Origin of the sequence: Rhodoferax sp. (genome assembly GCF_030653815.1) — a bacterium.
Classification (GTDB): Bacteria; Pseudomonadota; Gammaproteobacteria; order Burkholderiales; family Burkholderiaceae_C; genus Rhodoferax.
Genome location: NZ_JAURYQ010000015.1, coordinates 113,661 through 171,331, shown reverse-complemented (window position 1 = coordinate 171,331; position 57,671 = coordinate 113,661). Strand labels below are relative to the sequence as shown.

Below are 57,671 nucleotides of genomic sequence, written 5' to 3'. Positions count from 1 at the left end.
TTTCGCCCACCGGCTACCCGATGCGCATGCTCAAGGGCTCACCCGCCATTGGCGACGGCATTCGGCCGGGTTGCGAGTCCTACGGGTATTTGCTCGACGGCAACGGCAATTGCGCCTACATCACGTCGTACAACCGGGAGCTCGCCCTGCACCCCGATGGCAAGAACATCTCGGTCACGGACAAGACCTGCCTGTGCACGCAGATGCGCAATTTCAAGCTCTGGACCTGCGGGCATTACACCTACCGCCTCAAGGACACCACCACGCGCAACGCGGATGGCACCTACAAGACACTCAGTGCCGAGCACATTTTCAAGGACTACCAGTACAGCGTCGATCACCAGATCGCACTGCCGGCCTGATTCCTAGAACTGGATGCCCGTCGGGTTGCTGGGGCTGATCTTGATGTCGGTGACCGGCGGCAGTGCCGGGGCTGCGGGCGCTGGGGCGCTGGCTGGCGCGACAGGTTTCTCCGGCGTTGCCAGCGGCGCAGCCTGGGGTGCCCGGTACGTGGCTGGCAAGCTGCTGCGCTCGGGGTAGCCTGCCGCAGTCAGATAGTCGGTCCACTCCGACGCCGAAAAGCCCGCCACCTGCTGGTTGCCGATGGACAGGAAAGGCAAAGAGTTGCTGCCGCTTAAGCGTTGAAAAGCCTCGGCATCCTGTACCGAGCTGATGGTTTTTTCTGAAAATGGCACGCCGCGGCCAAGCAACAGCTTGCGGCCACTGTCGCAAGGTGCGCAATTGTTGCTGGTGTAAAGCGTGACAGGGTATTTGCCGACGACCTGGCGCAACGCGAAGGGCAGCGCGGCGCCGCTCGGGGCGGCTGCTGGAGCCGCTGCCGCCGTGTTGTCCACCGGGCTCACCTTGCTGGCCGATGCACCGCCTGGCATGTCCGAAAACGTCACTTGACCGTCGGGTCCGACGATGCGGTAAACCGTTTGCGCCTGCAACTGCGCCGCCCCCCCCAGCAGGATGCTGCTGCACAGCCCGACCAACAGCCAGCGCGGCACTTCGGGTACGCCGGAACATGCCGCGTGATTTGCAGGAATAGGTGTTTGCATCGGTTGTCCTCCTTAAGCGGTTTGCGTCATCCCCTGATGGCGAAGCAAGGCATCCAGGGTGGGCTCACGGCCACGAAACGCCTTGAACGACTCGATGGCAGGTCGACTGCCGCCAGCTTCCAGAATGGCCTGGCGGTATTTTTGCCCAGTTTCAATGTTTGGTAAACCGTCTGCGCCCATGGTCTCCTCAAAAGCGGCGTAGGCGTCGCTGCTGAGCACCTCGGCCCATTTGTAGCTGTAGTAGCCGGCGGCATAACCACCGGCAAAGATGTGGCTGAAGGTGTGCGCCGTGCGCGCCCAGGCGGGAGGCAGCAGCACGGCCACTTCCTGGCGCACCTGTTGCAGCAGCGGCATGATGTCGTGGGCCGGATCATGTGAGGTGTGCAGCAGCATGTCAAACAGCGAAAACTCGATCTGGCGCAGCGTCTGCATGCCGCTCTGGAAGTTTTTGGCCGCCAGCATCTTGTCGAACAGCGCGCGCGGCAGTGGCGCGTCGGTGTCCACATGGGCCGTCATTTTTTTGATGACGTCCCACTCCCAGCAGAAGTTCTCCATGAACTGGCTGGGCAGTTCCACCGCGTCCCATTCCACGCCGCTGATACCCGAGACGTCGCGCTCGTTAACCTGCGTCAGCAGGTGATGCAGGCCGTGGCCGAATTCATGGAACAGCGTGGTGACGTCGTCGTGCGTCAACAAGGCCGGTTTGCCGTTGACACCACTGGCAAAGTTGCACACCAGATGCGCCACCGGGGTTTGCAACTGCTGCGTGTCGGGGCGCAGCCAGCGCGCACGCACGTCGTCCATCCAGGCGCCGCCGCGCTTGCCGTTGCGTGCCTGCGGGTCCAGGTAAAACTGGCCGACCAGCTCGGAGCCGCCTTGCGCGTTGGCCCGCTCGATGCGGAAAAAGCGCACCGACTCATGCCACACCGGCGCATGGTCTTCGCGGATGGACACTTCGAACAGGGTTTGCACAATGTTGAACAGGCCGGCCAGCACGCGCGGCAGCGGGAAGTACTGTTTGACTTCCTGCTCGTTGAAGGCGTAACGCGCTTCCTTGAGCTTTTCGCTGATGAAAGGCCAGTCCCAGGCTTGCGGCTCGGTCAGGTGCAACTGCTCCTTGGCAAAGCTGCGCAGGTCGGCCAGGTCCTGCTCGGCAAAGGGGCGGGCGCGCTGGGCCAGGTCACGCAAAAACGTTGCCACCTGCTCAGGCGAGTCGGCCATTTTGGGCACCACCGACAGCGTGCCGAAATTGGGGTAACCCAACAACTTGGCTTCTTCCAGGCGCAGCGCCAGCAGCTCGTTGATGATGTCGGTGTTGTCGAACTGACTCAGGTCGGTGCCGGCCTGGTCGGAGGCGCGGGTGACATAGGCACGGTACAGCGTCTGGCGCAGCGCGCTGCTGCTGGCAAACTGCATCACCGGCAGGTAGCACGGCATTTTCAGGGTGAGCTTGTAGCCTTCCTTGCCGTCGACCTGGGCGGCGTTGCGGGCGGTTTGCCTGACGTCGTCGGGCAGACCGTCAAGCTCGGCGTCCGTCGCGTAATAGGCAAAGGCGTCGGTGGCGTCGAGGGCGTTTTCGCTGAACTTCTGGCCCAGGAAAGCCTGGCGTTCGGCAATGGCCGCAAAGCGTTCACGGTCAGCGCCCTGCAGGTCGGCACCACCGAGCACAAAGTTGCGTAGCGCATTTTTGAGCGCCTGGCGCTGTTCGCTGTTGAGGGCTTCCGGGTTGATGGCGCGGTACTTGGCATAGAGCCGTTCATCCGCGCCCAGGCGTGTGTAGAACTCGGTGACCTTGGGCAGGGCGGCGTTGTAGGCGGCACGCAGTTCAGGCGTGTCGGCCACGCTGTTGAGGTGGCTGACGCTGCCCCAGGCGCGTGACAAGCGCTCGGTGGCCACGTCCAGCACCACGGCAATGCCGGTCCAGCTGGGTGCAAAGTCGGACGCTGTGACAGCTTCGAGTGCGGCGTTGGCTTCGGCCAGCAGTTGTTCAATGGCCGACTCAACGTGCTCCGGACCGATCTGGTCAAAGTGCGGCAGACCTTCAAAGGAGAGCAGGGGATTGGACATACATTTAATTGGTTGAGGACAGAGCTGGTTCACTTCGTGTAACTGCGGTCTGTCCCGCAAAGACATTAGTTAGTTGTTTGCAGCGCGTTCAGCGGCTTCGAGGGTGTTGACCAGCAGCATGGTAATGGTCATGGGGCCAACCCCGCCCGGCACCGGGGTAATGGCGCTGGCGACCTGGCGCACGCCGGCAAAGTCGACGTCACCGCACAACTTGCCTTCATCGTTGCGGTTCATGCCCACGTCCAGCACCACGGCGCCGGGTTTGACCATGTCGGCGGTCAGCACATTGCGTTTGCCCACAGCGGCCACAATCACATCGGCCTGCAGCGTGAAGGCCTTGAGGTCGGGTGTGGCGCTGTGACAAATGGTGACGGTGGCATTTTTTTGCAGCAGCATCAGGGCCATGGGCTTGCCGACGATGTTGGAGCGGCCGATCACCACGGCGTGTTTGCCACGCAGGTCGTAGTTGATGGATTCCAGCATCTTCATGCAGCCATACGGCGTGCAGGGCCAGAAACCCGGCATGCCGGTCATCAGGGCACCGGCGCTGGCGACGTGAAAACCATCGACATCCTTCAACGGCGAAATGGCTTCGATCACCTTGGTGGCGTCAATGTGCTTGGGCACCGGCAATTGCACCAGGATGCCGTGAATGGCGGGGTCGGCGTTCAGGGCGGCAATGCGCGCCAGCAGTTCTGGCTCGGTCAAGCTGGCGTCAAATTTCTCCAGAACCGAATGAAAACCGCAGTCTTCACAACCCTTGACCTTGTTGCGCACATAGACCTCGCTGGCCGGGTTGTCGCCCACCAGAATCACCGCCAGGCCTGGCGTGACGCCGCGTGCCTTGAGGGCCTGGACCCGGGCGACCAGGTCCGCGCGGAGCTTTTTGGAGAGCGCGACGCCATCGATGATGTGGGCGCTGGGGCTGTGAGTGGTCATGTCAATGTCATCCATAAAAAAAGCCCGCTGGTCCGAAAAGGGGCGGGCATGTTGGCTAGAGGCCGGGTGATGGGGTGCTCAGGCCTTGACGGCGTTGGGTCCCAGCGCAATTTTGAGCAGGTCAGCCACGGTGTTGGCGCTGAGCTTTTCCATGATGTTGGCGCGGTGCGCCTCCACCGTTTTGATGCTGATGCCAAGGTCGTCGGCAATTTGTTTGTTCAGACGGCCCGCCACGATGCGTTCCAGCACCTGGGACTCGCGCAGCGTCAGGCGACCCATCAGGGCGTCGCGGTTGAGGGCATTTTGAAATTCCGCAAACGAATCCTTGGCCTGTTCGAGCATGCGCTCAACCAAAGGCACCAATTGTTCTTCGTTGAAGGGTTTCTGGATAAAGTCCATGGCCCCCTTTTTCATGGTGTCGACGGCCATGGGGACATCGCCGTGGCCGGTGATGAAGGCCAGTGGCAGCGGCGAGCCGTTCTCGATTAGGCGGTTTTGCAGTTCCAGGCCGGTCATGCCACCCATGCGGATGTCAACGATCAGGCAGGCTACCTCACGTGCGTCAAAACGGCTCAGAAAAGACTCGGCGGAGTCAAAGCAGCGCACGCGGTAGTCTTTGCCCTCCAGCAACCATTGCAAGGAGTCGCGCACGGCCTCATCGTCGTCAACGACGTACACAGTGCCTTTTTTGGGGATCAAACTCATGGTGGTATCTGCAAGGTGGGTTGGACAAAACGCTTTGTGGGCGCTGTCGGCAGGGGCTCGGCGACCGGAATCCAGAAGGTAAAGCAGCAGCCCGTCACGATTGCGCCATTGTAAAGGTTCTCGGCTTTCATTCGACCCATGTGCGATTCCACGATGGAGCGGCACAAACTCAGGCCGATGCCCATGCCCTCGGCCTTGGTGGAATAAAACGCCTCGTACAGGTGTTCCATCATGTCGGGTGAAATGCCCGCGCCGGAGTCGACGACCTTGAACTCGATGACCGGCTTGTCATTGACATAGGCTTGCGCCACGGTCAGCTTGATCAGTCGTTGCGCGGTCGGGCGTTGCGCCGCATCGACCGACTCGGCTGCGTTTTTCAGCAGGTTGAGCAAGACCTGTTCGATCAGGATGGGGTCAACCAGCACCATGGGCAGCCTGGGCACCAGGTATTGGCTGAGTTTGACATTGCGCCGGCGCAGCTCGATTTCTGCCAGTTCCACCGCCTCGGTGACCATGGTGGCCACGTTGGACAGGGTGCGGTTGGGTTCGCTGCGTTTCACAAAGGAACGGATATGGTGAATGATCTGGCCGGCGCGGTGCGCCTGCTTGGCTGTTTTTTCCAGGGCACCCAGCAGTTCGTCCTCGTTGATCTGCTTGCTCCTGATGCGCGACACCATGCCATTGCAATAGTTGTTGATGGCGGTGAGCGGCTGGTTGAGTTCATGGGCCACGCTGGACGCCATTTCACCCATGGTGATGAGGCGGCTGGCGGTTTGCGCGCGCTCGGCTTGCACCTGCGACTGTTGTTCGGCGTTGCGCCGGGCCGTGATGTCGGTGGCAATCACCATTTGCGCCAGGCGGCCATCAACCCAGCTCAGGTAACGGGTGCGAACCTCGAGCCAGCGGCCCAGCGTGCCCAGGTAGATCTCGGCACTTTCAGCCTCCTTGTCGGCCAGTTGGTTGGTGGGCAGACCGGCAAAGGCATCCACCTCGTCCTGGGTTTCATCACTGGCCACGGGCGGTGGCACGCCGGCTTCGGCCACCAGTTGCACGTGACCGTCAGCCTGGGCGCTGAACCATTGGCGATAGAGTTTGTTGGCAAACAGCAGCTCGCTGCTGCCCAGTGGAGCGACGGAAATCGAGGCGTCCAGCGCTTCCAGCACCGTGGTGAAGCGTTCATACGAGGCGGCCAATTGTTCGCGCACCCGGGTCGGCTCCGTGATGTCGATCATGGACGTCATCCAGCCAGTTTGCTGGCCAAAGGCATCGATCAGGGGGGACACATAGAGCCGGGCTTCGATGATGACGCCGTCCTTGCGCTTGACGCGGAAATGGATGCCGCTGGGCAGGATGTTGCCCGACAATTCATCCTTGAGCCGCTGCTTGAGCATCTCGTAATCCTCCTCCGGCCAGTAGGGAAAAGGGGCGGTTTGACCCACCAGTTCCTCTTCGCTCCAGCCAGTCATCTGGCAAAACGCGGTGTTCACATAAGTGATGCGGCCCTGCAGGTCCATGGTGCGCATGCCGGTCAGAATGGAGTTTTCCATGGCGCGGCGAAAGGCGGTTTCCTGCACCAGCGCGTCTTGTGCCTGAATGCGCCTGCGGGTGTGACTCCAGTTGGCCAGCAGCAGCCAGGCAGTGATGGCGCTCAGCACCATGACCAACCAGAACAGGCCACTGCCGATCACACCCAGTGAGGTGCGGTAAGCCTGGCCCTGAATCGTCAAGCCGTTGCCAATGGGGGAAACCGGCATCTCATAAGCATTGATGGGGCTGGCCCAAGGCAACAGCTGGCGCTTGAGACGGCTTGCTGAAATGGTGGTTCCGGCCAGCAATTTGCCCTGTGCGTCCTGCAGGGACATGGCGTATTTGGCGTTGATTTCGTTGGGGATGCCGTAAAGAAACAAGGCGTCCACAGAATAAAGCGCCAGCAGGGTGCCCTTGAATTTGGCTTGTTCGATCAGCGGCAGATGCAGCTCCAGCATGCTGTCGCGTCCGGGCGTCGTTTGTGGTGCGGAATAAATCGGCACCAGCAACTGGCGCGCCAACGCGAAGTTGTCGGCGGATTGCGTGCTGTTCTTGGCGGATTCATTGGTCTTTTGCGGCGGCATCGGCCGATTGGCTGTGTGGTAGTCCACCCTGACGCGGCGCCGCTCATCGATCCAGGCCAGACCCTGCACCTCCGGGTAGAGGTTGACCAAAGCCTCAGCGCGGTTCAGGAAGTCCTGGTGACTGATCTCCCGGCTGGCGACCTCCCGCGCAAAGCGCCCCAGCTGTTCCTGTTGTTCGAGCAGGCGCAAACGCAGGCGCTGCTGGGTGTACTCCACATCGCGGCTGATGGCCTCGCGCTCACGTGAAATTTCTTCAAGGCGCAGGTAGGCAAAGGCAGACAGGATGGCCACCAGAAAAAGCACCACCGCGGCCAACGGTGCCAGCATGGCAAAGCGATCCTGGCGCTGGGGCGTCAGGCGCGACCACCAGGTTTTCAGGCGCTGCAGTGGGGAGGCTGGCAAGGCCTTGGGAAGGAAGAGGTTTTCTGGCAACGGCATGGTGCGAGTGTAGGAGAGTCGTCATGAAATATTTATTTCATAATACAAAAAACATAAACACCATTTGAAATTTATGATCAATCCCGCTAAAATTTGATCAGCCCCCAAAATGGTAAATTCCACTACCATTCACGGGCCGAACAATACAGGAGACAACACATGTCAGTTACACCCGAGAGCCGAGTAGGCGTTTCCGCGCCAGACGCCGACACCCAGGAAACCCGCGAATGGATGGACGCTTTGAGCGCCGTGATTCAAAGCGAAGGCCCCGAGCGTGCCCACTTCCTTCTTGAGCAGTTGCTGGAGCATGCCCGCCAAAGCAGCATTGACATGCCGTTCTCGGCCAACACCGGCTACGTCAACACCATCGAGACCGACCAGGAAGAGCGTTGCCCTGGCAACATCGAAATCGAAGAACGCCTGCGCGCCTACATGCGCTGGAACGCCATGGCCATGGTCGTCAAGGCCAACCGACACTATCCGGCAGATGGCGGTGATCTGGGCGGTCACATTGGCTCGTTCGCTTCACTGGCCCACATGTTTGGCGCCGGCTTCAATCATTTCTGGCACGCCGAATCTGAAAACCACGGTGGCGACTGCCTCTACATCCAGGGCCACGTCGCTCCTGGTGTTTATGCCCGCGCCTACATGGAAGGCCGCCTGACCGAAGAGCAACTGCTGCATTTCCGCCAGGAAACCGATGGCAAGGGCTTGTCGAGCTACCCGCACCCCAAGCTCATGCCCGAGTTCTGGCAGTTCCCCACCGTCTCCATGGGTTTGGGCCCGCTGATGGCGATTTACCAGGCACGCTTCCTCAAGTACCTTCATGCGCGTGGCATTGCCAACACTGAAAACCGCAAGGTCTGGGTGTTCTGCGGTGACGGTGAAATGGATGAGGTGGAATCTTTGGGCGCCATCGGCTTGGCCGCCCGCGAGAAACTTGACAACCTGGTGTTTGTCATCAACTGCAACCTGCAGCGCCTGGACGGCCCGGTGCGCGGCAACGGCAAGATCATCCAGGAGTTGGAGGGCACCTTCCGCGGTGCCGGCTGGAACGTGATCAAACTGATCTGGGGCAGCAACTGGGACCCGCTGCTCGCGCGCGACAAGGACGGTGCCCTGCGCAAGGTCATGATGGACACACTCGACGGTGACTACCAGACCTTCAAGTCCAATGACGGCGCCTATGTGCGCAAGCATTTCTTTGGCCGTGATCCCAAGACGCTTGAGATGGTGGCCAAGCTCAGTGATGACGACATCTGGAACCTGCGCCGCGGCGGGCATGACCCGCAAAAGGTCTATGCTGCCTACCACGCCGCGGTGAATCACAAGGGTCAGCCGACGGTGCTGTTGATCAAGACCGTCAAGGGTTTTGGCATGGGCAAGAGCGGCGAGGGCAAGAACAACGTGCACCAGACCAAGAAGCTCACCGACGAAGACATCAAGATCTTCCGCGACCGTTTCAACATCCCGATCCCGGACAGCCAGATTGCCGACATTCCGTTTTACAAGCCGGCCGACGACACGCCGGAAATGAAATACCTGCACGAGCGCCGCAAAGCGCTGGGCGGCTACTTGCCGCACCGCCGCACCAAGGCCGACGAGCACTTCACCGTGCCGGCGCTTGAGGTCTTCAAGAGTGTGATGGAACCCACCGCAGAAGGCCGCGAAATCTCGACCACCCAAGCCTATGTGCGCTTTTTAACGCAGTTGCTGCGCGACCAGGCACTGGGTCCGCGTGTGGTCCCGATTCTGGTGGACGAAGGCCGCACCTTTGGCATGGAAGGGCTGTTCCGCCAGATCGGCATCTACAACCCCGATGGCCAGCAATACACGCCGGTCGACAAAGACCAGGTGATGTACTACAAGGAAGACGTCAAGGGCCAGGTGCTGCAGGAAGGCATCAACGAGGCCGGCGGCATGGCCAGCTGGATCGCGGCGGCCACCAGCTACTCCACCAGCAACCGCATCATGGTGCCGTTTTATGTGTATTACTCGATGTTCGGCTTCCAGCGCATTGGCGACCTGGCCTGGGCCGCCGGCGACATGCAGGCACGCGGCTTCTTGCTGGGCGGTACCTCGGGGCGCACCACGCTCAACGGCGAAGGCCTGCAGCACGAAGACGGCCACAGCCATATTCTGGCGGGCACCATTCCGAACTGCGTGTCTTATGACCCGACCTTTGCCCACGAAGTCGGCGTGATCCTGCACCATGGCTTGAAGCGCATGGTGGAGCGTCAGGAAAACGTGTACTACTACGTGACCCTGCTCAACGAAAACTACGCCATGCCCGGCCTCACGCCGGGCACCGAAGAGCAGATCATCAAGGGCATGTACCTGTGCAAACCCGGTGATGCGAATGCCAGCGGGCCGCGCGTGCAGCTGCTGGGTTCGGGCACCATCTTGCGTGAGAGCTTCTTTGCTCAGAAGTTGCTGGCCCAGGACTGGGGCGTGAGCGCCGACGTCTGGAGCTGCCCCAGCTTCAACGAGCTGGCGCGCGACGGCCAGGCCTGTGAACGTGTCAATCTGCTGCACCCCACCGATGCACCGCAGCTGTCGTTCGTGGCGCAGCAGCTGGCCAGCCATGACGGTCCGGTGGTGGCGTCGACCGACTACATGAAGGCCTATGCCGAACAGATTCGCCCGTTTATTCCGAAGGGCCGCACCTACAAGGTGCTGGGCACCGACGGCTTTGGTCGCAGCGACTTCCGCTCCAAACTGCGCGAGCACTTCGAGATCAACCGCCATTACATCGTGGTTGCCGCCCTCAAGGCCCTCAGCGAAGACGGCAAGGTGCCGGTCGCCAAGGTGGCCGAGGCCATTGCCAAGTACGGTATCAACACCGAAAAAGTTAATCCGCTCTACGCGTAAGCCAAAACAACTTTGCGGGTCAGACCACTTTGCGCAGCAAATGTGCTCTGACCCCAACTGAGATTGAAACCTTGCGGGTCAGACCACTTTGCGCAGCAAATGTGCTCTGACCCCAACTGACTAAGGATGAACAACATGGCAATCATAGAAATAACTGTCCCGGACATTGGGGACTTTGATGAGGTAACGGTCATCGAGTTGATGGTCAAGCCCGGCGACAGCGTTAAAGCGGAACAAAGCCTGATCACGGTGGAGTCGGACAAGGCCTCGATGGAAATACCCTCCAGCCACAGCGGTGTGGTCAAGGAACTCAAGGTCGGCTTGGGTGACAAGGTTAAAAAAGGCTCGCTGATCCTGATGCTCGAAGCGGCTGGAGAAGCGGCCGCCGCAGCACCAACCCCCGCAGCCGCTGCGGCGCCAGCTGCGTCAGCCGCCGCACCTGAAGCAGCCCCCGCTGCAGCACCGGCCGTTGCCAGCGGCCCGGTTGAAGTGCGTGTCCCCGACATTGGCGACTTCAAGGACGTCACCGTGATCGAGATCATGGTCAAGGCGGGCGATGCCGTCAAGGTTGAGCAAAGCCTGATCACCGTCGAGTCGGACAAAGCCTCGATGGAAATCCCGTCGAGCACAGCCGGCGTCGTCAAGGAACTCAAGGTCAAGCTTGGCGACAAGGTCAACATTGGCGACTTGCTGGCCATTCTGGAAGGCACTGCCAGCCTGGCCGCGGCACCCGCTGCCGCAGCGCCAGCATCGGCTCCGGCAGCGTCGGCAGTTGCTGCAGCGGCGCCCCCGCAAGTTGCTGTTGCCAGCGCCGTTGCCGCGCCGGCCCACGTGCCCACCGCAACACCTGCGCTCGGCCTGCCGCATGCGTCGCCGTCGGTGCGCAAGTTCGCCCGCGAACTCGGCGTGCCGTTGAATGAGGTCAAAGGCAGCGGCCTCAAGGGCCGTATCACCGACCACGACGTGCAGTCCTTCACGCGCTCGGTCATGAGCGGCGCGGTGCAAACCCTGGCCATTGCGGCCCAGCAGGCGGCCAAGCCAGCTGCCGGCGGCGGTGGCTCCGAGCTTGGCCTGATCCCGTGGCCCAAGGTCGACTTTGCCAAATTTGGTCCGATCGAGCGCAAGGAAATGTCGCGCATCAAGAAGATCAGCGGCGCCAACCTGCTGCGCAATGCCATCATGATTCCGGCGGTCACCAACCATGACGACTGCGACATCACCGACCTGGAGGCCTTCCGCGTTGCCACCAACAAGGAAAACGAGAAGAGTAGCATCAAGGTCACCATGCTCGCTTTCCTGATCAAGGCCTGCGTGGCCGCGCTCAAGAAATACCCCGAGTTCAACAGCAGCCTGGACGGCGATGCACTGATTTACAAGCAGTATTTCCACATCGGTTTTGCCGCTGACACGCCCAACGGCCTGATGGTGCCGGTGATCAAGGACGCTGACAAAAAAGGCATCTTCCAGATCAGCGCCGAGATGAGCGAACTGGCCAAGAAGGCGCGTGACGGCAAGTTGAGCCCGGCTGAAATGTCGGGCGCCAGCTTCACCATCAGCAGCCTGGGCGGTATTGGCGGGCGTTATTTCACGCCCATCATCAATGCGCCCGAGGTCGCCATTTTGGGGGTTTGCAAGTCGACCATGGAGCCGGTCTGGGACGGCAAAGCCTTCCAGCCGCGGCTGATGCTGCCGCTCAGCCTGACCTGGGACCACCGCGTGATCGACGGCGCCGCTGCGGCCCGCTTCAACGTCTACCTGGGTCAGATTCTGGGCGATTTCCGCAGGGTGCTCCTGTAATTTTGCGGGTCAGACCACTTCGCGAAGCGAACGTGCTCTGACCCCAACTGATTAAATCGAGAAAGAAAAAAATGGCACTCATCGACATCAAGGTCCCCGACATTGGCGACTTCGCCGAAGTCACCGTCATTGAACTGCTGGTCAAGCCCGGCGACACCGTCAAAGCCGAACAAAGCCTGATCACCGTGGAGTCTGACAAGGCCTCCATGGAAATCCCGTGCAGCCACGCGGGGGTGGTCAAGGAACTCAAGATTGCCCTGGGCGACAAGGTGAGCGAGGGCTCTTTGCTGCTGGTACTGGAATCTTCTGACGCGGCTGCTGTCCCGGCTGCTCAGGCGCCAGCCGCCGCCGCACCGACCGCGCCACAAGCCGCTGCGCCGGCTGCCGCACCTGTCAACGCGCCAGCGGCGGCCAGCTTTGCCGGCAGCGCCGACCTGGACTGCGACCTGTTGGTGCTTGGCGCCGGCCCGGGTGGTTATTCGGCAGCGTTCCGCGCTGCCGACCTCGGCCTCAAGGTCATTCTGGTCGAGCGCTACGCCCAACTCGGCGGTGTCTGCCTGAATGTGGGTTGCATCCCGAGCAAGGCACTGTTGCATGTCGCCGCCGTCATCGACGAAGTGAGTCACTTGGGCGCGCTGGGCGTGGACTTTGGCAAGCCGGTGGTCAATGTCGACACCCTGCGCGGTCACAAGGAAAAAGTCATCGGCAAGCTCACTGGCGGTCTGGCCGCCATGGCCAAAATGCGCAAGGTGACTGTCGTGCGTGGTTACGGTGCTTTTGTCGGTGCCAACCATGTGCAGGTCGAGGAGACCACCGGCACCTCGCAGGAAAAGACCGGCAAGACCCAAACCATCGCCTTCAAGAAGTGCATCATTGCCGCCGGTAGCCAGGCAGTGCGCCTGCCCTTCATGCCCAACGACCCGCGCGTGGTGGACTCCACGGGTGCGCTGGCGCTCAAGGAAGTTCCCAAGCGCATGCTGATTTTGGGTGGCGGCATCATCGGCCTGGAAATGGGCACGGTCTACAGCACGCTGGGTGCGCGCCTGGATGTGGTCGAAATGCTCGACGGCCTGATGCAGGGTGCCGACCGCGACCTGGTCAAGATCTGGCAAAAGATGAACGCACCGCGTTTTGACAACATCATGCTCAAGACCAAGACGGTGGGCGCCCGTGCCTTGCCTGAAGGCATCGAGGTGACGTTTGCACCCGCTGAGGAGGGCGGCACGGCGCCCGCGCCGCAGGTCTACGACCTGGTTCTGCAAGCCGTGGGCCGCACGCCCAACGGCAAGAAAATTGCCGCCGAAAATGCTGGCGTGGCTATCACGGACCGTGGCTTTATCAACGTTGACATCCAGATGCGCACCAACATCTCCCACATCTTCGCCATTGGTGACATCGTGGGTCAGCCCATGCTGGCGCACAAGGCGGTGCACGAGGCCCATGTGGCGGCAGAAGTGATTGCCGGTGAACTGCAGGGCAACAAGGAGCTGGCGGCTGCGTCTTTCAATGCCCGTGTGATCCCGAGTGTGGCCTACACCGACCCCGAAGTGGCCTGGGTGGGCCTGACCGAAGACCAGGCGAAAGCCCAGGGCATCAAGGTCAAAAAGGGTCTGTTCCCCTGGAATGCGTCGGGCCGCGCCATTGCCAACGGCCGCGACGAAGGTGTCACCAAGCTGCTGTTCGACGACAGCCCCGAGGCGCATGGCCACGGCAAGATTCTGGGCGGCGGCATGGTCGGCACCCACGCCGGTGACATGATTGGCGAAGTGGCGCTGGCCATTGAGATGGGCGCTGACGCCATCGACATCGGCAAAACCATTCACCCGCACCCGACGCTGGGCGAGAGCATCGGCATGGCGGCCGAAGTGGCGCACGGCAGTTGCACGGATTTGCCGCCGGCCAAGAAATAGACTCTTAATTACGGCAATTGCGCAAAGCCCGAACCCGAAACGGTTCGGGCTTTTTGCTGCCTAAAACTGCTGAACGAGCCGCAACTGTGAAAAGTTGGAATGTCGGGCGTTGCGTGAATGGGTGGTCACCATGTACTGCAGCGTGACGATGGTGTCGATGACCGGAAGCCGGTTGGTGAAGAAGGCACCGAGTCCGGTGAGTTGCAGGCGGCTGCTGCCGAACATCAGGTTGTTTTGGTCGTCCTGGTACTGCCTGACGTGCACGCCATGCAGACCGACGGGGCCGATCGGTGTCATGTAGCCGGCAGCGGCCTCGAGCCCGATCCAGTTGCCGCTTTTCAACTGCCTGTCCTTGTTCCGGCTGTTAAAGCCCATGATCAGCTTGCCCGAGAGCGCGATCTTTGCCGAGGGCAGGTAGGTGGCCTGTACTTCGGGCCTCAGGGTGTGATAGTTACCGAAGCCGATGTTGGGCCGCTTGGTCGCACTGTAGGCCCCGGTGGGCAGCACCCATGCGGCGCCGGCCCGAAATTTCCAGGGTCCGTCTTGACGCATCCAGCCTGCCGCCAGTTCAATGTCACCGATACCCGAGATTTTGCCGCTTTCCGCAGCGGCCAGGTCCGACAGTTGGCTCTGGTAGCCTGTTGCGAACTGCCCTTGAACAATGGCTTTTGTTGTATCCACCGGCTGCGTCGGGTGCGGCCAGTTGAGCGTGGGTGATGCTGCGCTGGCCCGCACCTCCGAGGCGTTTTGCGCAAGGGGCAGCAGCGTGCCGAAGATGAGTTGACCACCGCCGTAGCGTTCTTCGGTGATGTAGCCCAGCGCCAGTGCCATCACATTGGCATGGCCACTGGTCTGCAGCGCCACCCGGTTGGCGTTGTACACAGGGTCCAGTGGTGTTGCTTGCCTGGACAAAGGCACGGTGCCTGGCGGCGTGGTGGTGCCAAGCTTGTTACCGTCGTCCCCGGTGACTTTTCGGCCATCGATGTAGGTGTAAGCCAGCGCGCCGATCCAGCCCGAGCTGCTTTGTGGCGCAAAAATCTCACCGCCGAGGCTGCCTGCCAGGTTGTAGCGAACTCGAAAATCTTCCGCCGCCAGCACAGCACTGGCAGAAGCTGCTGCCAGCAGGAGGGTGGCGGCACGAAGGACTTGAAAAGGCATGGGGGTCTTTATCTGCGTTCCGGCGCGGGCACTTGCGCCAGGTAGTCCGCCACCGCCTGCAGGTCGTCCTGCGCATAAGTCTTCAGCAGGGCAGCCATGGCCGGATTGGAATTACCCCTTATCCCGTCGCGAATGAATTCCAGTTCACGCACAAGGTAGGTGTAATGCTGCGCTGCCACCATGGGGGCAAAAATGGTGGCATTGCCTTCACCTGCAGCACCGTGGCAGCTGGCGCAGTCCTTGCCAAACAGTTCTTTGCCCCGCGCCACACCCGACCTCGGACCTTTGCCAAGGGCTCCGCTCACCGGCAGCGCCTGCAGGTGGGCGGCGATGTCGGCCAGGGCTTGCAGACTCAGCCTTTCCTCGGTCACCATGGGCTGCATGGGCGGGTTGGCGCGCAAGCCACTGCGAATGTCCAGCACCTGTTTGATGATGACCGCAGCGTGTTGACCGGACAACCGTGGTGTGTCGCTGTCGGCGCGGCCAACAGCATTTTTTCGGTGGCAGCGGGCACAGGACAAGGCCGTGAATTCGGCTTCACCACGCTCGGTGTCAGGTTTGAGGGCAAGGGCGCTCGCCACCAGGGCTTCAGCGGACGAGGTGGTGCTTTGCGCTCGTGCCGGCAATGCCGAGCCGATCAGCAGGTAGCCAAGCACCAGTGAGAGGATGGGTTTCAGGTAACGGTCCATGGCATGCTTGATGATTTGATGTTTCGAAGACTTGATGTTGGCCTGCGGGCTTCACAGGACATCATTCTCTTCCTATACTGTCTGCGAATTCCCGCAGCGGACATGACGATCACAACGGATGGAGACTAGTTTAATGAATCCCGTAACGCCTGACCAGTTGACTTTGCAGCGCCTGTATTTTTGGGAAAAAACGGCACCTGACCGGATCGCGCTGACCCAGCCCATGGGCGGCGGTGTGACCCGGGACATCACCTGGGCGCAGGTGGGTGATGAAGTGCGGCGCATGGCCAGCCACCTCAAGGCCCAGGGCTGGGCGCCTGGCTCAAAGATTGCCATCCTGTCCAAAAACTGCGCCTGGTGGCTGATGAGTGACCTGGCGATCTGGATGGCGGGTTACGTGTCTGTGCCCTTGTACCCCACATTGGCGCATGGCACGGTTCGGCAGATTTTGTTGCATAGCGAGGCGCGGGCCTGTTTTGTCGGCAAACTCGATGACTGGGCAAGCATGAAGCCGGGTGTGCCCGCCGACATGCCCTGCATCAGTTACCCGCTTTCGCCCGCCGATGCCATCAGCAGCTATGAGGGCTGGGACGCCATCATCGCCCGCAACGAGCCGTTCCAAGGCGAGGTGATGCGTGAGGCCGATGAACTCGCCACCCTGATCTACACCTCGGGCACCACGGGTCAGCCCAAGGGGGTGATGCACAGTTTTGGCAATTTTGCCTGGGCGATTGCCACCGGCGCCGCCGCCGTGGGCATGACGCAGCAAGACCGCATGCTGTCCTACCTGCCGTTGGCCCATGTGGTTGAGCGCGTGCTGGTGGAGCATGGCTGGCTGTACACCGGCATGCACGTGTTTTTTGCCGAATCGCTTGACACCTTTGCCAAGGACCTGCAGCGTGCACGACCCACGATTTTCTTCTCGGTGCCGCGCTTGTGGGTCAAGTTCCAACATGGTGTGCACCACAAGTTGCCGCCGGCCAAACTCAATCGGTTGTTGTCGATTCCCCTCATCGGCGGCCTGGTGCGGCGCAAGGTGCAAAAAGCGCTGGGTCTGGACCAGTGCCGTTTTGCCGCCGGGGGCGCGGCCCCCATGCCGGTGCCGCTGCTGGCCTGGTACCGCAAACTGGGCCTGCCCGTCAATGAAGGTTATGGCATGACCGAAAACCTGGCCGTCTCGAACCTGACGCTGCCAGGACAAAATATGGAAGGCACGGTGGGGCCGGCCTACGCGGGCGTTGACATTCGCATTGATGCAGCAACCGGCGAGATCCAGATGCGCAGCCCGGCGCTGATGCAGGGCTATTACAAAGAGCCTGAGTTGACCCGTGAGACCTTCACCGCTGACGGCTGGCTGCACACCGGGGACAAGGGCCACATTGACGCGCAGGGCAGGCTGCACATCACCGGGCGCGTCAAGGACCTGTTCAAGACCAGCAAGGGCAAATATGTGGCGCCGGCACCCATCGAAGACAAACTGGTGATGCATGAACTGGTGGAAGCCTGCGTGGTCACCGGGGCCAACTTGGGCCAGCCACTGGGCATCGTGATGCTCAACGCCGAAGCAGTGGAACGTGCCGCCGACCCGGCTCAGCGCGTGCAGCTTGAGGCGGCGCTGGCGCAGCACCTCAATACCATCAACGCCAGCCTGGACCCGCACGAACAGCTCAAGTGCCTGGTGGTCGCCACCAACGCCTGGACGGTCGAAAACGACATCGTCACGCCCACCTTCAAGGTCAAACGCAATCGCATTGAAGATGCTTATGCCGCCAATTACGAGCGCTGGGAAGCGTCGGGCCAGCCGGTCATCTGGCAAGGCAACTGAGAAACTTCACGATCAATCATTCAAGATGGGGGAGGCCCTGATGGACCAACCTGATGCCAGTTTTTTGACCCGCCTGGGCAAGGGTTTGCGTGCCCGATGGGGTGGCGCCTCGCCTGAAGTTGAACCATCACCGGCGGGTATGCCCGTTGTTCTTCAAGCCCACGCCGACAAAATCACCAGCGCCGGGCAGGCGATGTTGCAGGTGCGCAACGGCGACCATGTGTTTGTGGGCACGGCCTGCGCCACGCCGCGTGCGCTGGTGGCGGCGCTGGAGGCCTGCAAACCCCGACCGTTGGATGTCGAACTGGTGCACTTTCTGACCGACCATGCGGTGCCGCACGACGAGCAGGGCCGGTGCATTTCCCATTATCGGCACCGTACTTTCTTTGTCGGCCAGGACATGCGTGCCGCCGTCAAGCAGGGGCTGGCCGAGTATGTGCCGATGTCGATCGCCCGGGTGCCGGGCCTGATGGCGATCGGCCGTATTGCGGTCGACGTCGCACTCATCCAGGTGTCCATGCCCGACGAGTTCGGTTATGTCAGCCTGGGTGTCTCGGTGGATGTGATCCCGGCGGCCGTGGCCAAGGCCAGGCTGGTGATTGCCGAAGTGAACCCGGCCATGCCGCGATCCATGGGCGACTCGACCCTGCACATCAGCCAGATCCACCAGCTGGTGCTGGTCGACACCCCGGTCATCGAGTTTGTGCATCCGGCGGCGTCCGAGCAGGCCATGGAGCAGATTGCGCGCTACATCAGCGGCATCATCGAAGACGGATCGACGCTGCAGATCGGGCTCGGCCGCATCACCAACGAAGCCCTCAAACACCTGGCCGACCGCAAGGACCTTGGCATCCACTCCGACGTGGTCACCGACGCCATCATTCCGCTGCTGGAGCGCGGCATCCTGACCGGCAAGCGCAAAAGCAGCCAGGTCGGCAAGATCGTGACCAGCTTTGCCATGGGCTCGCGCCGGCTCTACGACCTGATCGACCGCAACCCGCTGTTTTCGTTCCAGCCGATCGAGGTGGTTTGCCACAGCGCGACCATTGCCGCACAGCACCGCATGGTGTCGGTCACGCAGGCCTTTGCCGTTGACCTCACGGGCCAGGTGTGCGTGGACCAGCTGCACGGCGACTATTACAGCGGCATGGCGGCGCAGATCGAGTTTCTGGAAGGGGCGTCCTTGTCGGAGGGCGGCAAGCCCATCATTTGCCTGACGTCGACCGAGGACGACGGTGAAACCTCGCGCATCCGGGCCATGCTGCAGCCGGGCGAGGGTGCCAGCCTGCCGCGCACGGCAGTGCATTACGTCATCACCGAGTTCGGCATTGCCTACCTGTTCGGCAAGTCGATCCGCGAGCGTGCCGTGGCGCTGATTGAAGTGGCGCACCCCAAGTTTCGGGCCGAGTTGTTTGCGCAGGCGCAGGCGCTGGGCTACCTGCCGCCCGGGCAAACCCTGCACAACATGCGGGCCTACCCGGTGGAAGAAGAGCAGAGGGTGGTGTTGCGCGACAAGAGAGAGGTCTTGCTGCGCCCGGCGACCTCTTCGGATGGCGAAGCGATTCGCGCGTTGTTTCATTGTTTGCCCGAGCAGGACGTTTACACCCGCTTTTTTCGCAAGGTGCGTGGCTTGTCCAACAAAGAGGTGCAGCGTCTGTGCAACCTCAATTTCGAGACCGAGGTGGCTTTTGTCGCCGCCGTCGGCAGCCGCGAAAACGCGCAGATCGTGGCCCAGGGCTGTTACTTTGTCGACCCGTCCACCAACCTGGCTGAAACCGCCTTCATGGTGCACCCGGACTGGCAGGGCTGCGGCCTGGGTTCCAGCCTGCAGGCGTGCATGGTGCGCCATGCCAAGGCGCGTGGCGTGCGCGGTTTTCTGGCCGAAATCCTGCCCGACAACGAGAAGATGATCAAGCTGGCGCGTAATGGTTCGCTGCAGGTCAGCACCGAACCCACCCTGGACACCGTGCGCGTGACCACCTTGTTCTAAATGCCCTCATTCACTTCTATTGACTGGAAACCCATGCAGACCGACTACCCTGAACAGGTGCTGATCCACCATTTGCAACGCATGCTGGGCGACGTGGATGCCGAGGCCCTGGCGCTTTTGCGCAGCCACCTGAGCTGGGTTGAACTGGCCGCCGGTGACACCCTGATGTTCCAGGGTGAGCATGGTGATGCCATGTATTTGTCGATTAGCGGGCGCCTGCGGGCCTCGGTGCTGGGTGATGATGGCGTAGAGCACATGGTGCGCGAAATGGGGCGGGGCGAGGTCATTGGTGAAATGAGCCTGTACACCGACGAGCCGCGCACGGCCACGGTGGTGGCCATCCGCAACTCGGTGCTGGTGCGCCTGGCCAAGTCCGAGTTCACCAGCCTGCTGGCCAGCAGCGCGCAGATGTCGATTGCGCTGACGCGCCAGATGATCAAGCGCCTCACCAGCACCAGCCCGCGCACAGCCGTGCCGCCACCAGTGGCCATGGCCTTGTTGCCCGTGACAGCCGGGGTGGACGCCTCCGACTTCGCCCAGCGCCTGGCAACCCAGTTGGGCCGCATCGGCAAGGTCTGCGTGGTGGATGCCGCCAGTGTGGATGCCGCCGTGCAGCAGCCTGGCCTGACGCAAAGCGAGGTTTCTGACACTGCAGCCAACCGCCGCATTGCCGCGCACCTGGACCAGCTGGAATTGGCGAACGACTTTGTGCTGTTGGTGGGTGACACCGAGGCCAGCGCCTGGACGCAGCGCTGCAGCCGTCACAGTGATGAGATTTTGCTGCTGGCCAACGCCAGCCAGCCGCCAGAGTTGCACCCCTCAGAGACCGCCTGCCTGATGCATCGGGGAGGGCAGAGCGACGCGGCGCAAATTCTGGTGCTGCTGCACGACGAACACGTGCGCTGCCCCAGCGGCACCCGGCAATGGCTGGCGCGTCGCCCGGTCACCGACCATGTGCATGTGCGCCCGGCGCTGGAGAGCGACATGGCGCGGCTGGCGCGTATTCAGAGCCGCACCGCCGTGGGCCTGGTGCTGGCCGGCGGCGGCGCCAAGGGGCTGGCGCACCTCGGGCTTTACCGGGCACTGCAGGAGCGCGGCCTGGTGGTGGACTTTGTTGGCGGCACCAGCATTGGCTCCATCATGGCGGCCATGGTGGCCTCGGACCAACCGCTGGATGACTTGATGCCGATCGCGCGCGCCGCCTTTGCCGACAAACCCACCGGTGACTTCAACCTTTTGCCGCTGATTTCACTGATTCGTGGTCGTCGCATGCGCCGCATCCTGCAAGTGGCGCTGCAAGCTGTTTTTGGCCACCCGGCCGACATCGAGGACACCTGGAAGAACTATTTTTGTGTGGCCAGCAACTACACCAAAGCCTGTGAGCAGGTCATCAGCCAGGGCCCGCTGACCCAGTCCATTCTGGCCAGCACCGCCATCCCCGGCGCCTTTCCGCCAGTGCCGCTAGACGGCGATTTGCTGTTTGACGGCGGCACTTTCAACAACTTTCCGATCAGCATCATGCGCAAGCGCCGCGGCGTGGGCAAGGTCATCGGCGTGGACCTGGGCAGCCGCAAGCCCAAGCCGGTGGCCTTTGACGAAGTGCCGGGCACCTGGGCGCTGCTGCGCGACCGCCTGCGCCCGCGCCAGCAGCGCCGCTACAAGCTGCCCTCGTTCATGGCCTACCTGCTCAATGTCACCATCATGTACAGCAGCTCGCGCCAGGAAGAGTCACGCCGCCTGACCGACCTTTATTTTTGCCCGCCGCTGGAACGGGTGGGCATGCTGCAATGGCAGCGCTTTGACAGCATCACCCAACAGGGTTATGACTACGCCTGTGAGGAGCTGGATGCCATGACCGAGGAACAGCTCAAGGCCTTCCGGCCACACGCCTGAGAACGTATTTGCCTTGTCGGCCATACGGACACCTTTTGAAGCTCGATCTGCATCGCTTAACCAATATAAATATGTGTTTTTATGATTTTGTATTAACATATATGTCATGTCAAAAAGATCAAATGCCCTCGATTCGATGCCTGCTGTCGTGCTCGTGCACCTGCGCGAGCTCGGCGAGAACCTGGCCGTCGCCCGCAAGCGCCGGCGTGAGCCACTGAAGGCCTGGGCGCAACGCATCGGCGTGTCCGAACCCACGCTGATGCGCATGGAGAAGGGCGACCCGAGCGTGTCGATGGGTGTTTATGCCACCGCCCTGTGGCTGATGGGACGCTCCCAGGCCATTGCCGACCTGGCGGCCCCGGCGCACGACCAGGGTGCCCTGGAGGAGGCCGTGCGTGTGGCCAAGGCTCGCGCTGTGCGCAAGCGTCCATCCTTGTATGCGACAGCACAGGCCCCGAATCGCCTGCAGCATGACTCGGCTGAAGAAGGCAAATCATGATCGAGTTCGACATCAAGAACTACCAGCCCGGCGACTCGCTCTACCTCTGGTGGCTCGGCCATCCCGAAACCCCGGTGTTTATCGGCGAGCTGCGAATGGCGCGCGCGACCAAAGGGGTGTCGCTCGTGTACAGCCAGGCCTGGATCAAATCAGGGTTTGCGCTGAGCGAAGATCTCCCCCTGGTCGAGAGAGAGTTCTTCCCCATTGAGAAGGAGACAGCCGTAGGCGCAGTCGATGACGCCCGCCCGGACCGCTGGGGTGAGCGGGTCATCCGCTTTCTCGACAAGCCGGCGCGCCTGTCTGTGCTGGACTTCCTCTTCTACGCCGGCGACGAACGCTTCGGCGCCTTGGGCGTTTCAGTGTCGCCCGATGCGTACCTCGCACGTCACATGGGCGCACTGCCGCAACTCGCGGACGCCCAGGAGATCGAGCAACTCGTGCACCAGATTCTTGCCGGCGAACCGATCGATGAGCGAAAACGTCGCCTGATCGCACCCTGCGCAACGCTGGGTGGCGCACGCCCCAAGGCACTTTTGAATATGGAAGGACACCCGTGGGTGCTGAAGTTCAACGAGCCCGGTGAGCCCATCGACATGCCCTTGGTCGAGCACGCAACCATGACACTGTCTGAGCAGGCCGGCATCCGGGTAGCGCGCACCTTACCGGTGAAAGTCCTCAAAGGGCATGCCGTGGCGGTCAAGCGTTTCGATCGCGCGGGGGGGATTCGCCGGCACGCGCTGTCCGCCAATGTGGCGCTCAGGGCGTCAGGGGAGGGTTTGGGTTACCCGGAACTGGCGCAGTTGCTGCGCCGACGCGGCGTCGCTGCTGGCGGCCTGAACCGGGTGCACATGTCAGAGCTGTTCCGGCGCATGGTATTCAATATTTTGATCGACAACACCGACGACCATGAGAAGAACCATGCGCTGCTGATGACTGACAGCGGTGACTACGAGCTCTCGCCAGCCTTCGATGTCCTGCCCTCCGGCCAGGCACTGAGCTACCAACAGATGCGCGTTGGCGCGGATGGCGCAGACGCTACGCTGGAGAACGCCATGTCCGAGTGTGGCCAGTTTGGCCTGAAGAAATCTGAGGCCGCCGATCAGGTGAAGAAGGTTTGTGCGGTCGTGGCCACATGGAAAGAGCACTTCGCGCGAGCGGGGGTTTTGGCCAAGGACATTGAGTCGCTGGCCAGCCAGATCGATCGGCCGTTTCTGCAAGACCAACGTCAGGTTCCGGGAGGGGGCGGCCTCAGGTGAGGCCGTTGCGCTGGGCAAAGGCGTACAGATCGACCCGGTTTGCCAGGCCCAGCTTGCTGTAGATCGAGGTCACATGGTTGCGCAGCGTGTTCTCGCTGATGAAGAGCTTTTCAGCCACCTCTCGGCTGGAACTGCCGGGGTCGCTGGCCAGCGTGGTCAGGGCCTGCAACTCGCGCCGCGTCAGGCTGGCTATTTTTTGCTTTTCAGGGTGTTGAACCTGAGAGGATCTTCTGCGCACCAGCTCCAGAAAAATACGGCTGGTGGCGTTGCGGTCGATCCAGATTTCGCCACGGTGCACTTTTTCAATGGCCTTGAGCAGGGTCTGCGCTGCGTCCACGTCGCGCTTGTTGACGACACCCCGGGCGCCCGCTATCACTGCCTCGTCATGCAGCACTTCATGGGGTGATCCGGTGACTGCAAGAATCCTGGCGCTGGTCTTGCTGTGCAGCAGCCCCAGAGTCTCGGCGCCTTGTTCGCCGTCCAGGTCCACCACCACCACGTCGGGCGTGCGCTGACCCATGCTGCTCAGGCTGTCGGCCACCGAACTCACCGACCCCATCAGCCGCAGGCCAGGTTGGGCACTTTCCACCAACCGTTCCAGGCCCCAGGCCACCAGTGGCAGCGCTACCAGCATGACGAGAATGGGCTGGTCTGAGACTTTGATCATGGGCTTGGCTTGGGTGGGCATGGAGAACACAAATGATGATACCAATTGTTACCGGCGCCAAACTGTCATCTTTCGGACGCTGTGCTGTTCTTGCGACATCCCATGACATTTGTCTTGGTTTTTTTACACGTTTTTCATGGGAAGCTCCCAGAAGATCACGCGCTTCTGACCATGGCAAAAGACAAAGGCCACGGCAAACTACCGCCATGCAAAACGAACACCGCACCGAACCCCGAGAGCAGATCCAACTGCCCGTCGGTTTGGCCGGTGGCCGGCAAACCCTGACGCGCGACATCAGCGCCACCGGCTTGTTTATTGAGATGGACAGCGTGCAGCAGGTGGGTGGCCTGATTGATCTGGAGATTGAACTCGACACCCCCGGCGGCCCCATGAAGCTCAAGGCGCAAGGGCAAATCATGCGCATCGAGCAGCAGGGTGGCAAAACCGGCGTCGGGGTCAAGCTGCTGAGCAGCCGGCTGGAGCCGGTGGAGTAAAGGTTTCGGAGGGTGGGTTGCCGGAAGGCGGCTCTTTTTAATGGTTGAACTAAAGGGGAATTGAAAATGAGCTTTTCATACGACTACACAGATTACGGCAACACGGTGGATCAAGGCACGCTGGCTTCCAGCTATACCAATGCGCTGACAACCTACTTTCAATTTGATGGCGGTGCCAGCATTGCGGCGTACCTCGCCCACGTAAATGGCTTGACGGTGGATGAGGCTCTGGTTTTGCAAACTGCCATTGAGAAAGGTGAATTTTCGCTTTCCGGCCTGTTCGGCGCGGCGCAGAGCAAGGTTGGTGCGGTGTACGGTGACGACATCACAAATCCGGTCCCTACGCTCACAGTGGGCGATACAGTCATCAACCTTTCCGCGATGTTCAACTTCGACGATCTGGACACAGCAACCTGGGAAACCATCACCAAGAAGACGGGCACGATTTATCACACCCGTGAGTTTTATAGCGATAGCACAGACCCCGAGGGTTACACCGACGACTGGGCTGCTCCGCAAAACGAGAAACCTACGGCCGAGGCGATCACTTGGGACGTCAATGAGTACGATGACTATGCGGTGTCCAAGGGCGAAGATGTTGGTGAAACAAGCAATACGATCGATCTGCTCACAGCTGCCAAAGCCGCTGATCCGGAAGGGCTGGCGCTGTCGGTAAGTTTCACCGAAACGCTGCCGTCGTATATCACCTACGCTGACGGCAAGCTGACCATCAACACCGACAGCACCGATCTCGATTACCTCAAGTTAGACGAACAGCTTACGAAGTCCTTCACCTACCAGATCAGTGACGGCGTCAACACCATCGATAACACTGTCAATCTGACCATCACCGGCACGGCTGACCAATTTACAGGGTCAACCTACGTCAGTGCATCGGTGACATCTGGCTTTAACACCACCACTTGGGATGGCTCGTTCAATTTCACGCTCACCGCTCCTGCAGGTGCTTTTGATTTTGCCGGGACTGCTCTTGTCACTGTGACGGGTGATATTGACAATGACCACGCTGATAACGTGAACGACGAATATGTCAACGTAACGCTGGAGGGGGGCAGCGCTGTCAAACTCGAGACTTGGGCATTTGACACTACCGGACCCAATCAGGAGGGGTCTACGGATTACAGTACGGATACGGCATCCGCAAATTTTGCGTCAGTAGATAAAACGGTCTCGGTGAGCTACGACTCCAATACGGCAGGTGGCACCAATGGTGTTGACGGCCTCTCGTTGGTCGGCGTGGATGTCACCGCCGATTACACCTACTGGCTGTAAGAGCCCGTTGTTGTTCATTTGGGTTCATTGAGATGTATTGAAAGCGCAGGCATCGAGACATCTCAAAGCGAGTGTCGTGAAGCGCTCGCACCCACAAAAACCCGCAGGCAACCCCGGCGGGTTTTTTTATGTCTTCCAACGTTACCATTTGACACTCCACGAAGAATATTCTCACCATGAAATCACGGCCAGGCAACACGACGCCAAGTCCCTTAAACGCAGCGATGCAGGATTTGCGCGGTCTTTTTTTGGGTGCCGGCGCATTCAGCATTGCCATCAATGTGCTCATGCTGACGCCGGCCCTGTACATGCTGCAGGTCTACGACCGGGTGCTGGCCAGCCGCAACACCACCACGCTGCTGATGCTCACACTCATCATGCTGGGCCTGTTTGCATTGGAGGCTTTGCTGGAGTCAGTGCGCGCCAGGGCCATGATCCGCGGCAGCGCGGCGCTCGACCTGCGACTGGGGCCTCAGGTGTTCAACGCAGCCCTTCAGCACACCCTGCTCGGGCGCGGTGGCAATGCTGGGCAGGCGCTGGGCGACCTCGGCCATATTCGCCAGTTTTTAACGGGCAAGGGACTGTTTGCGTTTTTTGACGCGCCCTGGACGCCCGTGTTTCTGCTGGTGATTTTTTTGCTCAGCCCCTGGCTTGGGCTGTTTGCGCTGGTGGCCGCGCTGTTGCTGCTGGTGCTGGCCTGGATCAACGAACGCGCCACCGCCGCCCCGCTGGGCGAGGCCAACAAGGAGGCGCAGACGGCCAGCCACTTTGCCAGCAGCAATCTGCGCAACGCCGAAGTGATCGAGGCCATGGGCATGCTGGGTGCGCTGCGCCAGCGCTGGCTGCAGCGCCAGAGTCGCATGCTGGTGCAGCAGGCGCTGGCCAGCGACCGCGCCGCCACGGTCGGTGCCTATACCAAGTTCCTGCGCATGGCATTTCAGTCCGGCGTGCTTGGGCTGGGCGCGTTGCTGGTGATCGACAACCAGCTCACGCCCGGCGGCATGATTGCCGCATCCATTTTGCTGGGGCGGGCGCTGGCGCCGGTGGATGCCGCCATTAGCCATTGGCGTGGTCTGGTGTCGGCGCGCGGCGCCTACGAAAGACTCAACAATCTGCTGCAAGCGCACCCCGCCGCCCCCGAGCGCACCGCGCTGCCGCGCCCGCAGGGGCTCGTTCTGGCCGAAAACCTGGTGGTGGCGCCACCGGGCGTGCGCCAGCCGGTGCTCAAGGGTATCAAGTTTGGCGCCTCGCCGGGCATGCTGGTGGCGGTGATTGGCCCCAGCGCGTCGGGCAAGTCCACGCTGGCGCGGGCGCTGGTGGGCGTTTGGCCACCGCTCAGTGGCACGGTGCGGCTTGACGGTGCCGACGTGCACCAGTGGGACAAGGCTGAGCTGGGGCCGTGGGTGGGCTACCTGCCGCAGGACGTGGAACTGTTCGAGGGCACGGTGGCCGAAAACATTGCCCGCTTTGGCGCGCCCGAGGACGGCAAGATTGTGCAGGCGGCGCAGCGCGCCGGCGTGCACGAGATGATTTTGCGGCTGCCGCAGGCTTATGAGACGCCGATAGGCGAGGGCGGCACCGCGCTGTCGGGCGGGCAGCGCCAGCGCATTGGCCTGGCGCGCGCCATGTATGGCAGCCCGGCGCTGATCGTGCTCGACGAGCCCAACGCCAACCTGGACGAGGCCGGCGATGCCGCGCTGGTGGAGGCGCTGCGCGAGATGAAGCGCGAGAACTGCACCGTGTTTGTGATGACGCACCGGCTCAATGTGCTGAGCGTGGTGGACGCGGTGATGGTGCTGGCCAACGGCAGCATTCAGGCCTACGGCCCGCGTGAGGCGGTGCTCAAGGCCATGCCGCAGCGCCCGCTGGCCAACCCGGCCGAAACCAATAAAACCCTGAGCAACGAGGCCGCGGCATGAGCACCGAACCCACTCCCTTGGTGCTGCCCACACGCGCCGTCAGGCCGGCCATGCCGGCTACCTTTGAGCCGGCGCCGGACGCGCCGCTGCAATTGCCCGACACCAATTACCACGCCGTGTTGCGTCGGGGCCGCTGGCTGCTGGCGCTGGGTTTTGGCGGTTTTCTGGCTTTTGCCGTGCTGGCACCGCTCGACGAAGGCGTGCCGGCACCCGGCGTGGTGGCGGTGGAGTCCACCCGCAAGCGCATCGACCACCTCAACGGCGGCCTGGTCGAGCAGATCATGGTGCGCGAAGGGCAGCGCGTGAAGGCGGGTGACGAACTGCTGGTGCTCAATGAGGCGCAGTCCAAGTCGGCCCTCAACGCGACCCAGTCGCAGTGGTACACGGCCATGGCCAGCCTGGCGCGCCTGCGCGCCGAGAGCGCCGGGGCGGCGGCCATCAGCTTCCCGCCCGAGCTCAAGAGCGCGGCCGGCGAGCCCGAGGTGGCCGCGCTGATGCGCGCGCAAGAGGGCTTGTTCAAGTCGCGCCGGGCGGCGCTGGAAGGCGAGTTGCGCATCATCCGCGAGTCGGTGCGCGGGCTGGAGATGCAGCTGGCCAGCCTGGCGCAGCTCAAGGTGGGGCGCGAAACGCAGATTGCCCTGTTCAACGAGCAGTTGCAGTCATACCGCAATTTGCGCGTGGAAGGCTTTGTCTCGCGCAACAGCCTGCTCGACCTGGAGCGCCAGCTGGCCGAGGTGCAGAGCAAGCAGAGCGAGGACATGTCGAACATCGCGGGCATCAACGCCCGGTTGGCCGAGTTCCGCATGCGCGGCGCGCAGCGCGAGATTGAGTTCCGGCGCGAGGTGGAAAGCCAGATGGGCGAGGTGCAACGCGAATATGCCGTGCTCAACGAGCGGCTGGCCGGCCAGCGCGACACCTTTGCGCGGCTGGTGCTGCGCGCGCCGGTGGCGGGCACCGTGGTGGACATGGCAGTGCACACCGTGGGCGGTGTGGTCAAGCCGGGCGACCGGCTGATGGACATCGTGCCCGACGGTGACGCGCTGGTGGTGGAGGCCCGCATTGCGCCGCAGTACATCGACCGGGTGCACCCCGGACTGCCTGCCGATGTGCACTTTGACGCCTATTCCAGCCGCGCCTTTCAGCCGGTGGTGAGCGGGCAGGTGGCCGTGGTGTCGGCCGATGCGCTGACCGACGCGCGCAGTGGCGCCACCTACTACACGTTGCGCGTGACGGTGGCTCCGGCCGAGGTTCAGAAACTGGGCAAATTGCAATTGCAACCCGGCATGCAGACCACGGTGATGGTGAAAACCGGCGAGCGTTCGCTGATGGTGTATTTGCTGCGACCTTTGCTGCGCCGCTTCAATTCGGCATTGGCCGAGAGCTGAAGCCATCGGGCCGGGGGCAGGGCGACACTGGGCTTGGTGGGGCAGACTTCAGTCTGCCTTGCTTGGTGCAAGGCGACCCCACAACGACTAAGTTGTACAGTTGCGCAACTGTACAACTGATGCTTTCCAGCAACAATAACTGTCTAAATATCAGTTGTCTAAATTAGACACTTGCATTCCATCTGTCTATCTGTATAGTCGCAACTGTCTAACAAAGAAAACAGTGGGTCACCTCATGTTAACCAGCGTTGCGCTTCTTGAAGGTTCTGGCATCTCGCGTGCCACCCTGAACAACTACATTGCCCTTGGGCTCCTGCCCCGGCCGGAAGTGCGCCGCCAGGCGGCCGTGCCCGGCGAGGCGCCCACCACGCTGGGGTATTTCCCGGACTGGGCGCTGGAGCGCATTCAGCAAGTCCAGGAGCTCAAGCGTGCCGGTATCAGCATGGAGGACATCCGGCGCCAGTTGGCCGGTGCGGAAGAACCCGTTAAGCAAACCGCACCACCACCACCACAGCCGCCGCCCGTGGCGCCCGTCGCCCGGTCGCTGGCCGACAAGCCCCCGGTGGTGGAAAAACGCAGCGCTTCGGCCACGATTCAGGCCAGTGAGTCGGTCCAGGTCTCGGTGGAAAACATCCCCTATGTGGCCTATATGGTCAACTTCGAGTTTCAGTTGATCTGGCTCAATGCGCTGGCTCAAAAGGAATTCTTTGCCGGCAACCAGATCCCGGAGCGTGCCACCGACCGCTCGATCGTGCCCACCTTGCTCGAATGGGCGGCCGACCTGCCCGCGCAGGAGCAGGCCAACCTGTTCAATGCCCACCTGGGTCTGATCAAAAGCCGTTTGCCGCGCCAGACCTTCAGCCAGAATCTGGGTGACCTGCACGACGCCCAACGGCAATGGCTGATGACTTGTTACGACCAGTGCCCCGAGCCTGACAACCGCATTCAGCACCTGGTGGACATGATGCACCCGGACCCGGATATCGGCCAGTGCAAGGTGTTGGCCCTGAGCTTTCGCGAAGGTGTGCTGATTGTCTATGTGCCCGACCAGCAGGACGTGCATCAGCTGCTCAACTCGATCTCAAGGCGCGACACGCTCATTCGCAATTTGCTGAGCCAGCGCCTGCCGGTGCTGACGCCGCTGGCGGTGATGGTGGCCGACCTGCAAAACTCGGTGCGCATTTGTTCCGAGTTGCCGCCCGAGGATTACTTTGCGCTGATCAACCAGATCTGGTCCACGCTGGACCCGATCTTCCGGGAATACTACGGTGCCTATGGCAAGCACACCGGTGATGGCATGGTTTATTACTTCTTTCCGCAGCCGGACCGCAATTACCTGATGAACGCCGTGTTGTGCGCCAACAAGGTGCGCGAAACCATGCAAAGCATCAGCCATGACTGGAAGGTGCGCAAGGGCTGGACCAATCAGTTGTACATGAACATCGGCCTGAGCGAAGGCGAAGAATGGCTGGGCACCTTCAAGACCAACACCAATTTCGAGCTGGTGGTGCTGGGTGAGACCATCAACATTTGTGGCCGTTTGTCGGACCTGGCGCGTTTTGGCAAGGTCTGGGCCACCAAGGGCTTGATCAGCAAGCTGTCCAATACCGAGCGCTCAACGATCCGCTATGGCGTGGAGCGGGACACCCCCGAGGGCAAGGTGTTCGTCAACAATTCCTACGCCCAGGTCACCACGCTGCTGTCCGACACCGAGCCGCGCCATGCCAAACTGATGGACATCGCCACTTGCGCCGTGGCCGAGGTGCTGCCCAAGCTCTGAACTTAAGGACGCTTGGCGTCGCGTCCAAAACGCCTTACCATCCGGCTAAAACAAATCGGGGGGGCGTCAAGTGAACAATCCTTTAACCTGGTCACCGGCCCAGCGCTGCCTGGCGGCAAGCGGCATCAGCTACTGGCAGCGGTACCGGCTTGGCCCCAGCCCCTGGCTGACCATCGCCACCATCGCCCTGTGCACCTGGGTGGTGGGTTTGACACTGTTTACTGCGCGGCAGATGGGGGTCAATCTGCTCGGCACCCTGCTTTTCAACAGCGTGCTGTTGGCCGGAGCTTATGCCGGGCAGATTCCTTATGCGCCTTTTTTCAACACCACGGCGGCCAGCATCGGCCAGATCAATCCGGGCATGCTGCGGCCCATGAACGCCATCACCATGCTTTTGCTCGGGGTGGTACTGGCCATTGTGTATTTCATCGTGGCGCGCTGGAAACAGCGGGAGGCCGAGTTGCTGGCCGTGGGCGAAACCCTGGGCAAGGCCAATGGCATCATCAGCCGCTATGTGGCCGTGCAGCTGGCCGATGAGGTGCGCAATGGCAACTATGCCGCGCTGGAGCGCCACGAGCGCCGCAAGCTGACCCTGTTTTTTTCTGACATCAAGAATTTCTCCACCATCGCGGATGCCATCGAACCCGAAGACCTGTCCCTGTTGCTTAACGACTATCTGTCAGAGATGACCTTGATTGCGCAGCGTTATGGTGCCACCATCGACAAATTTGTCGGCGATGCCATCATGATCTTTTTTGGCGCGCCGCATTGGCATCAAGACCGGACAGGCCAGTGTGGGCGCTTTTGGCTCCCAGCAGCGCCTTGAATACACCGCGATTGGTCGCCAGGTCAATCTGGCGGCACGCATCCAGGCCCATTGCCTGCCAGACCATCTGCTGATCAGCCATTCCACCTGGTCGCTGGTGCATGATCAAATCAGCTGTGTGGCCCAAGGGGAGGCCGATTTTCTGGGCTCGCATGAACTGGTTCAGATTTTTGAAGTGGTCTTGTGAACAACGCACTATTTCTGTGGATAACTTTGTTAGTAATTACCCTGATAAGGGGCTCTGAGCCGCGCCACGCTTGACTTGTGTTACTTTGATGAATATTTAATCAAGCAAAAAACCCAATTAAATCAATGATGTATAACGAAATATCACAAACGCATGCTAGCTTTTTTATATTGTTGCCAGTGCCCCGAAATTGTGGGCAACTTGCTATTGTGTTGCTAGCGCCAGGTGGCCTGGCATGAGCCCGGCAGCGTCTTTGTTGCCGGTTTCCGACAGCGTCTGGTCGGTCGGTGCGCTGTGCCGTGCCATTGCCGACGCCCTGCAGGACCGCTTCAACCCGGTCACGGTGCGCGGCGAATTGACCGGCTTTTCACGCGCCGCCAGCGGCCATTGTTACTTTTCGCTGAAAGACGCCAACGGGCAGCTGCGCTGTGCCATGTTCAAGCGCGCTGCCGGCGGGCTGGACTTTGCCCCGCGTGACGGTGAACTGGTGGAAGTGCAGGGGCGCCTGGGGGTTTACGAGCCGCGCGGTGACCTGCAGCTGATCGTCGAGGGCATGCGCCGGGCCGGGCAGGGCAGTCTGTTCGAGGAATTCCTCAAGCTCAAGGCCAGACTGGAAGCGCAGGGCCTGTTTGATGCTGCGCGCAAGCGCCCGTTGCCGGTGATGCCGCGCGCCATTGGGCTGGTGACCTCGCTTGGTGCGGCTGCCCTGCACGATGTGGTCACCGCCTTGCAGCGGCGTGTGCCGCACATACCGGTGGTGCTGGCGCCAGCGTCGGTGCAGGGCGCCAACGCCCCGGCCGAGTTGATGGCTGCTTTGAGCGCCTTGTACCAATTGAAAACGGTACCGATCGATGTGATTCTGCTGGTGCGCGGTGGCGGCGCGCTGGAAGACCTGTGGGCCTTCAATGATGAAGCGCTGGCGAGGCTGATGGTGCAAAGCCCGGTGCCCATCATTTGCGGCGTCGGTCACGAGACCGATTTCACCATTGCCGATTTTGTGGCCGACCTGCGCGCGCCCACGCCCACCGCGGCGGCCGAATTGGTGGCGCAGCCGCGCGAAGCCTGGCTGGGCGCGCTGGACCAGGCCCAGCGACGCCTGAGTGACGCCGTGCTGCGCATGCTTGACCGGCAGGGCCAGCGGCTGGACCGGGTCGTGGCGAGGCTGGGTCGACCGTCCGAACGCCTGGCCAGCCAGCACCTGCGCCTGGCCGCCAGCGCCCATGGCCTGCACAGCGCGGCGCGGCATTTTGTGCAGCAAAAAGAGCAGCACCAGCAGCGCCTGGCAGCCCAAATGCCCACCGCCTTGCAACGCGCCTGGCAGCAGCAGGCGCAGCGGCTGGAGCGGGCTTCTCTGCGCCTGAACCTGCTGGACCCGCACCTGGTGCTGGCGCGCGGCTACGCCATGCTGACGGACGCGCAGGGCAACACCGTCGCCAGTTGCCGGCAGACCGCGTCGGGCCAGGCGCTCACCGCTACCCTTGTGGATGGCACGGTTGATTTGCGCGTGGTGTAATTCCGCCTCTAAATCATCCGTGTCGTCGTTGCTTCGCCTTGTCGTGCTACAGCACTGCCTGTGGCTTCGCGCCTAGACACAAATGATTTGGAAACGGAATAAGCTCGCGCCTGAAAGTTTTTACAATTTCTTTTTTTGCAACTCAACACCGAGGACCTCATGGAACATACTTTGCCCGCCCTGCCTTTTGCGATGGATGCCCTGGCACCCCACTATTCCAAGGAAACGCTGGAATACCACTACGGCAAGCACCACAACGCTTATGTGGTGAACCTCAACAACCTGCAAAAAGGCACCGAGTTCGAAAGCATGGACCTCGAGTCCATCGTCAAGAAATCCAGCGCCGGCATCTACAACAATGCCGCCCAAATCTGGAACCACACCTTCTTCTGGAACTGCATGACCCCCAATGGCGGCGGTGAGCCCACCGGCGCGCTGCTCGACGCCATCAACGCCAAGTGGGGTTCTTACGCCGCTTTCAAGGAAGCCTTCGTCAAGAGCGCCGTGGGCAACTTCGGCTCCGGCTGGACCTGGTTGGTGAAAAAGGCCGACGGTTCGGTCGACATCGTCAACATGGGTGCCGCTGGCACGCCCCTGACCACCGCCGACAAAGCGCTGCTGACCGTTGACGTCTGGGAGCACGCTTATTACATCGACTACCGCAACATGCGCCCCAAATACGTCGAGACCTTCCTGAGCAACCTGGTGAACTGGCGTTTTGCCGAAGCCAATTTCGCCTGACACTAATCAGTTGGGGTCAGAGCACGTCGCTGCGCGAGTGGTCTGACCCGCAAGTTATCAAGTTAGTTGGGGTCAGAGCATGCGCCCTTCGGTCGGGGTCGCTGCGCGAGTGGTCTGACCCGCAAGGTCTCAAGTTAGCCACCTTCGGGTGGTTTTTTTTGACCTTTTGTTTGCGCTGAATCAACGGTTCATGCATAAGGTTATGCCGGTTCTGCATCATGGCTAGAATCGAAGATGCACCACTCAAGTGCGATCAATGGCAAAAAATAGTTCAGAACGGGCTAATTAGGTGCATATCTGATGTTTGTGCATCAAATCAATGCGCTTTGGCTCATCTTTAAAGAAATGCACTCTTTTGGTGTTCATTCAATTTTCTGCGTTCGTCGTGCTCGATCAGGTGGCCGCACATGATTGATCAATGACCTTAAGGAATGCCAAGTGAAGTACAAGAACCTGTCCGATTTTCTCGACTACGTCAAAGCCCGCGACCCGCACCAGCCCGAGTTTCATCAGGCCGTGCAAGAGGTGATGGGGAGTTTGTGGGATTTCATTGCGGCCAATCCGCGCTACGCTGACGGCGGCATTCTGGAGCGGCTGGTGGAGTCCGAGCGCATCATCCAGTTCCGGGTGTCCTGGGTCGATGACCACAACAAAACCCATACCAACCGTGCTTTTCGCATTCAGCACAGCTCAGCCATCGGCCCGTTCAAAGGCGGCATGCGCTTTCATCCGTCGGTGAACCTGTCCATCCTCAAGTTCCTGGCTTTTGAGCAAACTTTCAAGAACGCCCTGACCACCTTGCCCATGGGCGGCGGCAAGGGCGGTTCCGACTTTGACCCCAAGGGCAAGAGCCGCAATGAAGTGATGCGTTTCTGCCAGGCCCTGATGGTCGAGCTGTACCGCCACCTCGGCCCTGACACCGACGTGCCCGCCGGGGACATCGGCGTGGGCGGGCGTGAAGTGGGCTTCATGGCCGGCATGATGAAAAAACTCTCCAACAATGCGGCCAGCGTCTTCACCGGCAAGGGCCTGAGCTTCGGCGGCAGCCTGATTCGCCCGGAAGCCACCGGTTACGGTTTGGTGTACTTTGTGCAGGATATGCTGGCTCACAACCAGCTCAGCATGGAGGGCATGCGGGTGTCGGTGTCGGGTTCGGGCAATGTGTCGCAGTACGCCATTGAAAAGGCCATGGAACTGGGCGCCCGCGTGATCACCGCGTCGGACTCGGGTGGCACGGTCATCGACGAAGCCGGCTTTACCCCCGAAAAACTGGCCGCTCTGATGGACATCAAGAACATCCATTACGGTCGTGTTGAAGAGTACGCCCAGCGTTTCGGATTGCGCTTTGAAGCCGGAAAAACGCCCTGGAGTGTGCCTGTGGACATCGCCCTGCCTTGCGCCACGCAAAACGAGATCAACGGCGACGACGCACGCGAACTGGTCAAGAACGGTGTCAAGTGCGTGGCCGAGGGCGCCAACATGCCGTCCAACCTGGAGGCGGTGGAGGTCTTTCTGGCAGCCAAGATCATGTACGGCCCGGGCAAGGCGGCCAATGCCGGTGGTGTCGCCACCTCGGGCTTGGAGATGACCCAGAACGCCATGCGCCTGCCCTGGGAGCGTCATGAGGTGGATGCCCGTTTGCGCATCATCATGACCGACATCCACACCAACTGCGTGCGCTACGGCACCCGCGAAGGGGGCTTTGTCAACTACGTCGACGGTGCCAACATCGCCGGCTTCGTCAAGGTGGCCGATGCCATGGCGGCACAGGGCGTCTACTGAAACCTTGCGGGTCAGACCACTCGCATAGCGACGTGCTCTGACCCCAACCAATCAGATGCGCCTAGCAATCTGCGCAGCCAGGGCCTCGCCCATCGACGTGGTCGAGGCCTCGCCACCCAGGTCGGGTGTGCGCGGACCCTGTTTCAAAACGGTCTCGATCGCCTGAACGATGGCATCGTGCGCCTGGCGCATCACGCCTTGGCCGTCGCCCAGAAAATCCAGCATCAGCGCCCCCGACCAGACCATGGCCACCGGGTTGGCGATGTTCTTGCCGTAGATGTCGGGCGCCGAACCGTGCACCGGTTCGAACAGCGACGGAAAGGCCCGCTCCGGGTTCAGGTTGGCTGAAGGCGCCAGGCCGATGGTGCCGGTGGTGGCCGGTCCCAGGTCGGACAGGATGTCACCAAACAGGTTGGTGGCCGCGACCACGTCAAAGCGGCCGGGCTGCAGCACGAAGCGCGCGGTCAGGATGTCGATGTGCTGCTTGTCCACGGTCACCTCGGGGTAGGCGCTGCCCACCGCGTCGGCGCGGCTGTTCCACCAGGGCATGCTGATGGCGATGCCGTTGGATTTGGTGGCCAGCGTCAGGTGTTTGCGTGGCCGGCTCTGGGCCAGCTCAAACGCGTATTTGAGCAGTCGGTCTGCGCCGTGGCGCGAATAGACCGACTCCTGGATCACCACTTCGCGCTCGGTGCCTTCGTACATGATGCCGCCCAGCGAGGTGTACTCGCCTTCGGTGTTCTCGCGCACCACAAAGTACTCGATCTCGCCGGCTTTGCGTCCGGCCAGCGGACAGGGCACGCCTTCAAACAGGCGCACCGGACGCAGGTTGATGTACTGGTCAAATTCGCGGCGGAACTTCAGCAGGGAACCCCACAGCGAGATGTGGTCGGGTACCGTGGCGGGCCAGCCCACCGCACCAAAATAAATCGCGTCGAAACCCGATAGTTGCTGTTTCCAGTCATCGGGCATCATCTTGCCGTGCGCCAGGTAGTAGTCGCAGTGCGCCCAGTCAAAATGGGTAAATTCCAGCCCCAGCCCAAAGCGCTGGTTGGCAGCCTGCAAGGCCCGCAGGCCCTCGGGCATCACCTCTTTGCCAATGCCGTCGCCGGCGATGCACGCAATCCTGTAGGTCTTCATGAAGTCTCCTGAATGTTGGTTGACAAGGTCTAATTTACCTATTGCCAAGGTTTATCTAACGAATTAAAGTGACACCATTATTCACTTTGAATCAACAATGTCATCCCCCATCACAGCACCCTCCGAGATGGCTTTTTTCAGCCTGCTGGCACGGCTTGGCAGCTTCTCGGCGACGGCACGGGAGCTCAACATCACCACGCCGGCCATCAGCAAAAGACTGAACCAGATGGAGGCCAGGCTCGGCGCCCAGTTGCTCAATCGCACCACGCGCCGGGTCAGCCTGACGGCCGAGGGTGAACTGTACCTTGAACACGCGCGCCGGATCCTGGTCGAGATCGACGACATGGAGCACCTGATCGGCAGCGCCATTGCGGCGCCCAAGGGGCTGTTGCGCGTGAACGCCACAATGGGCTTCGGGCGCAGTCATATTTCACCGATCATCTCCAGTTTCATCAAACTGTTCCCCGGCGTGCAGGTGCAGTTGCAGCTCACCGTCAACCCCCCCGCCTTGAGCGAAGATGCTTTTGACGTCTGTATCCGCTTTGGCGAGCCGCCCGATGCCCGGGTCATCGCCAAACGCATTGCCAGCAATCGCCGACTCTTGTGCGCCTCGCCCGCTTACCTGAATCAACGCGGTACACCGCGCCATCCGGCTGAACTGGCGCAACACGACTGCATCGGCATCCGGCAGGGTGACGAGGCTTATGGCATCTGGCACCTGCGCTGCGGCCAGCAAAACCAGACGGTCAAGGTGCGCGGCACGCTCAGCAGCAATGATGGTGAAACGGCCTTGGGCTGGGCGCTCGATGGCCACGGCATCCTGATGCGCTCCGAGTGGGACATCGCAAAATACCTGCACAGTGGCCGGCTCAAGTTGGTGCTTGAAAACTGGCAAACGCCGCCGGCCGATATCTACGCCATTTACCCCCAAAGGCTGCAGACAGCGACCCGTGTCAAAGCCTTTGTCAACTATCTCAGTGAGGCGTTTGCAACCAGTTCGCCAAAAATCGATTAGGCCCCTGTGGGAGCGGCGCCCTCGCCGGTCAGGCGTACCGCGTCCCACAGTGCTTCTGCAGCGCGAGCCATGGGTTTTCGATCACGGTACAGTCTGATTTCAAGCTCAACGCACCATTCCTCAGAGGCAGCGGGCACCAGTCGGCCGCTTGCCAGATCTTCGTCAATGAGACTCTTCGGCAGCCAGGCGATGCCGCGCCCGTCGAGCACCATCGTCCGCAAGACCGACGCGAGATGCGCCGTGAAAAAGGTTTGTGTGGACAGCTTCTCCAATGCGGCGTAACGGGTTTCTCGCAAAATTCGTCCCAGTCCGGATTCGGCGCTGTAGGTCAGCAGGGGCACCGCAGAACCACTCGACCCCAGCGTGTGAAGTGGGCGCCCGCCGGATCCTGCTGCCGAGACCGGGATCAGAACGTCCGCCCCGATTTGAACCGACGGGTAGGCCTCTGCATGCAATCGCCCCGGGGCCTGTTGATGAACATGGCATATGACGAATTGCACTTGGCTTTGCTCGATCAGTGCCTCGCACCGTTGCAGCATGTCCGATTCCAGCTGTATCGTTCCACCCATCGTGTGGGCGTCAAGGCGGCGCAGCCAGCCGGGCATGAAGGTGAACGACAAGGCATGTGTCGCGGCAAAGCGCAGGCTGTTTGAATGGGCCTCGGCAACGGTGCGCGCTTCTCCGGGAACACGCGCCACCTGCGCCAGCAGGTCGTGGGCAACGCGATGAAACCACTCGCCCGTCGCAGTCAGACGCACCGGTTGCGAACTCCGGTCGAAAAGTTCGGTTCCAAGCCACTCTTCCAGCGCCCGTACCCGCCGGCCGAACGCGGGTTGCGTCATGTGGCGATCTTCCGCGGCCCTCGAGAAGTTGCCGGTTGAGGCTAAAGCCAAAAAGTCGTCAAGCCAGGAGAGGTTCATGGCCAGTGCTTTGAAAGCATTGAAAAGAAGAAAAACAGCATTGGTCAAATCCAAACGATCCGGCGATCATAGCGTTCTCAATGCACGGAACCCAACATGAAAATCGTCGATATCAGAGAGATCACACTCCCTATCAGCTCCCCCATTCGCAACGCCTATATCGACTTCAGCAAGATGACGCTGAGTCTGGTGGCCGTGATCACCGACGTGATCCGCGACGGCCAGCCGGTGGTGGGCTATGGCTTCAATTCCAACGGTCGCTATGGCCAGGGCAAGTTGATGCGCGAACGCTTCATCCCGCGTGTGCTCGAAGCCAGCCCGGATTCGCTGTTGGACAGCAGCGGCAACAACCTCGACCCGCACAAGGTTTGGGCTGCGATGTTCACCAACGAAAAGCCGGGAGGCCATGGCGAGCGTTCGGTCGCCATCGGCACCATCGACATGGCGGTGTGGGACGCGGTGGCCAAGATCGCCGGCCAACCGCTGTTCCAGTTGCTGGCCGACCGCTACGGCGACGGCCAGCCGAACCGCAGGATCTTTGTCTATGCCGCCGGCGGCTATTACTACCCCGGTCAGGACCACGGCAAGCTCAAGGATGAAATGCGCAGCTACATCGACCGCGGCTACACCGTGGTGAAAAAGAAGATCGGTGGCGCCTCGCTCGACGAGGACCTGCGCCGCATCGACTCGATCATGGAGGTGTTGCAGGACGGGCAAAAGCTGTGTGTCGATGCCAATGGCCGTTTCGACCTGGACACGGCCATCCAGTACGCCAAGGCCTTGTCGCAGTACGATCTGTTCTGGTACGAGGAGGCTGGCGACCCGCTCGACTTCGAGTTGCAGGCCACGCTGCGCAGCTACTACAAAAACCCGATGGCGACCGGTGAAAACCTGTTTTCGATGCAGGACGCGCGCAACCTGATCCGCTACGGCGGCATGCGCCCCGACCGCGACTGGCTGCAATTCGACTGCGCCTTGAGCTACGGCCTGGTCGAATACCTGCGCACACTGGACATGCTCAAGGAACATGGCTGGTCGGCCAGCCGCTGCATCCCGCATGGTGGCCACCAGATGTCCCTGAACATCGCAGCAGGTCTGGGCTTGGGCGGCAACGAGTCTTATCCCGACCTGTTCCAGCCTTTTGGGGGTTTCCCGGATGGCGTGAAAGTGATCGACGGCCATGTGACCCTGCCTGATCTGCCTGGCATTGGCTTTGAGGCCAAGGCCGACCTTTTTGTCCACATGCAAGCGCTCTCGTCTTGATCAGGTGATTGTTAATTCAAAGTGAATAATGGTGTCACTTCATGAAGATCAATAAAAGTAAGCAATAGGTATATTGCGGCCATAACCCACGCGACAGGAGACTTCATGAAGACCTACAAAATAGCTTGCATCCCCGGTGACGGTATTGGCAAAGAGGTGGTGCCCGCGGGCCAGACCGTGCTGGAGGCGCTGGCAGCCGCCGGCAGCGACTTCACATTTGAATTCGAGAACTTCGGCTGGGGCGGTGACTGGTACCGCGCGCACGGCGAGATGATGCCGGCGGATGGCCTCGATGCGCTGCGCCACCAGGATGCCATTTTGTTTGGCTCTGCGGGCGACCCGCACATTCCCGATCACATCACGCTGTGGGGCTTGCGCCTCAAGATTTGCCAGGGTTTTGACCAATATGCCAACGTCCGGCCCACGCGTATTTTGCCTGGCATCGATGGTCCGCTGAAGCGCTGCCGGCCGCAAGATCTGGACTGGGTCATCGTGCGCGAGAACTCGGAAGGCGAGTATTCAGGGGTGGGCGGGCGTGTTCACCAGGGCCACTCGATTGAGGCCGCCACCGATGTGTCGATCATGACCCGCGCCGGTGTCGAGCGCATCATGCGCTTTGCCTTCAAACTGGCGCAGTCGCGTCCGCGCAAGCTGCTGACCGTGGTGACCAAGTCCAACGCGCAGCGCCACGCCATGGTGATGTGGGACGAGATTGCGGTGCAAGTTGCCAAAGAGTTCCCTGATGTCAAATGGGACAAGGAACTGGTGGATGCCGCCACCGCGCGCATGGTCAACCGTCCCGCCACTTTGGACACGTTGGTCGCCACCAACCTGCACGCCGACATTCTGAGCGATCTGGCCGCGGCCCTGGCGGGCAGCCTGGGCATCGCCCCGACCGGCAACATCGACCCCGAGCGCCGTTATCCCTCCATGTTCGAACCGATCCATGGCTCGGCCTTCGACATCATGGGCAAGGGCCTGGCCAACCCGGTGGGCACCTTCTGGAGTTGCGTGATGCTGCTGGAGCATTTGGGCGAAGCGGCGGCGGCCAAACGACTGATGGCGGCCATCGAGCAGGTCACCGCCGACCCGGCCTTGCACACGGGCGACCTGGGCGGCAAAGCCACCACGGTGCAGGTGACACAGGCCGTCTGTGCCATGTTGACGGCCTGATCATCCAGCCAGACTGTTTGAAGCGAAGGAGACCACAAACTGAATCACCGACTGCATCTTTTCCCTGTCAGCCTTTAGCGTCACACTTTTTCAAATTTTTATAACTGGAGACAAGCATGCGCAAATTCAACATTCAGAAACTGCTCTCGACGGCCCTGCTCGGCAGCACCCTGGCCGTCGGCCTGGCCTACACCAGCAGTGCCGCCGCACAAACTTACCCCAGCAAGCAGATCAACTACATCCTGCCCTTCAATGCGGGTGGTGAGTCTGATATTTCGGCTCGATTCCAGCAGTCGGTGTTCAAGCAGATTGCCGGCGTGGACATGGTCGTTCAGTACCTGGCGGGTGCCGGTGGCGCGCAGGCCTGGTCGCAGCTGAACAGCATGCCGGGCGACGGCTACACCATCATGGGCATCAACCTGCCGCACACCGTGCTGCAACCGATGCAAAAAGACGTGGGTTACAAAACAGATGACCTGACCCCGGTGCATTACTTTCACTACACCCCAGATGCCATTTTTGTGCAGACCGACAGCCAGTTCAAGACGCTCAAGGACCTGATCGACTATGCCAAAAAGTCGCCTGGCATGCTGACCTTCAGTGGCTCGGGTTCGAACTCGTCGAACAACCTGGCGCAGGTGCGTTTCGACGAGCTCGCCGGCATCAAGACCACCTACATCCCGTTCAGCGGCACCGGCCCGGCGGTCACGGCCATCCTGGGCAAGCAGACCGTGGCGGGCTTCAATTACGCGCCCTCTGCCATTGCCCATGCCGACAAGATGCGCATGCTGGCGGTGGCCTCGGAACAGCGCATGCCCGCTTTCCCGAATGTGCCCACCTTCCGTGAGCTTGGCTTCGACCTGGTTGGTGGCGCTTACCGCGGTCTGTCGGTGCCCAAGTCCACGCCCGAGGCGGTGCGCCAAAAGGTCTCCGACATCATCAGCAAAATCAATACCGAGCCCACTTTCAAAAAGAAAATGGAAGACGGCGGTTTTGTTCTGACCGACGTCACCTACCAGGACATGCCCAAGTTCATGACCGAGAAGAAGAAGGAATACGCTGCGCTGGCTGACAAGCTGGGCATCAAAAAGCAGTAAGCCAACAAAGGCCCCGCCATGGAAATCCTCCGCTACCTGATCGATGCACTGACCCCTTTCAACCTGATGCTGGCATTGGCCGGGGTGACATTGGGGACCATCATCGGGGCCTTGCCAGGCCTGTCGGCGACCATGGCGGTGGCGATTCTGGTGCCATTCACCTTTGCCATGGCCCCGGCCTCGGGCTTGATCGCGCTCGGGGCCATCTACACCGGGGCCATTTACGGCGGGGCCTTTTCCGCCATTCTGGTCAATACCCCGGGGACTCCGTCGTCCATCGCCACCACCTTTGACGGTTACCCGATGGCCAAGCGGGGTGATGGCGGCCTGGCCGTGACCCTGGCCACCATCGCCTCGGTTTTCGGCGGCCTGGTGGGGGCCACGATCCTGATTTTGCTGGCGCCGCCGCTGGCCAATGTGGCGCTGGCCTTTGGTCCGACCGAGTATTTCTGGCTGGCGATTTTTGGGCTGACCCTGATCTCGGCGCTGTCGGTGGGCAACACCCTCAAGGGCCTGATCGGTGCCTGCATCGGCTTGCTGCTGTCGACCATCGGCGTGGCCGTGGTCGGCGGTGACGTGCGCTACACCATGAACTCGCAGATATTGCTCGGTGGGATCGACATCACTTCGGCCTTGATCGGCCTGTATTGCATCCCCGTCGTGATTGATCTGGTGGCGTCCAAGGCGCCGCACTTGTCGGTGCTGGAGGACGCACGCGGCTACCGGCTGCCCGAGGCGCTGCGCATCAGCTGGGCGAGCAAATTCAACATGCTCCGGAGCTCGTTGATCGGCACCGTGGTCGGCATCCTGCCCGGGGCCGGCGGCTCCATCGCCGGCCTGATCGCGTATTCGGAAGCACGCCGCGCGTCCAGACACCCTGAGCGCTTTGGCACGGGCGAGCCCAATGGCATCATTGCCACAGAAGCCTCGAACAACGCCACGGTGGGTGGCGGCTTCATTCCAACACTGGTGCTGGGTATTCCCGGTACCCCGCCCGATGCCATCATTCTGGGCGCGCTGCTGGTGCAGGGACTCAAGATTGGTCCCAGCCTGTTCAATGAGCAAGGCAATGTGGTGTACACCTTCATGTTTGGCCTGCTCATTGCCACCGTGCTGATGTTACCCGTGGGCCTGCTGCTGGGCCGTTATGCCTACAAATCCATCGTACGCATCCCGAAGTCCCTGCTGGTACCCACGGTGGCCTTCCTGACCATTCTGGGCAGCTTTGCCATCCACAGCAATCCGCATGACATGCAGATGATGTTTGTGCTCGGGGTACTGGCCTGGATCCTGCAACGCTACGGTTTTGCACCCTCGCCGATCGTGTTGGGGCTGGTGCTGGGGCAAATTGCCGAGCAGGGTTTCGTGCAGTCCTACATGATTGGCAACGCCACCAACGCGCTCACCGCCATGTTCTTCGGGCGGCCCATCAGCATGGCCATCATTGCGTTTTCCTTGTTGACGCTGTTTTACCCCTTGCTGACCAGCTTGTTCAGTCGTCGCCGCAAAGCGCCATTGGTCGAAGCCACCGACACGGTGGTGAAAGCGCAAAAGGCGGTCCAGACGGTATACCGCGACGTCCCCGCCATCGCCTTTGGTGCGGTCTTCGTGGTCATTGGTGTGCTGGCTTATCTGCAGATCAAGGACATGTCGGCCATGGGTTCGGTGTTCCCCGGTACCTTGTCGTCGGTGCTGGTGCTGCTGTCGCTCATGCTCATTACCTTCCAGGTGGGGCGACCCAAGGCGCCCGGCAAAGTCGAGGAGCCCGGTGCGGTGAAGCCTTCGACTGTGCGGCGCTTCGCGATCGTTGTGGCCATGGCGGTGTGGGCGCTGTTGCTGCCGTCCATCGGTTTCTTCGTCACGAGCCTGATTGCCTTCCTGGTGCTCACCGTGATCGCCACTTTTGATCGACCCAGTTCGCGTGAGGTGGCTCTGTATGCCGTGAGCGCGGTGGTGATCGTGGGCAGCTTTTATTTGCTGATGGATCAGGTGCTGGGTTTGCGTATGCCCGCCGGTCTGTTGTTTTGATCAGGTGGCTGCCGCCCAGCGATTGCGCCCGGCTGCTTTGGCCCGGTAAAGCGCCGCATCAGCCAAGGTCAACAAAGTCTGGTCGGCTGCTTTTTCGGAAGGTACCTGACACGCTGCGCCCACACTCACGGTGACCACAGGTGCCGCATCAGAGGCCTTGTGCGGCAAGGCCAGCGCCATGACTCCTGCCACGACGCGCTGGGCCATGGCGATGGTGCCCGCTTCATCGGTATCTGGCAGGATCACGGCCAGTTCTTCCCCGCCATAACGGGCGACAAGGTCGGTGCTGCGTTGCAGCGTTTTTTGCACCGCCATGGCCACGGCCTGCAGGCAGGCGTCGCCCGCCTGGTGTCCATAGCTGTCGTTGTAACGTTTGAAGAAATCCACATCGATCATCAGCAGACCCAGTGCCTGTTTGCGCCGGAAGGCGCTGGCCCAGGCCTCGCGCAGGCGCAGATCAAAATACTTGCGATTGGCGATCTGGAGCAGGCCGTCGATGCGTGAATAGGATTCGAGTCGGGTGTAGGCCTGTTCCAGCGCCTTGTTGGCGTTGGCCAGTTCCAGCGTGCGCTGCGCAACGCGCTCTTCGAGGTGCTGGTTGGCCTGCGCCAACTCGGTGTTTTGCAAAAACAGCACATGGTATAGGTTACCAATCAGCTTGAGCACCGCCTGCATGCCGCTGTCGTGAGCCTGGGCCTCGCGCTCAAATGCGGCTGCGGCAGGGGTGCCCTGGCGGATCAGTTGAATCTGACGTGCCAGCGCCTGGTCGACGCCTAGAATGTGCAGGCTGAGCCAGGAGGTCAGGAAGCTGACCAGGCTCTCGCCGGTCGTCGATATGCTGTTGCGTCGTTCCCACATGGAGGTGACCTGAGCCACGAATTGGGTGTGCATGGCGTGGTGGGTGTCCATGTGCCGTGCGTCCACGCCTTCGGCCCGCATCAAGGCCTCTTCGTCCTGGAAATGGTAGCGGGTGTAGTCGACCACGCGCGCAAAGGTGTCGTTCAGGACGGTTTCCCGGTTGTCGTCCGTCAGGAACAGCGAATGGCTGAGTTCATTGAACAGGTCGACCAGTTTGCGGTGCTGCTCATCGACTTTTGACAAGCCGGTGACGAAGTTGTCATCCCAAACGAAGGTTTCCATTTTTTTCCTGTCACGCCTACAAGGCTTTTTCTATGGCTGCCACCAGACCGGGGCTGTTGGGCTCGACCTTGCTGGCAAAGCCGCCGACCACCTTGCCGTTGCGGTCGATCAGGTATTTGTGAAAGTTCCACTGCGGCGACTGCCCGGTGGCCTTGGCCAGTGCGGTGTACAGCGGGCTGGCCTGCGGCCCCCGGACCACGCTTTTGGAGAACATGGGAAATTTCACGCCATAGGTGTTGAAGCAGAAGTCGGCAATTTCCTTGCTGCTGCCGGGCTCCTGCTGGCCGAAATCATTGGACGGAAAGCCCAGCACCACCAGCCCCCGGGCCTGGTATTTGGCGTGCAGGGCCTCCAATCCTTCATATTGCCCGGTAAAGCCGCAGTAGCTGGCCGTGTTCACCACCAGCAGCACCTTGCCCGCATACTGGCACAGCGTTTGGGGTGCTTCGTCCTGCAGGCGGTTGAAGCTGTGCTGCAGGATGGCCGGGCAGCTTGCGGCAGGCGTCGCGTTGGCCTGCGCCATCGCCGGGGCATGGCCCAACAACAGGCCGCCGAGAGCCAGGGGCAGCAGCGTCGCGTGACGCAAGTGGGTTGTGATAACGGACATCATGGGAATGCTCTGGTGGATAGGCGTGGAGTCTACGGCTTTGCCGCTGTTCCAGTGGCCATTATGGCCAAGGGTAGGCGCACAGTGGTATCCAAGCCTTCGATCCGGCCGTGATTCAGGCGGTTGACCAGCTCGATCTGACCCCCCAGGGTGTGGCTGATTTCCAGACAAATGGCCAGCCCCAAGCCGCTGCCGCTGTGCGCCTGACCGGCCGAGAACGGCTGAAACAGGCGTTTGCGCAACTCCTCGCTGATACCCGGGCCGTTGTCGCTGATGACCAAAGCGGCATGGCTGGCATCACACAGCAGGCGCACCTGCAGTTTGCCGTGTTCGGGGCTGTAGCGAATGGCGTTGTGCAACAGGTTGCGTGACAGCTCGCGCAGCATCCAGGCGTGGGTCTGGATCGGCGCGGGCACGGTGTCGATGTCAAAGTCCAGCGCCTTGTCGGCAATCAGCGGCGACAAATCAAGAGCCACCTCGCGCACAACGCCGGCCCAGTCCACCGCTTCCGTGGCTTTTTCCTGCGCCAGCTGGGCCACTTTGGCCAATGCCAGCATCTGGTTGGCGAGCTGGGTGGCGCGCTCCACGGTGTGGCTGATCTCCAGCAGACCCTGGTGCGCATCCACATCACCGCGCAGGGCCGACTGCACCTGCACCTTGAGCACCGCCAGCGGCGTGCGCAACTGGTGGGCGGTGTCACGCACAAAGCGCTTCTGGTTCTCCAGCAGGTGCTGCAGGCGGCGCATGGTGGTGTTGGTGGCATCGAGCAGCGGACGCAATTCATGCGGCGCGTTGTCCAGACTCAAAGGGGTCAGGTCGTCGGCGCGGCGCTGCTGCAACTGCAGGCTCAAGTTGCGCACCGGGCGGGTGGCGCGCTGCACCACCACAAACACCACCAGCGCAATCACCGAGACCAGGGCCAGTTGCCGCCACAGGGTGTCGAACATGATTTGCCGTGCCAGCGTGCGGCGCAGTTCCAGCGTTTCGGCCACCTGCACCACGGCCATGGTGCGCGCACGCTTCATGGCCACCGGTTGCAGCAGCACGGCCACGCGCACAGCGTCGCCACGGTAGTTGTCGTCATAAAAATCGACCAGCGCTGCGTACGGTCCCAGCGCTGGCAACTGGCCACGCCATAAGGCCAGGTCCTTAAAGCCGTCAATCAGCCTGCCCTGGGTGTCCGAGATGCGGTAAATCATGCGGCTGCGGTTGTCGGCCTCAAACACCTCCAGCGCGGCATAGGGCACGACGGCGCGCAATTGCGCCGCATCGGCCTCACCGTCGGCCTCGATGTGCTCGCCCAGCGCCTTGGCCGAGGCCAGCAGGGTGCGGTCATAGGCGGTGTTGACGGCAATCAAAGCCTGGCGGTAAATCACCACGGAATCAACCAGAATGAACAGCGCCACTGGCAGCAAGATACCCAGCATCAGGTAGCTGCGCAGGGACAGCTGGCGCAGCCACTTTTTCATGCGGCCAGTTTCAGCAGGTAGCCCAGGCCACGCAAGGTGGTCAGGGTGGCGCCGGTGCCCTGGAGTTTCTTGCGCAAGCGGTAGGCCACCACCTCGATGGCTTCGAACTGCACCTCGGCCTGCCCCGGGAACACCAGCTCAAACAAGCGTTCCTTGGTGACGGCCTGGCCCGCACGAGCCAGCAGGGAGCGCAGCATGGCGAGTTCACGGCTGCTCAGGTCCAGTACCTGGCCAGCGTGGTAAATCGCCTGGCTTTGCGGGTCATAGCGCAGCACGTGGGCATCGCGCGGGCCGGTGCCCGCCTGCTCGGGGTTTTCCGGGTGGCGGCGGTAAAGCGCCCGCACGCGGGCTTCCAGTTCGTCCAGGTCAAACGGTTTGGGCAGGTAGTCGTCAGCGCCGGCATTGAGGCCTTGCACCCGGTCGCCCACAGTGCCGCGCGCCGTCAGGATCAGCACCGGAGTATTGAAGCCCTCGTCGCGCGCCTGGGCCAGCACCGCCAGGCCGTCGCGCCCGGGCAGGGTCAGGTCCAGCAGCACCACATCGGGGCGGGACGCACGCCAGCGTGCCAGGGCGGCGCGGCCATCCACACACACCTCGACCTGCCAGCCAAGCCGGCTCAGCGAACGGCTCAAGGCGGTGTGCAGCGCGGTGTCGTCCTCAATCAGCAGCAGCTTCATGGGCAGGGCCCGCAGCGGGGTCGGGTTTTTGCACGGCCAGCCGCCACAACGAGGTGACCTCCTGGGCACGCGCCTGGTGCAGCGCGTCGGTGGTGTCGTTGGCCTTGGGGTGCTGGGGCTTGGCGTCAATGCGGCTCACCACGCGCAGGCCGTGTTGTCCAAAGGCGGCCAGCAAATCGTCGCGCGTGCGCATGCCCAGCAGTTCCGCCAGGTTCGACAAAATCAGCCAGCCCTCGCCGCCGGGGGCCAGATGCTCGGCCAGCCCGGCCAGAAAGCCCTTGAGCATCTGGCCGTTTTCGTCGTACACCGCGCGCTCCAGCGGCGAACTCGGTCGCGCCGGCAACCAGGGCGGATTGCAGACAATCAGCGAAGCCCGGCCGGGCGGGAACAGGTCAGCTTGCACCACGCTGATCTGGTCATGCAGGCCCAGGCGCGCCACGTTCTCCCGGGCGCACAGCAGCGCGCGGGGTTCGAGCTCGGTGGCCACCACCTGGCTCACGCCGCGCTGCACCAGCACGGCCGCCAGCACCCCGGTGCCGGTGCCAATGTCAAAGGCGGTGATGCTGCTTTGTCCCTTGGGCGCTTTGGGCAAGTGGGCCGTGGCCACCAGGCCGATGTATTCGCCACGCACGGGTGAGAACACACCATAGTGCGGGTGGATGCGGTTGTTGGGCGCCTCCCCGAGGGCGGCAATTTCCACCCCGACCCGGCGCCATTCGTGCGCGCTGGTGACGCCCAGCAGTTCGCGCAGCGATACCACCGAGTGCTCGCCTTCGGTCTGGCCCTCGCCCCAGGCCTCGGCGCATGCCACGCTCACATCGGGCGCACGGCGCAAGGCCACGTGGTAGCTGGCGTCCAGCTCCACCAGCAGCATGCCCAGCGTGCGTGCGCGCTGCGCCTGGGCCTGGCGGTGCAGGTTGAACGCTTCGGTGATCGGGATGGGCTGGGCGGCTTTGACGCGTTTGCGCTTGGGCACCTGGTCGATGCGTCGCGCGATGGCTTGCAGCAATTGGCGCGCGTTGTGAAAGTCACCGCGCCACAACATGGCAGTGCCGGCGCAAGCATGTCGGTAGGCACTGTCGGCGGTCAAAGTGTCGTCGGCCAGTACCACGCGCTTGGGCGGTGCGCCACCGCGTTCGCTGCGCCACAGGGCCGCGCAGGTCTGGTCGGCCTCGAGCCATTGCAGACGTGGAGGAAGGGGGGCCGCGTCGGTCACGGGCTGAGCGAGGTTGAAAGGCATGAGAGCAGTCTTGATTGGAATGGGGGTGGTTGTAACAGATTGGGCCGGCGGCGGGTCTATGGGTATTTTCCCTAGTCTTCCCGGACAGCCGTTTGACAGCTTGGGCCCGCATCATCGTGCCGTCATCAACCCCTTAGGAGACTGCGATGCGTCGTGATACTTTTCTGAAATCCATGGCCGCGCTGGCTGTCAGCGGCAGCCTGCCGCTGTCGGCCTTTGCCGCGACCAACGTCAAAATGATGATCCCGGCCAATCCGGGCGGCGGCTGGGACGGCACCGGCCGGGCCCTGGGCAAGGCCTTGATGGACGCCAAAGTGGCCGACACCGTGACCTATGAAAACAAGGGCGGTGCGGCAGGTGCCTTGGGTCTGGCGCAGTTTGTCAACGCCAGCAAGGGCGACCCGAACGCCCTGATGGTCATGGGCGCGGTCATGCTGGGCGGCATCATCACTGGCAAACCACCGGTGTCCATCACGGCAGCGACCCCGATTGCGCGTCTGACCAGCGAGTACAACGTGTTTGTGCTGCCGGCCAATTCCCCCTTCAAGACCATGGCCGATGTGGTGGCCCAACTTAAAAAAGACCCGGGCAGCGTCAAGTGGGGTGGCGGTTCACGCGGCTCCACCGAGCACATTGCCGCGGCCATGATTGCGCGCGCGGTGGGCGTGGATCCGGCCAAGATCAACTACGTGGCTTTCCGCGGCGGCGGTGAGGCCACTGCAGCCATTTTGGGCGGCAATGTGACCATTGGCGGCAGCGGCTACAGCGAGTTTTCCGAATACATCAAATCCGGCAAGATGCTCCCGATCGGGGTCACCTCAGGTGCGCGCCTCAAAGGCATCGACGTGCCCACGCTCAAGGAGCAGGGCATTGGTGTGGAGATCGGCAACTGGCGCGGGGTCTATGGTGCGCCTGGCATCACCCCGGCGCAGCGCAAGGCGCTGACCGACATGGTCATCAAGGCCACCCAGTCGAAAGCCTGGCAGGAAGACCTGGTCAAAAACAACTGGACACCTGCTTTGCTCACTGGTGACGCATTCGAGCAGTTTGTCGACAACGACTTTGCCTCGCTGCGGGCGACCATGGTCAAGTCCGGCATGATCTGATCCGGCGACCCACAGGAGTTCACCCATGCGTCAACGCGGCCTGGCCAAGCACTCGCCCTATTTGCAAGCTTTGGTGGGTGTCGGCGTGCTGCTGCTGGCCCTGGGGCTGGCGGTGGGTGCCCTGTTCATTCCGGCCAATGCTGGTTATGCCGGCGTTGGCCCCAATTTTCTGCCCTGGGTGGTCGCGGTCGCCCTGGGGATTTGCGGCGTGGTGCTGATTCGCAAGGCGCGCCGGGGCGGTTTTCTGCACATGGACGAGCATGGTGGCGAGCACCCCTATTGGGCGGGGTTTGCCTGGATGTCAGCAGGCATGTTGCTCAACGCCGCCTTGATCACGCGCATCGGGTTTATCCTGAGTTGCGCCTTGTGTTTTGTGCTGGCCGCGCGCGGTTTGCGCAGCGCCCGGGGCAGTGATAAACCGGGCCCCAACAGCTGGCTCATGGACACGGTGGTGGCCTTGCTGATTGCCGCGCCGGTGTACTGGATGTTCACCAAGTTCCTGGGCATCAACCTGCCTGGTTTGACCGAAAGCGGGTGGTTGTAATGGACCTGATGGAAACCTGGAACCTGCTGATGCAAGGTTTCGCCACGGCGGGCACGCCGGTGAACCTGTTATGGGCTTTGGTAGGCTGCGCCCTGGGCACGGCAGTCGGGGTGTTGCCGGGCATTGGTCCGGCCACGGCAGTGGCCATGCTGCTGCCGATCACCACGCAGGTGGAAGCCACGGCCTCGATGATCTTTTTTGCCGGCATTTATTACGGCGCCATGTACGGCGGCTCCACCACCTCGATCTTGCTCAACACACCTGGCGAGACCGCCACCATGGTGACCGCCATGGAAGGCAACAAGATGGCCAAAAGCGGCCGTGCCGGAGCCGCGCTGGCGACCTCGGCCATTGGCTCCTTTGTGGCCGGCACCATTGCCACGGTGATCGTCACGCTGTTTGCCCCGGTAGTGGCTGAATTTGCCGTCAAACTCGGGCCGCCTGAATACTTCATGCTGATGCTGTTGGCCTTCACCACCGTGAGCGCGGTGTTGGGCCAGAGCACGGTGCGCGGCCTGACCGCCCTGTTTGTCGGTTTGGCGGCCGGCTTGGTGGGCATGGACCAGATCACCGGTCAGGTGCGTTACACCGGCGGTGTGCCCGAATTTCTCGACGGCATCGAGATCGTGCTGGTGGCGGTGGGCCTGTTTGCCGTGGCGGAAGCCATGCACGCGGTGCTGTTCGAGGGCAAGTCCGTGGAGACCGAGAACCGCATGAGCCGCGTCAGCATGTCCTGGAGCGACTGGCGCCGTTCCTTGCCGGCCTGGCTGCGCGGTACCGCCATTGGTGCGCCGTTCGGTTGTATTCCCGCGGGCGGCACCGAGATCCCGACATTTTTGAGCTATGCCCTGGAGAAAAAGCTGGCCAAGGGTGAGCACCAGGCCGAATTTGGCACCAAGGGTGCGATTGAAGGCGTGGCCGGCCCCGAGGCCGCCAACAACGCCACCGTCACGGCGGCGCTGATTCCGCTGCTGACCCTGGGCATCCCCACGTCGAACACCACCGCCATCATTCTGGGGGCGTTCCAGAATTACGGCATTCAGCCCGGGCCGCAGCTGTTCAGCACGGCCTCGGGCCTGGTGTGGGCGCTGATTGCCTCGCTCTACATCGGCAACGTGATGCTGCTGGTGCTGAACCTGCCGATGATCGGGCTGTGGGTCAAGCTGCTCAAGGTGCCCAAACCACAGCTTTATGCAGGCATCCTGATTTTTGCCACGGTGGGCGCTTACGGCATGCGGCAAAGCGCGTTCGACTTGTTCCTGCTCTACGGCATCGGCCTGCTCGGCCTGGTGATGCGACGCTTCAACTTCCCGACCGCACCCGTGCTGGTGGGCATGATTCTGGGCCCGCTGGCGGAGGCCCAGATGCGCAATGCGATCTCGATTGGCGAGGGCAGCGCGCTGATTTTTGTGCAGCGCCCGATGTCGCTGGCCTTGCTGGTCATCATCGTGCTGATCATGGTGCTGCCGCGTTTGCTGAAAAAACGCGCTTGATCTACATCATCGCCGGGGGGTGTTGTTCGACCTGAGGCTGACACTGCCGCAGGGTCTGGCAGGCTTCATCAAAGGCGAACTGCTGGATCTGACTGGCCAGCCTGGGGTGGTCCTCGCCCAGCACCAGCGCCAGTGCGGCGCTGTGTTGCTGGAACAGATGGAGCGCGGCCGCGTCACTGTGGCGCAGCAGGTCTTCCAGCTGCGTCAGCACCTGGCGCACCAGAGTGGCATCGGGCATGGCTTGCGGCACTGCAGGCTCGCCGGGCGCCACGGCAGCGGCGTCCGGCGGGGTGGCGCTGTCAGGGGTGCCGTGCGGCTGCGGCAACCACGCCAGCAGTTTGGCGTACAGGATCTCGGGCTCGATTGGCTTGGAGACAAAGTCGTTCATGCCTGCCGCACTGGCGGCCAGGCGGTCGGGTGCCAGGGCGCTGCCGGAGAGCGCAATGATGGGCAGGGTTTGCCCCAGTGGCAGGGCGCGCAGGGCACGGGTGGCCGCAATACCGTTCATGCGCGGCATCTGCAGGTCCATCAGCACCAGGTCGTAGGTCTCGCCCGATTCGCACACCCGGGCCAGTGCCTGTTCGCCGTCGCTGGCGGTGTGCACTTCCAGGCCAACGTGGTGCAGCAACTCTTGCGCTACTTCCAGATTCGTGCGGTTGTCGTCCACCAGCAAGACGCGTTGGCCCTTGTGTCGCGCCCGGAGTTCTTGTCCGGCAGCGGTGGCCAGCGCCGGGGCGAGCGGCTGCTGCGGACTGATGCTGAGCGTGACCCGGGCGGTGAACCAGAACGTGCTGCCCCGGCCCGGCACGCTGCGCACGCCGGCGTCACCTCCCATGAGTTGCGCCAGGCTGCGGGTAATGGCCAAGCCCAAACCGGTACCACCATAACGCCGGGTGGTGGAGGCATCGCCCTGCTCGAAATTCTGGAACAGGCGCTGCACGGTCGCGTCATCCATGCCAATCCCGGTGTCGGTCACTTCAAAGCGCAAGGTGGCCTGGTCACTGTCCTTGCCGACCTGTGACACATCGATGCTGACGCTGCCCTCGGACGTGAACTTGACGGCATTGCTGACCAGGTTGAGCAGCGCCTGGCGCAGCCGCGTGGCGTCAGCCTGCACCCACATGGCCAGGGCGTTGCCGCTGACATGCAAGGCCAGGCCCTTGGCCAGCGCGTCGGGCTCAATCAGGGTTTGCACATTGCCGACCACCTCGGCAATCTGGAACTGGTGCTGCTCCAGCGTGATCTTGCCGGCTTCAATCTTGGAGATGTCCAGCACATCGTTGATGATGCCCAGCAGGTGGCGGCAGGCGCTGTCGATCTTGTTGAGCTTGTCCAGTTGTGCCGGGCTGGCGCTGTCATTGCGCAGCAGGTGGTTCAGGCCCATGATGGCGTTCATGGGGGTGCGGATTTCGTGGCTCATGTTGGACAGAAAATCGCTCTTGGCCTGGTTGGCCGCTTCCGCCTCCTGGCGCGCCGTGGTGAGTTCCAGCGTGCGTTGCGCCACCAACTCTTCCAGGTGGTGGCGGTAGCCGTCCAGTTCGATGCCGATGTGCTTTTTCTCGGTGATGTCTTCCTTGACCGCCACGTAATGGCTGATGCGGCCATCCGGCTGGCGCAAGGGCGTGATGATGGCGAATTCAATGTAGTCGCTGCCGTCCTTGCGCCGGTTGTAAAACTCGCCTTTCCACATCAGGCCCTGGCGCATGGCGGCCCACATGTCGTCGTAGGTGCGCTTGGGGGTGTTGCCGGAATGCAGCAGGCGCGGGTTGTGGCCCAGCACCTCGTGCGCCAGGTAACCCGTGGTGCGCTCAAATGCCTCGTTGACGTATTCAATCTCGGCGTTCAGATTGGTGATGACGATGCTTTCGGGGCTTTGCGCCACGGCTTGCGACAGCTTGCGCAAATAATCCTGATTTTTTTCGCGTGCCGTCACATCCTGGATCAAGGCCATTTTGGCGGGTCGCTGCGCAAAGGTGATCGGTAAGGCGGAAATCTCAACCAGCATCACCTGGCCGTTCTTGTGCAGGTGCCGGAAGATGCCGGTCTGGTAGGTCACGTTGGTGGTGGTGGCCAAAACGTCCAGCAGCTTGGGAACGTCATCTGCCGGCCGGATATCTTTCAGCGTCATCGCCATGAATTCGTCGTGACTGTAGCCATAGTGCGCAACGGCGGCGTCGTTGACCGACAGAAAAGCCAGTGTTTCCAGGTCGAACACCCAGATCGGGAAGGGATTGCTGTTGTACAGGGTTTTGTAGAGCGACTGGCTGCTTTTCAGGGCGACCTCGGCACGGCGCTGGCGCACGATGCGCCAGATGGCCTCGGCCATCAGGCGCACGGTCTCGGCGTCGGCGTCGGTGTAAAACGTTGGCTTGTTGCCGACACCGACCATCATGCGCACCAGACCGCCCTCCAGCACGGGCACGCTGATCAGCCGGTCCAGGCGCGCGTGGCCCTCCGGCAGACCGTGCTTGTCAGCAGCATGGGCGTAGTCGTTGAACACCACCGTCTTTTTTTGGCGAAGCGCGTCGGCCCAGATGCCGGCCTGGCTGATGGGGTAGTGGCTGTCAAATGCGGCCGTGCAGTAATGCGCCAGCGTGTCGCTGGACCAGGTCACCAGTTCAATGCTTTCCTGGTTTTCGTTGACGAAGTGGATGAAGCCGATCTGACTGCCTGTGAGTTGTTCGGCCGCTTCCAGGCCATGCTGCATGAAGCTGCGCTCGTCCATGGTTTCCGCGGCAGCGGGCAGGTCGAGCAGCGCCTGCGTGCGCCGCGCAAATTGCGTGAGGGTGTCTTGTTCGCGCAACAGGGCGGCCGAGGCCTGCTGCAGCCAGCGCCGGCTCAAGCCGAACAGCCAGACGGTTGTGACCAGCACAAACAAGCCGCCCTTGTAGATGCTGAACTTGACGAGCTCCGCTGGGTCCCGCACCAGCCAGCCCAGCAGCTGGTCAGAAAAGATGATCCACAGGGCCGCAAAAGCGGCGTAGCCCAAGGCAATTTTGAGCGCCACATGCTTGGGTGTGAGCGCGAAGCGGCTTTGGGGTGACTCAGCAGGCTTCATGGCGTCAGGCAGGGAAGCGGTGACTGTGTTCAGGCGGTGACGGGATCATCCCGGTGCTGCATGGCAATGGCAACGAAGGCGTCAAAATGGCCCAGAAAGGCGTCTGCAATGTCAGGGTCGAAATGCCGGCCCCGCTGCTCGGCCATCAGCGCCTGTGCGGCTTCAAAGGAAAACGCCGGTTTGTAGACCCGCACCGAAATCAGGGCGTCGAATACATCGGCAATGGCCATCAGGCGCGCCGCGACGGGAATCGCATCGCCCGCCAGTTGGTCGGGGTAGCCGGTGCCGTCCCACTTTTCATGGTGCCAGTGGGCAATTTCTTTGGCCAGGGTCAGGAATTCGAGCGGTTTTTCGATGTCCTGCTCGGCCAGCTCAATGGCGTCGCTGCCCAATTTGGCGTGGGTTTGCATGATGGCCCACTCAGGCGCCGTGAGCTTGCCGGGTTTGTTCAGAATATGGTCGGGAATGCCGACCTTGCCGATGTCGTGCATCGGCGCCGAGCGGGTCAGCAGGCTGATGAAGCGGGGTGTCAGGGTGGGCTGAAAGCGCGGATGCTCCTTGAGCACGTCGGCCAGCAGTGCCATGTAGCCCTGGGTGCGCGCCAGGTGCTTGCCGGTTTCGGGGTCGCGCGTTTCAGCCAGGTGCGCCAGGGCGCGGATGCTGACCTGCTGGGTCAGGTCATTTTCAAACATGCGCCGGGCCACCTCAGCCTCCAGGGCGGCATTCTGGTCCTTGAGCCAGTCGCGGGCCTGTTTGGCCAGCAACTGGGTGCGCACCCGGGCCAACACAATGGCCGGCGTCATCGGTTTGGTGATGTAGTCCACCGCACCCAGGCTTAAGCCCCGCTCTTCTTCGCGCGGGCTGGACAGCGCGGTCAGGAGAATCACCGGAATGTCAGCGCTCTGCGGGTCGGCCTGGAGTGCCTGCATCACCTGGTAGCCATTCATGCCGGGCATCATGACGTCCAGCAAAATCAGGTCGGGGTGGGGTATGCTGCTGGCCACTTGCAGGCCACGTTCGCCATTGTTGGCGGCCAACACCCGGTAATACGGCTGCAGCAACTCACTCAGCACAAACAGGTTTTCTGGTGCGTCGTCAACAATCAGCAGGGTCGGGCGGGTCGGGTCATCCATGCAGTTTGGGTCCAGATGGGAACGCTCGGAGTTGTTTCATATTAAACACGAAAGTGCGCGTCTCTGCACGCTTGATTTTACTGCTTTGCGCCCAGCGCCAGCGCGGCCGCCCGGGAGGCCGCCAAGGCAGCGGCATCGGGCACGGCCTGGGTGGGCCAGCCTTGCAGATGCTGCTGGGTGATGTCGCACAGCGCGGTGATCCAGGTCGGGTCGTCGTTGAGGCAGGGGATGTAATGAAACTCCTTGCCCCCGGCATGCAGAAAAGTTTCGCGCGCCTCCATGTTGATTTCCTCCAGCGTTTCCAGGCAGTCGCTGGTGAAGGCCGGGCACACCACATCAACCCGTTGGACCCCGGCTTTGCCCATCTCGATCAGGGTCGGCTCGGTGTAGGGTTCCAGCCATTTGGCACGCCCCAGGCGCGATTGAAAACTCACCTTGTACTGCGCTTGGGTCAGCCCCAGCTGCTCGGCCAGCAGACGCGCCGTTTTGAAGCATTCGCAGTGGTAGGGGTCGCCCAGGTGCAGCGTGCGCTCGGGCACGCCGTGAAAGCTCATCAGCAGCACATCGGGGCGGCCGTTGACCTGCCAGTGGTGCCTGACCCGGCCGGCCAGCGCCGCAATGTAGCGCGGGTCATCGTGGTAGTGGTTGATGAAGCGCAGCTCCGGAATGTTGCGCACCTTGCCGGCCCAGTGGTACACCGCATCGAACAGGCTGGCCGTGGTGGTGGCCGAATACTGCGGGTAGGCCGGCAGGATCAGCACGCGGGTGGTGC

General features: G+C 61.8%; 43 protein-coding genes and 1 pseudogene (2 of these 44 cut by a window edge). 26 read left to right on the top strand and 18 right to left on the bottom strand.

Going from position 1 to position 57,671, the window contains the following annotated elements; all coding sequences use genetic code 11:
• Positions 1 to 362, top strand: partial view of a nitronate monooxygenase gene (locus Q7U49_RS05625; protein WP_304762975.1) — the final stretch only. 883 nt of this gene lie to the left of the window's left edge; only the last 362 of its 1,245 coding nucleotides appear in the window; its start codon lies off the left edge, out of view; the stop codon is at positions 360 to 362.
• Positions 363 to 365: 3 nt separating this feature from the next.
• Here Q7U49_RS05625 and Q7U49_RS05620 read toward each other — a convergent pair whose 3' ends face one another.
• The 5 genes from Q7U49_RS05620 to Q7U49_RS05600 form a co-directional block, all read right to left on the bottom strand.
• The gene (locus tag Q7U49_RS05620) at positions 366 to 1,061 is read right to left on the bottom strand and encodes a DUF4124 domain-containing protein (protein ID WP_304762973.1); all 696 of its coding nucleotides are present in this window, start codon (positions 1,059 to 1,061) and stop codon (positions 366 to 368) included.
• A 12-nt stretch (positions 1,062 to 1,073) separates the two neighbouring features.
• On the bottom strand, positions 1,074 to 3,128 hold the full coding sequence (locus tag Q7U49_RS05615; RefSeq protein ID WP_304762971.1) for a M3 family metallopeptidase: 2,055 nt from the start codon (positions 3,126 to 3,128) through the stop codon (positions 1,074 to 1,076).
• A 69-nt stretch (positions 3,129 to 3,197) separates the two neighbouring features.
• A complete protein-coding gene (gene folD, locus Q7U49_RS05610; RefSeq protein ID WP_304762968.1) occupies positions 3,198 to 4,067 on the bottom strand; it encodes a bifunctional methylenetetrahydrofolate dehydrogenase/methenyltetrahydrofolate cyclohydrolase FolD in 870 nt (289 codons plus the stop codon).
• Positions 4,068 to 4,145: 78 nt separating this feature from the next.
• On the bottom strand, positions 4,146 to 4,772 hold the full coding sequence (locus Q7U49_RS05605; protein WP_304762966.1) for a response regulator transcription factor: 627 nt from the start codon (positions 4,770 to 4,772) through the stop codon (positions 4,146 to 4,148).
• The gene (locus Q7U49_RS05600) at positions 4,769 to 7,321 is read right to left on the bottom strand and encodes a PAS domain-containing sensor histidine kinase (RefSeq protein WP_304762963.1); all 2,553 of its coding nucleotides are present in this window, start codon (positions 7,319 to 7,321) and stop codon (positions 4,769 to 4,771) included. Before Q7U49_RS05600 ends, Q7U49_RS05605 begins: the two co-directional genes overlap by 4 nt.
• Before the next feature lie 159 nt (positions 7,322 to 7,480).
• Here Q7U49_RS05600 and aceE point away from each other — a divergent pair, with 159 nt between their 5' ends.
• The 3 genes from aceE to lpdA all read left to right on the top strand — a co-directional run bounded on the left by aceE (position 7,481) and on the right by lpdA (position 13,899).
• Positions 7,481 to 10,192 carry a pyruvate dehydrogenase (acetyl-transferring), homodimeric type gene (gene aceE, locus Q7U49_RS05595; protein WP_304762961.1) on the top strand — a complete coding sequence of 904 codons (2,712 nt, stop codon included), beginning with the start codon at positions 7,481 to 7,483 and terminating at the stop codon, positions 10,190 to 10,192.
• A 135-nt stretch (positions 10,193 to 10,327) separates the two neighbouring features.
• Positions 10,328 to 11,989, top strand: coding sequence for a dihydrolipoyllysine-residue acetyltransferase (gene aceF, locus Q7U49_RS05590; protein ID WP_304762960.1), 1,662 nt, complete (start codon positions 10,328 to 10,330; stop codon positions 11,987 to 11,989).
• A 71-nt stretch (positions 11,990 to 12,060) separates the two neighbouring features.
• A complete protein-coding gene (gene lpdA / locus Q7U49_RS05585; RefSeq protein ID WP_304762957.1) occupies positions 12,061 to 13,899 on the top strand; it encodes a dihydrolipoyl dehydrogenase in 1,839 nt (612 codons plus the stop codon).
• Positions 13,900 to 13,959: 60 nt separating this feature from the next.
• Here the strand turns inward: lpdA and Q7U49_RS05580 are convergent, their stop codons facing one another.
• Complete coding sequence (locus Q7U49_RS05580) at positions 13,960 to 15,057, bottom strand: transporter (RefSeq protein WP_304762955.1); 1,098 nt, start codon at positions 15,055 to 15,057, stop codon at positions 13,960 to 13,962.
• Positions 15,058 to 15,065: 8 nt separating this feature from the next.
• Entirely contained in the window at positions 15,066 to 15,746 is a 681-nt protein-coding gene (locus Q7U49_RS05575) for a c-type cytochrome (RefSeq protein ID WP_304762953.1), read from the bottom strand.
• Positions 15,747 to 15,879: 133 nt separating this feature from the next.
• Here Q7U49_RS05575 and Q7U49_RS05570 point away from each other — a divergent pair, with 133 nt between their 5' ends.
• The 5 genes from Q7U49_RS05570 (at position 15,880) to Q7U49_RS05550 (ending at position 23,209) form a co-directional block, all read left to right on the top strand.
• Positions 15,880 to 17,571: an AMP-binding protein gene (locus Q7U49_RS05570; protein ID WP_304762950.1), complete on the top strand. Its 1,692-nt coding sequence runs from the start codon at positions 15,880 to 15,882 to the stop codon at positions 17,569 to 17,571.
• A 40-nt stretch (positions 17,572 to 17,611) separates the two neighbouring features.
• The gene (locus Q7U49_RS05565) at positions 17,612 to 19,561 is read left to right on the top strand and encodes a GNAT family N-acetyltransferase (protein ID WP_304762949.1); all 1,950 of its coding nucleotides are present in this window, start codon (positions 17,612 to 17,614) and stop codon (positions 19,559 to 19,561) included.
• 33 nt (positions 19,562 to 19,594) lie between these two features.
• A complete protein-coding gene (locus Q7U49_RS05560; RefSeq protein ID WP_304762946.1) occupies positions 19,595 to 21,454 on the top strand; it encodes a patatin-like phospholipase family protein in 1,860 nt (619 codons plus the stop codon).
• A 106-nt stretch (positions 21,455 to 21,560) separates the two neighbouring features.
• A complete protein-coding gene (locus Q7U49_RS05555; RefSeq protein WP_304762945.1) occupies positions 21,561 to 21,953 on the top strand; it encodes an XRE family transcriptional regulator in 393 nt (130 codons plus the stop codon).
• Complete coding sequence (locus Q7U49_RS05550) at positions 21,950 to 23,209, top strand: type II toxin-antitoxin system HipA family toxin (protein ID WP_304762944.1); 1,260 nt, start codon at positions 21,950 to 21,952, stop codon at positions 23,207 to 23,209. Before Q7U49_RS05555 ends, Q7U49_RS05550 begins: the two co-directional genes overlap by 4 nt.
• Here Q7U49_RS05550 and Q7U49_RS05545 read toward each other — a convergent pair.
• Complete coding sequence (locus Q7U49_RS05545; RefSeq protein WP_304762942.1) at positions 23,202 to 23,876, bottom strand: response regulator transcription factor; 675 nt, start codon at positions 23,874 to 23,876, stop codon at positions 23,202 to 23,204. The genes Q7U49_RS05550 and Q7U49_RS05545 overlap by 8 nt on opposite strands.
• A gap of 206 nt (positions 23,877 to 24,082) precedes the next feature.
• Here Q7U49_RS05545 and Q7U49_RS05540 point away from each other — a divergent pair, with 206 nt between their 5' ends.
• The 9 genes and pseudogenes from Q7U49_RS05540 (at position 24,083) to gdhA (ending at position 35,796) form a co-directional block, all read left to right on the top strand.
• A complete protein-coding gene (locus tag Q7U49_RS05540) occupies positions 24,083 to 24,370 on the top strand; it encodes a PilZ domain-containing protein (protein ID WP_304762940.1) in 288 nt (95 codons plus the stop codon).
• A 66-nt stretch (positions 24,371 to 24,436) separates the two neighbouring features.
• Positions 24,437 to 25,663, top strand: a complete 1,227-nt coding sequence (locus tag Q7U49_RS05535) for a VCBS domain-containing protein (protein WP_304762937.1) — start codon at positions 24,437 to 24,439, stop codon at positions 25,661 to 25,663.
• A 176-nt stretch (positions 25,664 to 25,839) separates the two neighbouring features.
• Positions 25,840 to 27,582, top strand: coding sequence for a type I secretion system permease/ATPase (locus Q7U49_RS05530; protein ID WP_304762934.1), 1,743 nt, complete (start codon positions 25,840 to 25,842; stop codon positions 27,580 to 27,582).
• The gene (locus Q7U49_RS05525) at positions 27,579 to 28,967 is read left to right on the top strand and encodes an HlyD family type I secretion periplasmic adaptor subunit (protein WP_304762933.1); all 1,389 of its coding nucleotides are present in this window, start codon (positions 27,579 to 27,581) and stop codon (positions 28,965 to 28,967) included. The genes Q7U49_RS05530 and Q7U49_RS05525 overlap by 4 nt, the downstream gene beginning before the upstream one ends.
• A 235-nt stretch (positions 28,968 to 29,202) precedes the next feature.
• Positions 29,203 to 30,747, top strand: coding sequence for an adenylate/guanylate cyclase domain-containing protein (locus tag Q7U49_RS05520; RefSeq protein WP_304762931.1), 1,545 nt, complete (start codon positions 29,203 to 29,205; stop codon positions 30,745 to 30,747).
• 232 nt (positions 30,748 to 30,979) lie between these two features.
• Positions 30,980 to 31,760: pseudogene (locus Q7U49_RS17410) on the top strand (adenylate/guanylate cyclase domain-containing protein).
• A 235-nt stretch (positions 31,761 to 31,995) separates the two neighbouring features.
• The gene (xseA, locus tag Q7U49_RS05505) at positions 31,996 to 33,273 is read left to right on the top strand and encodes an exodeoxyribonuclease VII large subunit (protein ID WP_304762925.1); all 1,278 of its coding nucleotides are present in this window, start codon (positions 31,996 to 31,998) and stop codon (positions 33,271 to 33,273) included.
• Positions 33,274 to 33,432: 159 nt separating this feature from the next.
• The gene (locus Q7U49_RS05500) at positions 33,433 to 34,014 is read left to right on the top strand and encodes a superoxide dismutase (RefSeq protein ID WP_304762923.1); all 582 of its coding nucleotides are present in this window, start codon (positions 33,433 to 33,435) and stop codon (positions 34,012 to 34,014) included.
• A gap of 438 nt (positions 34,015 to 34,452) precedes the next feature.
• A complete protein-coding gene (gdhA, locus tag Q7U49_RS05495) occupies positions 34,453 to 35,796 on the top strand; it encodes an NADP-specific glutamate dehydrogenase (RefSeq protein WP_304762921.1) in 1,344 nt (447 codons plus the stop codon).
• 51 nt (positions 35,797 to 35,847) lie between these two features.
• On the opposite strand, the gene Q7U49_RS05490 is transcribed toward gdhA, so the two are convergent.
• Complete coding sequence (locus Q7U49_RS05490) at positions 35,848 to 36,936, bottom strand: tartrate dehydrogenase (protein ID WP_304762918.1); 1,089 nt, start codon at positions 36,934 to 36,936, stop codon at positions 35,848 to 35,850.
• A 97-nt stretch (positions 36,937 to 37,033) separates the two neighbouring features.
• Between Q7U49_RS05490 and Q7U49_RS05485 the strand changes: the two genes are divergently transcribed.
• A complete protein-coding gene (locus Q7U49_RS05485; protein WP_304762915.1) occupies positions 37,034 to 37,951 on the top strand; it encodes a LysR family transcriptional regulator in 918 nt (305 codons plus the stop codon).
• Here the strand turns inward: Q7U49_RS05485 and Q7U49_RS05480 are convergent.
• Complete coding sequence (locus Q7U49_RS05480; protein WP_370653965.1) at positions 37,948 to 38,919, bottom strand: LysR family transcriptional regulator; 972 nt, start codon at positions 38,917 to 38,919, stop codon at positions 37,948 to 37,950. The genes Q7U49_RS05485 and Q7U49_RS05480 overlap by 4 nt on opposite strands.
• A gap of 48 nt (positions 38,920 to 38,967) precedes the next feature.
• On the opposite strand from Q7U49_RS05480, the gene Q7U49_RS05475 reads away from it, so the two are divergent.
• The 4 genes from Q7U49_RS05475 (at position 38,968) to Q7U49_RS05460 (ending at position 44,432) form a co-directional block, all read left to right on the top strand.
• Positions 38,968 to 40,134: a mandelate racemase/muconate lactonizing enzyme family protein gene (locus tag Q7U49_RS05475; protein ID WP_304762914.1), complete on the top strand. Its 1,167-nt coding sequence runs from the start codon at positions 38,968 to 38,970 to the stop codon at positions 40,132 to 40,134.
• Positions 40,135 to 40,239: 105 nt separating this feature from the next.
• Entirely contained in the window at positions 40,240 to 41,307 is a 1,068-nt protein-coding gene (locus Q7U49_RS05470; protein ID WP_304762912.1) for a tartrate dehydrogenase, read from the top strand.
• Positions 41,308 to 41,423: 116 nt separating this feature from the next.
• The gene (locus tag Q7U49_RS05465; RefSeq protein ID WP_304762909.1) at positions 41,424 to 42,404 is read left to right on the top strand and encodes a tripartite tricarboxylate transporter substrate binding protein; all 981 of its coding nucleotides are present in this window, start codon (positions 41,424 to 41,426) and stop codon (positions 42,402 to 42,404) included.
• An 18-nt stretch (positions 42,405 to 42,422) separates the two neighbouring features.
• On the top strand, positions 42,423 to 44,432 hold the full coding sequence (locus Q7U49_RS05460) for a tripartite tricarboxylate transporter permease (protein ID WP_304762907.1): 2,010 nt from the start codon (positions 42,423 to 42,425) through the stop codon (positions 44,430 to 44,432).
• Here the strand turns inward: Q7U49_RS05460 and Q7U49_RS05455 are convergent, their stop codons facing one another.
• From Q7U49_RS05455 to Q7U49_RS05435, 5 genes are read right to left on the bottom strand one after another with little or no spacing between them, the layout of a single operon-like run.
• Positions 44,433 to 45,572: a bacteriohemerythrin gene (locus Q7U49_RS05455; RefSeq protein ID WP_304762904.1), complete on the bottom strand. Its 1,140-nt coding sequence runs from the start codon at positions 45,570 to 45,572 to the stop codon at positions 44,433 to 44,435. It abuts the gene before it with no gap.
• A gap of 16 nt (positions 45,573 to 45,588) precedes the next feature.
• Positions 45,589 to 46,179 (bottom strand): glutathione peroxidase, encoded by a 591-nt coding sequence (locus Q7U49_RS05450; RefSeq protein ID WP_370653964.1) that lies wholly within the window; start codon positions 46,177 to 46,179, stop codon positions 45,589 to 45,591.
• Between the two features lie 32 nt (positions 46,180 to 46,211).
• Positions 46,212 to 47,648, bottom strand: a complete 1,437-nt coding sequence (locus Q7U49_RS05445; protein WP_304762903.1) for a sensor histidine kinase N-terminal domain-containing protein — start codon at positions 47,646 to 47,648, stop codon at positions 46,212 to 46,214.
• Positions 47,645 to 48,325, bottom strand: coding sequence for a response regulator transcription factor (locus tag Q7U49_RS05440; protein ID WP_304762900.1), 681 nt, complete (start codon positions 48,323 to 48,325; stop codon positions 47,645 to 47,647). The genes Q7U49_RS05445 and Q7U49_RS05440 overlap by 4 nt, the downstream gene beginning before the upstream one ends.
• Positions 48,306 to 49,565 carry a class I SAM-dependent methyltransferase gene (locus Q7U49_RS05435; protein ID WP_304762898.1) on the bottom strand — a complete coding sequence of 420 codons (1,260 nt, stop codon included), beginning with the start codon at positions 49,563 to 49,565 and terminating at the stop codon, positions 48,306 to 48,308. Before Q7U49_RS05435 ends, Q7U49_RS05440 begins: the two co-directional genes overlap by 20 nt.
• Positions 49,566 to 49,711: 146 nt before the next feature.
• On the opposite strand from Q7U49_RS05435, the gene Q7U49_RS05430 reads away from it, so the two are divergent.
• From Q7U49_RS05430 to Q7U49_RS05420, 3 genes are read left to right on the top strand one after another with little or no spacing between them, the layout of a single operon-like run.
• Positions 49,712 to 50,671: a tripartite tricarboxylate transporter substrate binding protein gene (locus Q7U49_RS05430; RefSeq protein ID WP_304762896.1), complete on the top strand. Its 960-nt coding sequence runs from the start codon at positions 49,712 to 49,714 to the stop codon at positions 50,669 to 50,671.
• 25 nt (positions 50,672 to 50,696) lie between these two features.
• Positions 50,697 to 51,215 (top strand): tripartite tricarboxylate transporter TctB family protein, encoded by a 519-nt coding sequence (locus Q7U49_RS05425; RefSeq protein ID WP_304762893.1) that lies wholly within the window; start codon positions 50,697 to 50,699, stop codon positions 51,213 to 51,215.
• A gap of 8 nt (positions 51,216 to 51,223) precedes the next feature.
• Positions 51,224 to 52,708 (top strand): tripartite tricarboxylate transporter permease, encoded by a 1,485-nt coding sequence (locus Q7U49_RS05420; RefSeq protein WP_304762891.1) that lies wholly within the window; start codon positions 51,224 to 51,226, stop codon positions 52,706 to 52,708.
• 1 nt (position 52,709) lies between these two features.
• Here the strand turns inward: Q7U49_RS05420 and Q7U49_RS05415 are convergent, their stop codons facing one another.
• The 3 genes from Q7U49_RS05415 to hemH all read right to left on the bottom strand — a co-directional run.
• Complete coding sequence (locus Q7U49_RS05415) at positions 52,710 to 55,766, bottom strand: PAS domain S-box protein (protein WP_304762889.1); 3,057 nt, start codon at positions 55,764 to 55,766, stop codon at positions 52,710 to 52,712.
• Positions 55,767 to 55,795: 29 nt separating this feature from the next.
• Entirely contained in the window at positions 55,796 to 56,899 is a 1,104-nt protein-coding gene (locus Q7U49_RS05410; RefSeq protein WP_304762887.1) for a two-component system response regulator, read from the bottom strand.
• A gap of 77 nt (positions 56,900 to 56,976) precedes the next feature.
• A protein-coding gene (gene hemH, locus Q7U49_RS05405; protein ID WP_304762885.1) for a ferrochelatase crosses the window boundary here: on the bottom strand, positions 56,977 to 57,671 show its 3' portion. The gene runs 412 nt beyond the window's last position; the window shows 695 of its 1,107 coding nt (coding positions 413–1,107); the start codon falls outside the window, past its right edge; it ends in the stop codon at positions 56,977 to 56,979.

What these genes read in the sequence shown, in the direction of transcription:
- Q7U49_RS05420 (WP_304762891.1), top strand. Translation starts at nt 51,224, where the DNA reads ATGGAAACCTGGAACCTGCTGATGCAAGGTTTCGCCACGGCGGGCACG.
- Q7U49_RS05475 (WP_304762914.1), top strand. Translation starts at nt 38,968, where the DNA reads ATGAAAATCGTCGATATCAGAGAGATCACACTCCCTATCAGCTCCCCC.
- Q7U49_RS05490 (WP_304762918.1), bottom strand. Translation starts at nt 36,936, where the DNA reads ATGAAGACCTACAGGATTGCGTGCATCGCCGGCGACGGCATTGGCAAA.
- Q7U49_RS05600 (WP_304762963.1), bottom strand. Translation starts at nt 7,321, where the DNA reads ATGCCGTTGCCAGAAAACCTCTTCCTTCCCAAGGCCTTGCCAGCCTCC.
- Q7U49_RS05415 (WP_304762889.1), bottom strand. Translation starts at nt 55,766, where the DNA reads ATGAAGCCTGCTGAGTCACCCCAAAGCCGCTTCGCGCTCACACCCAAG.
- Q7U49_RS05425 (WP_304762893.1), top strand. Translation starts at nt 50,697, where the DNA reads ATGCGTCAACGCGGCCTGGCCAAGCACTCGCCCTATTTGCAAGCTTTG.
- Q7U49_RS05620 (WP_304762973.1), bottom strand. Translation starts at nt 1,061, where the DNA reads ATGCAAACACCTATTCCTGCAAATCACGCGGCATGTTCCGGCGTACCC.
- Q7U49_RS05500 (WP_304762923.1), top strand. Translation starts at nt 33,433, where the DNA reads ATGGAACATACTTTGCCCGCCCTGCCTTTTGCGATGGATGCCCTGGCA.
- Q7U49_RS05410 (WP_304762887.1), bottom strand. Translation starts at nt 56,899, where the DNA reads ATGGATGACCCGACCCGCCCGACCCTGCTGATTGTTGACGACGCACCA.
- Q7U49_RS05550 (WP_304762944.1), top strand. Translation starts at nt 21,950, where the DNA reads ATGATCGAGTTCGACATCAAGAACTACCAGCCCGGCGACTCGCTCTAC.
- Q7U49_RS05465 (WP_304762909.1), top strand. Translation starts at nt 41,424, where the DNA reads ATGCGCAAATTCAACATTCAGAAACTGCTCTCGACGGCCCTGCTCGGC.
- Q7U49_RS05520 (WP_304762931.1), top strand. Translation starts at nt 29,203, where the DNA reads ATGTTAACCAGCGTTGCGCTTCTTGAAGGTTCTGGCATCTCGCGTGCC.
- Q7U49_RS05580 (WP_304762955.1), bottom strand. Translation starts at nt 15,057, where the DNA reads ATGCCTTTTCAAGTCCTTCGTGCCGCCACCCTCCTGCTGGCAGCAGCT.
- Q7U49_RS05435 (WP_304762898.1), bottom strand. Translation starts at nt 49,565, where the DNA reads ATGCCTTTCAACCTCGCTCAGCCCGTGACCGACGCGGCCCCCCTTCCT.
- Q7U49_RS05545 (WP_304762942.1), bottom strand. Translation starts at nt 23,876, where the DNA reads ATGATCAAAGTCTCAGACCAGCCCATTCTCGTCATGCTGGTAGCGCTG.
- Q7U49_RS05525 (WP_304762933.1), top strand. Translation starts at nt 27,579, where the DNA reads ATGAGCACCGAACCCACTCCCTTGGTGCTGCCCACACGCGCCGTCAGG.
- Q7U49_RS05555 (WP_304762945.1), top strand. Translation starts at nt 21,561, where the DNA reads ATGTCAAAAAGATCAAATGCCCTCGATTCGATGCCTGCTGTCGTGCTC.
- Q7U49_RS05565 (WP_304762949.1), top strand. Translation starts at nt 17,612, where the DNA reads ATGGACCAACCTGATGCCAGTTTTTTGACCCGCCTGGGCAAGGGTTTG.
- Q7U49_RS05560 (WP_304762946.1), top strand. Translation starts at nt 19,595, where the DNA reads ATGCAGACCGACTACCCTGAACAGGTGCTGATCCACCATTTGCAACGC.
- Q7U49_RS05430 (WP_304762896.1), top strand. Translation starts at nt 49,712, where the DNA reads ATGCGTCGTGATACTTTTCTGAAATCCATGGCCGCGCTGGCTGTCAGC.
- Q7U49_RS05450 (WP_370653964.1), bottom strand. Translation starts at nt 46,179, where the DNA reads ATGTCCGTTATCACAACCCACTTGCGTCACGCGACGCTGCTGCCCCTG.
- aceE (WP_304762961.1), top strand. Translation starts at nt 7,481, where the DNA reads ATGTCAGTTACACCCGAGAGCCGAGTAGGCGTTTCCGCGCCAGACGCC.
- Q7U49_RS05470 (WP_304762912.1), top strand. Translation starts at nt 40,240, where the DNA reads ATGAAGACCTACAAAATAGCTTGCATCCCCGGTGACGGTATTGGCAAA.
- Q7U49_RS05570 (WP_304762950.1), top strand. Translation starts at nt 15,880, where the DNA reads ATGAATCCCGTAACGCCTGACCAGTTGACTTTGCAGCGCCTGTATTTT.
- folD (WP_304762968.1), bottom strand. Translation starts at nt 4,067, where the DNA reads ATGACCACTCACAGCCCCAGCGCCCACATCATCGATGGCGTCGCGCTC.
- Q7U49_RS05485 (WP_304762915.1), top strand. Translation starts at nt 37,034, where the DNA reads ATGTCATCCCCCATCACAGCACCCTCCGAGATGGCTTTTTTCAGCCTG.
- Q7U49_RS05530 (WP_304762934.1), top strand. Translation starts at nt 25,840, where the DNA reads ATGAAATCACGGCCAGGCAACACGACGCCAAGTCCCTTAAACGCAGCG.
- Q7U49_RS05615 (WP_304762971.1), bottom strand. Translation starts at nt 3,128, where the DNA reads ATGTCCAATCCCCTGCTCTCCTTTGAAGGTCTGCCGCACTTTGACCAG.
- Q7U49_RS05445 (WP_304762903.1), bottom strand. Translation starts at nt 47,648, where the DNA reads ATGAAAAAGTGGCTGCGCCAGCTGTCCCTGCGCAGCTACCTGATGCTG.
- lpdA (WP_304762957.1), top strand. Translation starts at nt 12,061, where the DNA reads ATGGCACTCATCGACATCAAGGTCCCCGACATTGGCGACTTCGCCGAA.
- Q7U49_RS05455 (WP_304762904.1), bottom strand. Translation starts at nt 45,572, where the DNA reads ATGGAAACCTTCGTTTGGGATGACAACTTCGTCACCGGCTTGTCAAAA.
- aceF (WP_304762960.1), top strand. Translation starts at nt 10,328, where the DNA reads ATGGCAATCATAGAAATAACTGTCCCGGACATTGGGGACTTTGATGAG.
- Q7U49_RS05440 (WP_304762900.1), bottom strand. Translation starts at nt 48,325, where the DNA reads ATGAAGCTGCTGCTGATTGAGGACGACACCGCGCTGCACACCGCCTTG.
- Q7U49_RS05540 (WP_304762940.1), top strand. Translation starts at nt 24,083, where the DNA reads ATGCAAAACGAACACCGCACCGAACCCCGAGAGCAGATCCAACTGCCC.
- Q7U49_RS05605 (WP_304762966.1), bottom strand. Translation starts at nt 4,772, where the DNA reads ATGAGTTTGATCCCCAAAAAAGGCACTGTGTACGTCGTTGACGACGAT.
- Q7U49_RS05460 (WP_304762907.1), top strand. Translation starts at nt 42,423, where the DNA reads ATGGAAATCCTCCGCTACCTGATCGATGCACTGACCCCTTTCAACCTG.
- Q7U49_RS05535 (WP_304762937.1), top strand. Translation starts at nt 24,437, where the DNA reads ATGAGCTTTTCATACGACTACACAGATTACGGCAACACGGTGGATCAA.
- xseA (WP_304762925.1), top strand. Translation starts at nt 31,996, where the DNA reads ATGAGCCCGGCAGCGTCTTTGTTGCCGGTTTCCGACAGCGTCTGGTCG.
- Q7U49_RS05575 (WP_304762953.1), bottom strand. Translation starts at nt 15,746, where the DNA reads ATGGACCGTTACCTGAAACCCATCCTCTCACTGGTGCTTGGCTACCTG.